This is a genomic window from Flavobacterium sangjuense (assembly GCF_004797125.1).
GTDB classification, from domain to species: domain Bacteria; phylum Bacteroidota; class Bacteroidia; order Flavobacteriales; family Flavobacteriaceae; genus Flavobacterium; species Flavobacterium sangjuense.
On sequence record NZ_CP038810.1, the window covers coordinates 1614802 to 1672472 of the forward strand.

Here is a 57671-nt window from a genome sequence, read left to right on the forward strand (position 1 = left end):
AATCATACACACGAAACTACGATGGATTTGACTTTGGCAAAAACCATTGAAGGTTTTTCAAGCTATTGCAAACAAATAAACCCCGATTTGATTGTCATTCACGGCGATAGAGTTGAAACGTTAGCAGGTGCCATTGTAGGTTCGCTTAACAACATTTTAGTTGCCCACATCGAAGGTGGTGAATTGTCAGGAACGGTTGATGAACTGATTCGCCATAGCGTGACCAAATTGAGCCATATTCATTTTGTTTCCAATGATGAGGCCGCAAAGCGATTACTGCAAATGGGAGAAATAAAATCTTCTATTTTTACTGTAGGCTCTCCCGATATTGATATTATGTTTTCAGACAATTTGCCAACTCTTGAAAGTGTTAAGGAATATTATCAGATTGATTTCGACCAATACGCTATCGTTATGTTTCATCCGGTTACAACCGAAACTAAACAGATGAAGCAATATGCCGAAGATTTTGTTGAAAGTTTATTGGCCGTAAATGAAAATTTTGTGGTCATTTATCCTAATAACGATTTGGGAAGTAAATATATCATTGAAGCTTATCAAAAATTAAAAGGCAATCCTAATTTTAGAATATTTCCATCACTTCGATTTGAGTATTTTTTGGTTTTACTAAAAAAGGCAAAATTCATTATAGGCAACAGCAGTGCTGGAATTAGAGAAGCTCCTTATTATGGCATTCCCATTATTAATATTGGAACGCGTCAACAAAACAGAAGCTTAAATGCCGATATTATAAATGTTGACTATCAGAAACAAAATATTCTAGATGCGTTATGTTCTATTTCAGAGCATAAGCAAAGTCAGACTGACAATGATTTCGGAAAAGGAAATAGTGCCGAATTGTTCTTAAATTCTTTATTGTCAACCAAAATATGGGAAATAAGTCATCAAAAGCAGTTTAAAAACATCAATTTTTAAAGAATGCAGAAGCTGTTTCAATTGTATAGATTAGATTTTTTCAATGGAATTTTGGTTTTAAAATATCTTTTGAAAAGGATATTGCATTTCAAAACTTCCGAAAAAGAAAAGCAAATCAACGAATACTATTTTCATCTCATCACTTTTAACGGTTTTTTAAAACAGGAAAATGAAAAAGATTTTGTTGCCAATTACCCTGATTTTGGAGCAACGATTAAACTTAGAAAACGACCATCAAGCGACTTAAATGTTTTTGCTCAAATTTATCAATATCAGGAATACAAACCACTTGTTGCCGCTTTTCAGAAGCATTTCCCAACTGATACAATGCTCAACATTATTGATGCCGGAAGTAATATTGGTTTGACATCGGTCTATTTGGCTAAGCATTTTTCAAATTCTAATTTCATTACCATTGAACCTGATAGTTCAAATTTTGACAGTGTTAGTTATAATCTAAAGGCTAACGGAGTTAAAAACAGCATCCAAATAAAAGGCGGACTTTGGAGCAGAAATGCCAACCTGAAATTAGTCAAAGATTTTAGAGATAAAAAAGATTGGTCAATTCGGGTAGAAGAAACTTCTGAAGCTGCTGATTTAAAAGCATTTTCTATAAGTCATTTGATGCAGGAACATAAATTTGAAATGATTGACATACTCAAAATTGACATAGAAGGTTCTGAAAAAGAAGTTTTTACCGGAGCAAAGGCAGATGTTTCTTTTTTAGCCAATACAAAATGCATTGCTATTGAAATTCATGACGAGTTTGATTGCAGGGAAGCTATTTACAGCATTTTAAAGGATTATAATTTTGATTTTTTCGAATCAGGAGAATTGACTATAGGTATTAATAAAAATTTTGCAATTAAATAGCTATTACTTTTTATATTACTCATAAAATCAAGATATTTGAGCGTTCAATTTAAAAATAAGAATGCAAATCAAATATTATTTTTTCAATGCTAACGGTTAGTAACTATCATTATATCAGAGAAAATTTTGGCGCACCTTTCCCAAGTATCTTTGGCGTTACACCGGCTTCTTTTGAAAAGCAGATAGTTTTACTCAAGACTACTGGCAAGTTTATTTCTCCGGACTATCTTACAGACAATCTGGATTTTATTTTAAACTCAGCAGATAATTACATTTTGATAACGTTTGATGATGGTTTGAGAGAACAGTATGAAGTAGCTAAACCCATACTTGACAAGCATAACATCAAAGCATTATATTTTATAAATTCGATAAATCACATTGAAAAAGAAGTTTCATTAGTTCATAAAATTCATTTGGTTCGTTCACAAACAGAACCGAAGATTCTTCTGGAATATATTGAAACAAAATTATCTGATTGCGATGTCAAACTTTCAGAAAATGAAAAACAGAAAGCGGTTTCATATTATATTTATGATGATTTTAATAGTGCTTGTTTAAAGTATTTATTGAATTTTAAATTAACATCAATCCAGTTAAAAAATGTGATTGACAGTTTGTTTTCTGATAAATTTGATTCAGAAAAAATAGGCACTGATTTATATATGAATCACCAACAGTTGCAGGATTTAGCGAATGGGAATATGCTGGGAAGCCATTCACACAGCCATTTTGCATTAGGTTTGTTAAGTCCGAAAGCTATTGAAAATGAAATGTCAAAAACGATACAGTTTTTAAACTCATTTAAAGAGAATGCCAATTTGACCATAAGTTATCCATACGGAACAAAAGAAGCATGTTTGTCACCGGTTCCTCAAACTGCGGCCGCTTTAGGTCACAAAATCGGTTTTACAATGGAAAGAGGAAGCAATGTTTCCGGTGCTGATAAACTTCTTTTAAAGAGATTTGATTGTAATGATTTATTGGGCGGAAAAGATTTTAAAAATTAAATTATGATTACACGAGAGGCAACCATAGAAGATTGGGATAAGTTATTTGTTTTTTTCTCTAAAATTTACAGAGAGAATCATCCATTGCAGAATAAAGATTTTTGGCAATGGCAATACGGGAATAAAGAATTTGGACGTTCCTTTATTTGTCTTAATGATTCAGATACAATTGTAGGACACGTTGGTGCCAACTTTGGAGGTGAAATGGCTTGGATTATAAATGTATATTTAGAAGAAGAATGTAGAGGAAAAGGGATATTAGGAAGATTATATGAATTAGCCAGAAATTATTATCCATTGGCGGCCACAGCAGCAAATCAGGCTGGACTTGGTTTATACAGAAATATGCGCTGGATTAGGTATTATGATTTAGTACGATATGTGAAAATTAATCCAAACATAAGTAATCCAACAACTGAAAGTGTTTGCATTCCAATTGAAGTAGATACAGAAAAACTTATAATCAAAGACTCTCATTATTTCCAGCAACCATCATTGGATGGATTACTGTTAAATTCAGGGTCAAAAGCAGTTTGTAACAAAAGAGTTGGCGGTATAAGAATGGTTGATATTGAAGATTTAACCACATCGGAAAATCAAATCTGGGAATTAGGATATTTATGGATTGATTATATAACATCCTGGAATGACTTAAAAACAATTGAATTAGAAAAAAATAATTGGGTTCTTGATTATAAAAGTGTTGTTCCATGGCGTTTAAATCCTTTACAAAAAGACTATTTTTGCGATATAACTTTTCTTTCAGAGAAGCCTTTAGACAACAATTTTATTGTTCACAGATCGTTTTCAGATCATGGTAGAATTGGAAGTTTGTAATTAAAATCAATGAGCGACAAAAAGATATTTATATTATTACCAGATGGTCTTGGATTGAGAAACTTTGGTTATACTGACTTTTATAAAAAATCAGCCGACAACAATTCTGAGATTATTTTCTGGAACATAACCCAGTTTCCCTTAACTGATTTGGGTTATAAGGAATTAAAAATCAGCAATGCTAAACTTCATCCGCTAACGGATTTTTATAAAAGTGCAAAAGTTCAGGTTGAGTTTAATTTGAATATTAAAAAAACCAAGGATAAAGTATACAATAGATATAGGTTTCCCTTTCGATATAATACGGTTAAATCGGCTGTCAAAAGTGGTTTAATTAATTTCCTAACTCTTACTCATTCAACAAATTGGGGATTAGTAAGAATTAGAAAAAAAATTAATGAAAGTGAAAGAAAAACACTTTATTATCACGAATCTTTAACCACTTTAGAAAGGGAAAAACCTGCGATAGTTTTTTGTACAAATCAAAGGCATATTACAACTGTCGCACCTCTTCTTGCCGCAAAAGATTTGGGAATTCCAACCGCTACATTCATTTTTTCATGGGATAATTTGCCCAAGGCAACTATGGTAGTTGAGACCGATTATTATTTTGTGTGGAGCGATTATATGAAGGATGAATTGCTTTTTTATTATCCTTACATTAAACCGGAACAAGTAATTGTTACCGGAAGTCCGCAGTTTGAAATGCATTTTGACAAAAATAATTTGTTACCCAAAGAAGAATTTTTCAGGCAAAATGGTTTAGATTTATCAAAAAAATATATCTGTTTTTCCGGCAATGATGAAACTTCAAGCCCTGATGATCCGAAGTATTTGATAGATATTGCAGAAGCAGTAAGAAAGTTAAACGCACAAGGAAATAATATTGGGATTATATTCAGAAAGAGTCCAGTTGATTTTTCAGGAAGATTTGATTTTATTTTAGAAAAGTATTCTGAAGAAGTTGTTTTTGTTGACCCACTTTGGAAAGCGATGTCTACAGCATGGAATTCGATTCTGCCAACAATTAAAGATGATGTTTTATTTTCTAACTTAGTCGAATATTCCGAATTGCTTATCACTATTGGTTCTTCAACAGTTTTTGATTTTACAGCACATAATAAACCTACAGCATATTTAAGATATAATCAGCAGGAGCAATTGGATAAGAAATGGGATATTCATAAATGTTATAGTTATGTTCATTTCCGTTCGATGCCTTCACAAGAAGTAGTTTTTTGGATTGATAATCCTGAAGAAATATCGGCAGCTATTTTAAATGCTGTGTCAAATAACAAGAGAAACTTAGACCAGGCTCAAAAATGGTTCGAAAGAATTAATCAGCATCCGCCACAATTAGCCTCTGAAAGAATATGGAATGCGATAAATGAAATTTGTAAAACATAATGCTGAGAGAATATATTTTATCCGATTTTAAACGTTGTGGCATCCAAAAGATATCTTTTGGAGTGTTGTTTTCTACATTTTATATCCAACCAAATCCGGGTTTGAAATTCATGACAATTTTTCGTTTAACCCAGCATTACAGAAGAAAAAACAGAATGTTGTTTTATTTTTTCTTTTTGTGGCTCAGACGATTAAAAGTTAAATATGGATTTGATATTTCGTATCGAACTCAAATAGGAAAAGGATTTTATATCGGTCATTTTGGAAATATTGTCATTCATGGCGATACTGTTATTGGAGAAAACTGTAACATCTCACAAGGAATGACCATTGGTATTAGCAATTACGGAGAAAAAAAGGGAGTTCCAACTATTGGGAATCGTGTTTTTATTGGTCCAAATGCCGGAGTTTTTGGCAATATTACCATTGGCAATAATGTAACGATTGGTGCCAATGCAGTAGTAACCGAAAGTATTGCAGACGGAAAAACTATTTTGACTTCAAAAATGACCGTTTTGGATAAAGATTTATCGCCTTATTATATTCATAACAGCTCCAACTAATATGAAAATTGCTTTTCTAACACCAGAATTTCCACATCCAAAAATGGGTCCGGCTGGCGGAATTGGAACAAGTATTTTGAATCTTTCCAAAGGATTGATTGGGTTAGGGCATGAAGTAAGTGTTTTAGTGTATGGTCAAAAAGAAGACGGCTTTTTTGTAGAAGACGGAATTTCTTTTTACAGCATTAAAAACGTAAAACTAAAAGGATTTTCCAGACTTTTAACTCAAAATAAAATTCAAAAACTAATTAATAAGCTGGTCAAAGAAAGCAAAATTGAAATCCTTGAGGCCGCAGACTGGACAGGAATAACGTCTAATATAAAGCCAAAATGCCCGGTTGTTATCCGTCTGAATGGTTCAGATACTTATTTTTGTCATTTGGATAATCGTCCGGTAAAATTTTGGAACAAATTTCATGAAAAACGTGCGTTGCAAAATGCTAATGGGTTACTTTCCGTTAGTCAATACACGGCAGCTGTAACCAAAGAATTATTTTCATTGGAGCGCGATTTTACGATTATTCCCAACTCCATTGATATTAATAAGTTCTCGGAAAGCGTAGCTAATGTTGAGGAGAATACCATTTTATATTTTGGAACTTTAATTAGAAAAAAGGGACTTTTAGAATTACCATTGATTTTTAACGAAGTGTATAAGCAAAACAATGCCGCCAAATTAATTTTGATTGGCCGTGATTCTTCGGATATTATTTCGGCAAATGTTTCCACTTGGACGATGATGCAATCGTTATTTGATGGAAACGCTTTGAAAAATGTGAATTATATTGGCAGTGTTGCTTATGACAAAATCAGGGAACATATTAGTTCGGCTTCCGTTTGTGTTTTTCCAACCTTTGCCGAAGCATTACCAGTTTCCTGGATAGAAGCCATGGCGCTAAAAAAAGCAATTGTTGCCTCCGATATTGGTTGGGCAACCGAAGTTATAGATGACGGAGTAAATGGTTTTTTAGTGCATCCCAAAAATCATAAAATGTATGCTGATAAAGTTTTAGAATTACTTGAAAATAAGGAGTTAAGAAACCAATTTGGCACAGAAGCCAGAAAGAAAGTGGAACAAAAATTTAGCATTGAAGTAGTTGCCAAACAAAGTTTAGCATTTTATCAGGAAGAATTAAACAAGCATAAATGATAGTACTCAAAGAATATACTACAAAGAAAGGCGAGCAAATCCTTTATAGCGGAAACCCGAATTTTGACAGTTTAGAAGAATTGTCAGAAGGAGTTGGGGATATTTGGCACAGCTCTTTTGAACAAGGATATAAAAATGCTTTCCCTGAATTGGTATATCAAACAGCTACTTTTTTTTGGTTTCTTAAAGACTTTGACAATCTGGATGTTTGTGTTAGTTGGAGAGTGAATCCAAATAATTTTGCCGTACGTAAATCGGTTTGGGAAGCGCTGAAAGGATTTGATGCTGATTATAAAAACAGTCAAATGCAGGCATTGGATTTTGGTTACAATGCGTTGCGGATTAGTGGTGCAATTCCACTTTATGTTAAAGGATTGTTTGAAAGTGATGCGAAAGAAAAAATTACAATTTCTGCCAAAGACCGATATACTTTTTTTATTAAAAACTTCAAAATTGACCATTCGATTTTCATGATTTACCGTGAAGGTTTTTGGAAATTTAAAGAATGGAATGCCTTTTTTTACGCTAGGAAAAATTACAAAAAATCTGGTGCGAAACCTATCCTTACGCCACGTGAACTGAAGCCGATTCAGGGAAGCCCGACAGTGAGTTATATCATTCCGACGATGATGCGGCAGGATTTTACTTTAAACTTATTAGATGATTTGTCTAAACAGAGTTATAAACCCACTCAAGTTGTTATCGTTGACGCAACACCAGTTGACCAAAGAGATGCCAGCTTGTATAATCAGACTAATTATTCATTCGAATTGATTGTAAAATGGCAGGAAACAAAAGGAAGTTGCAGAGCCCGAAATGAGGCCATTGCGTTATGTAATGGCGATTATGTGATTTTTGGTGATGATGATATCAGATTGCCAGCAGATTATGTTCAGAACCACATTAGTTTTTTACAAACCTATGGTGCCGGAGCATGTAACGGACTTGATATTCGGGCTGATCATCAAAAACAAAATCTGGATGATCTGAAGCATAAACTGGATAATTATGGTCACGGAAGATTCTTGTCGGGTGTTGCCCAAATCTATAATAATGCTAATAATTGTGTCAAAAAAGAATATGTTGATGCCTTGGTTGGAAACGATGTAAACTATGATGGTGGCTATGGAGAAGATATCGATTATGGGTTTGATTTATTAAAAGCTGGTGTCATTGTACTTCAAAATCCATATTCCACAAATTTGCATTTGAAACCTCCGGTTGGTGGTTATCGTTTTTGGGGAAATCAGGCAAAAATAACTGGGAAGAAAAGGAAAAAACAACCATGGGAACTTGATACTCCGGTAAAATGGATTCGTCCCGTTCCGAGCCCGACATTGATGTATTATTACTATAAACAATTTGGCAAAGAAACGGTAAACGAATACCGGCATAAATACTTTTTCCTGTTTCTTTTTAAAGGTCCAAAATTGTCAATGCCTTTGCGATTTTTGAAAATGCCATACCGACAATTACAGTTTAACAAATCTATTTTTTATGCCAAGAAGCTTCTGAAACTTGGTAAAAGAACCCAATAATTATGAATTTCACTCTGATAGTTTGCACCTATATGCGTCCTGTTCCTTTGCTGAATCTGTTGAATTCAGTAAAGCAGCAAACATTTTATCCGAATGAAATTCTAATAATCGATGGTTCAACAAACAGTGAAACGGAAGAGGTTTTGGGAAAAAATCATTTTGAAAATTTGAAATATTTCCGAGTTCCGCCAGAGCATAGAGGCTTAACCAAGCAACGTAATTTTGGCGTTTCAAAAGTGGCCAACGATTCAGCAATTATTTGCTTTTTGGATGATGATACGGTTTTGGCACCAAATTATTTTGAAGAAATCATCAAAGTATATACTGTTTTTCCTGATGCACTTGGTGTTGGCGGTTATATAAACAACGAAACAAAATGGGAAAAAGTAGCTGAGGATTATGTTCCAACTATAAAAGAGTTTGCCTATGATGGTTGGAAACAAAATGATGGAAGCCGGTTTGTTTTAAGAAAAAGATTTGGATTAGACAGTGATACAAAGCCTGGATTTTTACCCGAATTCTCTAATGGTAGAAGCATTAGTTTTTTACCACCATCAGCTAAAATATATGAAGTAGAGCAATTAATGGGAGGCGTTTCTTCTTTCAAAAAATCGGTCTTTGATACGTTTGCATTTTCTACTTATTTTGAAGGTTATGGCTTGTATGAAGATGCCGATTTTACGCTTCGACTTTCCAAAACAGGTAAATTATATGTCAATACAAATGCACAACTCGGACATTTTCATGACGAATCAGGAAGACCTAACAAATACCAATATGGTAAAATGGTAGTTAGAAATGGCTGGTATGTTTGGCGCGTTAAATATCCAAATCCTTCTTTGAAAGCCAAATTTAAATGGAATGCCATCGTATTATTGTTGACTTTTATTAGATTTACCAATATATTTACAACAAACAAAAGGCAAGAAGCTTTTACCGAGTCATTAGGAAGAATGGTCGGTTGGTTTAGTTTGTGGTTCGACAAACCAAAGATTAAATCGTAACTAATTTAAGATATGAAATTATCAATAGTATCGCCGGTTTATAAAGCCGAAACGATTATTCCGAGTTTGGTAGAAAGAATTGAAAAATCAATTGCCAAAATAACGGATGATTATGAAATTTTATTAGTTGAAGACTGTGGTCCTGATAATTCGTGGCGCGTTATCGAAAAGATTGCTGCTACTAATTCGAGAGTAAAGGGAATCAAATTAAGCAAAAACTTCGGTCAGCATCCAGCTATCAATGCCGGACTTTCTCTTGCAAAAGGCGATTGGATAGTGGTTATGGATTGTGATTTGCAAGACCAGCCCGAAGAAATCGAAAAGCTTTACAGTAAAGCAATGGAAGGATTTCAAATTGTCCTCGCTAAAAGAAGTAACCGAAAAGATGGTTTTTTAAAAAAGCTTTCGTCTAAATTTTTCTTCAAAGTATATAGTTATTTAACCGATACTAAGTTTGACAACTCCATTGCTAATTTTGGTATTTATGACAAAAAAGTAATAACCGAAGTTTTAGAGATGAATGATTATATAAAATCATTTCCTTTGTTTGTCAATTGGGTTGGTTTTAACTCGGCAACCGTCGAGGTAGAACACGCCGAAAGAGCTTCCGGGAAATCTTCCTATAGTTATTCAAAATTATTAAGTCTTGCTTTTAATACCATTATTTCCTTTTCCAATAAGCCTTTAAAATTATTTGTGAAGTTTGGTATGGCCATGTCATTAATTTCTTTTTTGGTTGGGATAGTGACTATTTTCAGATATTTTTCAGGTGAAATTAGTGTTTTAGGGTATAGTTCGCTGATGGTTTCTATATGGTTTTTATCAGGTGTTATTATAACAATTATTGGTATAGTAGGCATTTATATTGGTAAAATATTTGACCAAACCAAGGGAAGAAAACCATTTGTAATTCAAAAAACGGTTAACTATGAAGTATAATAATATTGATGCGGATGAAATAGTCATAGGCAAAAATACCATCATCGAACCTTCGGCTAAAATTAGAGGCGTTAGCGGTAAAGCAAAAAAAATAGTAATTGGAGACAACTGTTATATAGGCGAAAATGTTCAGATAATCTGTGATGACTTTGCTTTAGGCGACTATTCCAAAATACAACACAATACCAATGTTCACGGCTACTTACCTTGTCATATTGGACATAATGCCTGGATAGGACAATTTACCATAATTGATTCTATTGGAGGAACCACCATTGGAAACAATTGCGGAATTGGAGCACATTCCCAAATTTGGAGCCACATTAAGTATGGAGACACACTCGAAGGTTGTCGTTTTTTAACAGAAAAACCAATGATAATTGGAAACGATGTTTGGTTCGTCGGGCATTGTATAGTGTCGCCAATAGTTGCCGAAGATAAATCAATGGCGATGGTTGGTTCGGTAATTACAAAAAACATGAGTTTTAACGAAATTTATGCCGGTTCTCCAGCCAAATCAATATCAGATAAAATTGGTTTTCAGTTTGAAACGGTTAGCATTGAAGACAAACTTGCTAAAATGAAATTGTATCTCAACGAATGGGATAGTTCCTGTCAAAAAATTAAGTTGGTTACAGACAATTCCGAAATTGATTTCTCTGATTCCGGACGTACTTATTTTAACGTAGCAGACAGAACCTATACCAAAACCGGGAGCAATGAAGAAGTTAGTTTTATGAAGTTTTTACTTCCGGCAAAGGCTAAATTTGTACCGATTAGTAATCAATAAGGCGATTTTATTCAACGAATACTATCTAAGAGCGTAAAAAAAAGTTGATAGTATTGAAATAGAATAAATATTAGAAGTAAATTATTGAAATGAAAATAAAACAACTTTTTTTTTTAAACGGATTAAATGAACTAAGAGCGATTGCCGCTCTTTTGGTTGTTTTGCATCATATTGAACTGAATAATACTATAAATTCATTTCACAGTAATTTTAGCTTTAGTAATTATTTTATAGGCAATATTGGCCAAAATGGCGTTTTCTTATTTTTTGTTTTAAGCGGATTTTTGATAAGCTATTTGTTGTTATTAGAAAAAGAAAAAAATCAGACAATCCAATTGAAAAAATTCTTTTTAAGGAGAATTTACAGAATATGGCCGTTGTATTATTTTGTTTTTGCAATAGCTGTAATTTTGATTCCATTATTAGCTACCAATTTTGATATTTTTAAAGAAGACCCCTTGTCTTATAATCAAATAATTGACACCCATAATTACGGAATTAAAGGCATATTGTTTTATTTGTTTTTTATGCCAAATGTTGCTTTATGGTCGGGATATTTAATGGTTGGTTGTTCTCAGGCTTGGTCTGTTGGTGTAGAAGAACAATTTTATCTAATCTGGCCATTACTAATTTTATTTCTCAATAGAAAAATAATAATACGGGTTTTCCTTTTGTTGTTTTTTGTTTTTCCAATAGCGATTTTCTTGGCTAAAAATGGTTTTATTCCTTACCCATTTTCGGTTATTATGGTATCAATTCCATTTCATTTTATGGCCATCGGTTCTATCGGAGGTTATTTTTTCTTTTACAAAAAGGAACTTGTTGAACGATATACAAAATCAAAATTCCTATACGCTTTAATAGTAATGCTGATTTTACTTTTTGTTTCCGTGCCGGTTTTCAGAATTGAAGTTCAGGAAATAGTGGTTAGCCTTCTTTTTTTGGCTTTGATTTTATGCAGTATAAACGATAAAAATCCAATCGTTTTCAGAAATAAGCAGTTCGCATTCCTGGGGAAGATATCCTATGGGATTTATATGTACCACACTTTTGTGATGTTTCTGGTGTTTCCTTTTATCAATAAATTTTATACCTACAATCAAAATGGTTTTATTTATAACCTTTTAATTTATCCATTAATTTTTATTATTACAATATTAATTAGTTATTTGTCCTATAAATACTTTGAATCCAAATTCATAGAAATTAAAGATTCAAAATATAAAACAGTTTAAAATGATTCCCTTCAACAAACCTTATCTCACTGGTAAAGAAATAGTCTACATTGAAGATGCTGTAAAAAAAGGCAAGATTTCGGGTAATGGTTATTATACCCAACGTTGTCATGATTTTTTTGAAAAGAAGTATGGCTTTAATAAGTGTTTGTTGACGACTTCGTGTACGGATGCACTTGAAATGGCCGCCATTTTGATTAATATTAAAGAAGGAGATGAGGTAATCATGCCTTCTTTTACGTTTGTTTCTACAGCTAATGCTTTTGTATTGCGTGGAGCCAAAATTGTTTTTGCTGACAGCAGATCGGATCATCCGGGAATGGATGAAGAAAAACTGGAAGCACTTATTACAGCAAAGACAAAAGCCATAGTGCCGGTTCATTATGCCGGAGTAGCTTGTGATATGGATAAAATCATGAGTCTGGCTCATCAATACAATTTGTTTGTCATTGAAGATGCAGCTCAAGCCATTGACAGCTTTTATACCGGTAAAGACGGAATTAGGAAACCACTGGGTTCTATAGGTCATTTGGCTGCATTCTCATTTCATGAAACTAAAAATATAATTTCAGGAGAAGGCGGAATGTTAGTCATTAACGATAAAAGCTTTGCTCAAAGAGCCGAAATAATTTGGGAAAAGGGGACTAATCGGTCTGCTTTTTTCAGAGGCGAAGTAGATAAATACAGCTGGGTTGATATTGGATCCAGCTTTTTACCATCCGAAATAGTAGCTGCTTTTCTTTGGGCACAATTGGAGAACATTGAAGATATCCAAAAAGTGAGAATTTCACATTGGGAAAAATATTATAATGAACTTCAAGATTGGGCTTTAAAAAATGAGATAACACTTCCTGTAGTTCCATCCTATGCCACCAATAATGGACATATGTTTTATCTGGTTTGTAAGTCGATAGAACAAAGACAGGCAATTATTGATAAATTGAAAAGCAAAGATATACTGGCTGTTTTTCACTATATCAGTTTGCACAGTAGCGTTTTTAATAAAACTAATAATATAATTCCCGAATTAAACCAAAGCGATAAGTACTCTGATTGCTTATTGAGATTGCCATTTTTTTATGAATTAAATATTCGGGAAATAATCGAAGCCTTATGAATAAATTACATTTGAAATACACCAATACTTTTGAACTTTTGTTTAAAATAGGAGCTTTGTCCTATTTAGCCGTATCCTTTTTTTATTTTTTCTTCATTGCCGGAGCAGGTGGAGGAGATGAAAGTTTATTTATTAGTGACTTAGTTTTTATAAAAACAAATGGTTGGATTGCAGCAATAGAGAAAAGTATTTGTATTCCTTATATGCTTTTGGCCTATCCGTTTTCTTTAATCTTTGAAGAACACATTGCTTTACGGTTTACGAATCTTATTTTACTGCTAGCTTTGGTCGGCTATTTTTTTAAAGTGGTAAAAATCAAGTCGGCTAATTTCTATTATTATTTGGCATTTTATATAGCAACAGTGGCCTTTTTCTTTGTGGGAACTAATGACGAACTCTTTTTTATAGGTGTCCTCATTTTTATGACCGAGGTTTTTTATTTTATTGAGAATAAAAAAATGAATAATGAGATTCTCGCTTTTTCAGGTTTGATAATTTCCTTTTTTACCAGAGAATTATTTTATGTATATCTGCCTGTGATAATCTTTGGCTTTTTCTTTCTGTATAAGAATGGGTTTAACTTTTTTACTAAAAAGATGATTTTACCGTTGCTACTGTTTTGTTTTTTTATTTTGGTCAACATTCCTAGCATAAAAACCAATCATAAATTGTCTTATGATGATAAAAGACCATCAAGTAAAATTGCCACATGGACACAGAGACAGTATTTGGCGCAATTAATGGTGAATAAGGACGAGCTGCCAAATTTTCAGCATCCAAGTTGGGAAGAAACGGAAGCTTATTTGAAAAAAAACGGACCTAATTCTCTGCCTGATGGTATTATAACAGGAATGACTTTCGATTATGCTCTGACAATAACGGAATTTTTCAAAGACTTTTACTATTCTATGTTTTATGGATTTAGGCAATTAGGATTAATTCTATTATTTCCTTTCTTTTTCATTGCAATGAATTTTAAAAAAGAAAAGCTGTTGAGTGCCAAATTTTTTATACCCTACTCACTGATCGCGATGATTTCCATTTTATCATTAATTATAATTTCTTATGTAGAACTCAGATGGTATATTTCAGTTTTTCTGCTTGCCATAGTGTTTTACAATTATCAGCAAACCAAAAACAATATAAACAGTAATTTTATTTTCCTTAATTATTTTGTTTTGGCGTGTTTCTCTCTATATGGTGTTTATGGTCTACTGCATAGGTTTATTGGAGTTATATAAGTTATTGTAAAGAAATCGTATTGATTCAGGACTAATGGTCATATTATATTGGCAGTTATAAGATTTAGCAATATATTTACAACCAGGAAAAGAAGCATTTACCGAATTTAATGGAAGAATAGTTGGTTGGCTTTCATTATTCATTAATAAACCTCTTTAATAAAGATGAAAACTCAGGAAGAAATCATAGAAATCAATAAAAAGCAAAAAGATTTTTATAATTATAAAAGTGATAAAAAAAACTTGCCAACCCGAATTTGGTATTATTTCAGAGAGAAAACACTAAAAAAAATCAGAAAAGATATAGGCATTCTTAGCGAATCCTATGAAATACATAAAACGTGGTTTGGCGATTTGTCCAATAAAAAAGTATTGGATTTAGGTTGTTTTGCCGGCAATCACTGGAGTTTGTATATGGCTGAAAACAGCAAGGAATTTATTGGTCTTGATTTGAGTGATGTTGCCATAGCAAGGCTAGCCGAAAGAATTAAACCATACCCAAACGCTAAAGCTGTTGCTGCTGATTTTCTTTCGGAAACCGATTTCCCGGATAAAGATTTTGACATCATTTATGCTTATGGTGTTTTGCATCATTTTCAAAATCCGGATGTTTTAATAGCCAAACTTGATGAAAAATTAGCACCTGGTGGTGTTGTTATAAGTTATGATCCTTTAGAAACCAGTTTGCCAATCAAAATTATGCGTGTTCTGTATCGCCCGTTTCAATCGGATAAAGATTGGGAATGGCCGTTTACTAAAAAAACGTATTTTAAATTCGCTAAAACTTTTAATATTGTTGAGCGTCACGGACTTTTAGGCCAGGCCAAATGGTATTTTATTATGAATTTTATTCCCTTCTTATCTGAAGAGAAAAAACAAAGCATTGGAAAAAAATGGCATAAAAAAGATTGGGATTTGTCTGCGAAATCAGACAGCCAATTATTTAAATGTATGCATTTGACTATGTTAATGCAAAAAAAATAAATCGCGATGAAGTTTGCCATAATAACTCATGTCATTCATGGTAAAGAATTGGGAAACTATTTTGGTTATGAACCTTATGTTCGCGAAATGAATTTATGGATAAAGAACGTTTCCGAAGTTTTACTGGTTGCGCCTTTACATTCTACTCCCAAAAGTCCTATACAAGAATTTTATCAGCATGAAAAAATAACATTTGTTCCTGTTGCTAATTTTGACATTTCCAGTTTTAAAAACGCTTTACATTCTTTGATGGTAATGCCTTCAATAGTTTGGAAAATGTACAAAACTATGAAAAATGCCGACCATATTCATTTGCGTTGTCCTGGAAACATAGGTTTGTTAGGTTGTTTGGTTCAAATACTTTTTCCGGCCAAACCTAAAACCGCAAAATATGCGGGCAACTGGGATTTAAGTGCAAAGCAGCCATTGAGTTATCGTATTCAAAAATGGATTTTGAGCAATACGTTTTTAACCAAAAACATGCAGGTTTTAGTCTATGGCGAATGGGAGAACAGCACAAAAAATATAAAGCCTTTTTTCACAGCAAGTTATTTTGAAAAAGATAAAATAGAAGTAAAACCCAGAGAATTAAAAGGGAAAATTTCATTTCTTTTTGCGGGAACACTTTCCAATGGTAAACAACCTTTGTATGCCATCAAATTAGTGGAAGAACTTTATAAGAATGGCAATGCTATTCAATTAACACTATATGGTGAAGGAAATGAAAGAGCGATGCTTGAGCATTACATCTCTGAAAATAAATTGGAAAATGTTATTTTTCTTAAAGGCAACCAAAATCAGGAAGTGATTAAAAAGGCTTATTTAGAAAATCATTTTGTAGTTTTACCATCCTTGAGTGAAGGTTGGCCAAAAGTGGTAGCCGAAGGAATGTTTTGGGGTTGCTTGCCCATAGCTTCAAAAGTTTCCTGTGTTCCCAATATGCTTGAAAATGGGAATAGAGGTTTGTTGCTCGATTTGAAATTAAACCAGGATGTTCAAAATATCCAATCAATTCTAAATGATAATAATTTGTATCAGGATAAAGTGAATAAAGCAATTCAATGGTCGAGACAGTATACTATGGATGTTTTTGAAGCCGAAATTAAACTGCTTTTAAAATCATGAGAACAGTTCAAATTATTGACTCATTAGAAATTGGCGGAGCCGAAAAAATGGCAATTAATTATGCTAATGCACTTTCTGTTACCAATGAGTTTTCAGGTTTAGTTGCCACAAGAGCTGAAGGAAAATTGAAAAATCAGTTGAGTGATTCGGTTTCGTATCTTTTCTTAAAGAAAAAGGCAACTATTGATTTTGGTGCTGTTTTTAGATTAAGAAAGTATTGCAAGGAAAACAAAGTCGAATTTCTTCAGCCACATAGCAGCTCTTATTTCACAGCCTTATTGGTTAAATTTGTTTACCCAAAAGTCAAAATAATCTGGCATGACCACAATGGTTTGAGTGAATTTATCAGCTCTGAAAAATCATTTGCGTTAAAGATTGCCTCTTTTTTTTTCAAGGGTATCATTGTGGTAAATTACAAGCTCAAAGCATGGGCAGAAAAAGAGTTGAATTGCCAAAACGTAATTTATTTGCCTAATTTTACCACTATTGATAACGCTGCGAGTACTGAAACTGTTTTAAAAGGAGAATCGGGGAAAAAGATACTCTGTCTCGCCAATTTACGAGATCAAAAGAATCACTTTTTGTTGCTGGAAGTAGCCGAAAAGTTGAAGCAATCGCATCCGGATTGGTCATTTCATTTAGTGGGAAAAGATTTTGAAGATGACTATTCAGCCAATGTCAGAGCAGCAATTGTAAATAAGAATTTAGAAGAAAATGTTTTTATATATGGTTCAAAAAACGATATTAAAAACATTATAAATCAATCAGACATCGCCATTCTGACTTCAAAATCAGAAGGTTTGCCTATAGCTTTAATTGAATATGGGCTTTCGAAAAAGCCAGTGGTTTCAACTAAAGTTGGTGAAATACCATTAATAATCAAAGATGGAATTAATGGGTTTATTGTTGATGTAAATGAGGCAGATTTGTTTTATCAAAAACTAGTGAGGTTTATAGATGAAAATGATTTACGCATTCAAATGGGGAATTCGCTGCATCAAACCATTTTAGAAAATAATTCAGAAGAGGGTGTTATTGCTAAGTACTTAAACTGGGTTTTAAGTTTATAAAATATGAAAGAAAGAAACTATATTTTATTAATTCTTTTACATGCTGCAATTGCGGTTTTAATTTTCCTTGTGCGACCATTCTCGGTTATGTATGCTATCGCTATACCGGCAGTTGGTTTATACTATGTAATAAAAACGCAAAATAGAAATAACGAAGTGTTATATGTATCTGCGTATATCGTTGGGAGCGAAGTACTTTTGAGAATGACAGGAGGTAATTTACTTTATGAATCCTCTAAATATGGTGTGATGGTATTTCTGGCTTTGGGAATGTATTATAGTGGATTTTCTAAAAATGCAGTGCCATATTGGATTTATCTGTTATTGCTATTACCCGGTGTAATTATAGCGACTGAAACACTAAACATGCAAACGGATGTCAGAAAGGCAATAGCGTTCAATATTTCCGGACCGGCTTGTCTTGGTATTGCATCACTATATTGTTACAATCGGAAAATTTTTCTTTCACAGCTTAACGGAATATTATTGGCCTCGGCATTGCCTGTATTTGCAACCACGATTTATTTAATTTTATACACTCCGGATTTAAAAGAAGTCCTGGTAGGAACTGGGTCGAATAATGCAACATCCGGTGGATTTGGACCTAATCAAGTGGCCACTTTAATGGGGCTTGGAATGTTTGTCTTTCTCTCTAGATTACTCTTAGAATCTAAAACAAAATTGTTGTTTTTTATAAATATAATTATACTATTCAACATTACTTACAGAGGTTTAGTTACATTTTCAAGGGGAGGAATGATTACTGGTTTTATAATGATAACAGTATTAATTTTATATTTATTTATAAAATCAAAAAGCCAAGGGAAATATAATATTTATCGATTGTTAATTTTTATGATGGGCGCCTTTTTTGTGACTTGGTTATATACTTCCAATCAAACAGGTGGATTAATTGATAAACGATATGCCAATCAAGATGCAGCAGGAAGAGTGAAGGAAAGTAAATTTTCGGGGAGGGAAGAAATTTGGGATAGTGAAATAGCTGATTTTCTTGATAATCCGGTTTTTGGTATTGGAGTTGCAAAAGCACTGGAAATAAGAGAGGAAAAATCAGGTGGATACATTGTTGCATCTCATAGTGAAATTTCAAGAACACTAGCTGAACACGGAACAATGGGGATAATAGCATTATTAATAGTTTTATTTACGCCGATTTTCTTATTTCTTGATAATCAGCAACATATATACTTGTTTTGCTTCGTTATATTCTGGTTGCTAACAATTAATCATGCTGCAATGCGGTTAGCCGCACCAGCTTTTGTATATTCGCTATCGTTATTAAAAGTATTTATTGGTGAAGAACCTCCTTTACATAGGGAATAAATTATCAGATCATGGATATACTTCTACTTCTATTGAAACATTAGGAATGTTTCTGGAAGCAGAAGGTTTTCATGTTTATTATGCTTCATCCAAAAAAAATAAAGTCTCGCGAATGTTTGAGATGATATTGAAAACATTCAAATATGCCAGAAAAGTTGATTATGTTTTAATTGACACCTATAGTACTAAGAATTTTTGGTATGCTTTTATTATTTCCCAGCTTTGCAGAATTCTAAATTTAAAATACATACCTAAACTTCACGGTGGTAATTTGCCAAGTAGAATTGTGCGAAGTAAATTCTTTTCAAATTTAATTTTTAAAAATGCCTATATAAATATTGCACCATCTTATTACTTATTAGAAGCTTTTAAAAAAAGTGGGTATACGAATTTAAAATATATTCCCAATACCATTGAAATGCAATTGTATCCATCTACAGTTAAAGAATTTAAATCACCAAAAATACTTTGGGTAAGATCATTTGCTAAAATATACAATCCGTTAATGGCGGTTAAAGTTTTTATCAAAATAAAGGCTGCTTTTCCTGAAGCCAAAATTTGTATGGTAGGTCCCAAAAAAGATGATAGTTATTCAAAAACTTTAAAATTTGCCAAAAAAAATAATATCGAAGTCATTTTTACAGGCAAATTGTCAAAAACAGATTGGATTGAATTGTCAAAAGACTACAATGTTTTTATAAATACAACACATTTTGATAATACACCCATTAGTGTTATTGAAGCCATGGCTTTGGGCTTACCGGTTGTGTCAACAAATGTTGGTGGAATTCCTTATTTATTAGAGCATGACGTAAATGCACTTTTGGTAAACGATGACGATGTTGATGGTATGACAGATCAAATTAACCGACTTTTCACAGAACCAAATCTGGCCAATACTTTATCGGAAAAAGGCAAAGAATCGGTTCAAAGCTTTGATTGGGAAATAGTTAAAAAGCAATGGATAGAATTACTCGTTTAAAAGGTTTTTAGTAACTTGCGACTTCAAAATTCTTTTACCCCAAGAAATGAACAAATACAAGGATATACATTTTGAAGTATCGGAAAGAAAAATTCTTTTACGGATTTTTGACGTTATTTCTGTACTTCTTTCTTTGTATTTAGTTGGTATTGTATTCAAATTCAATTATTTCAATATTTCGACCACCAATTTTTATTGGACAATTGTATTAGGGATTTACCTGAATTTTATTGGGTCTGTTTTTGAAATGTATAACCTGCAGGTTGCCAGCAATCAATTTCAGGTTATAAAAAGTATCATCCTTACTTCATCAATAACGGTTTTGATGTATTTATTAACGCCGGTTTATACGCCGCTTCTTCCAACTAACCGTCTTCAAATACTCATTTTTTACCTGGCTATTTTTGTAGCATTATTTATATGGAGAATGATTTATGTGCGTTTTTTTGCGTCCAATAGATTTTCAAAAAAAGTAATTCTGATTTGTGATAAAGAACAACTCAAAGAACTGGTTCATGCGCTCGAAAGTGCTGATCCACATTATCGTGTTTTAGGGTTTGTTAACTCTGATAGTGCCAATACCAAAACAAATGATAAAATAAAAAGCATTGACATTAATAATCTTGAAGCATTTGTCAAGGAAAATTCAATTTCAGAAGTTGTAATTGCCTCCCAAAAAACAGATGGAATAACCGTAAATCTTTATAACCAATTGATACATTTATTAGAAAACGGTTATATAATTAGAGAGTATACACAGGTTTATGAAAATATTACGCAACGAATTCCGGTGCAATATGTTTCCCGGGATTTTTACCGTTATTTCCCATTTAGCAGAAGCAACCAAAATCATTTTTACTTAATTATTGTACGTCTTTTTGAGATTATATTTTCACTAATTGGTTTATTAATAGGTCTAGTGATTTTACCATTAATTTTGATTGGAAACCTTTTTGGAAACAGAGGAAAATTATTTTACACTCAGGAAAGAGTAGGTAAGAATGGTAAAATTTTCAATATTGTCAAGTATAGGACAATGGTTAAGAATGCTGAAGAAGAAGGTGCAGTTTTTGCCACGACAAATGATAGCAGAGTAACACCATTTGGGAAAATAATGCGAAAGTCGCGTATGGACGAAATACCACAGTTTATCAATATTCTTAAAGGTGATATGGCCGTAATTGGACCAAGACCAGAGCGTCCGATTTTCGTAAGCGAAATTGCCGAAGTGATGCCGTTTTATGAAACACGTCACGTTATAAAGCCTGGACTAACAGGCTGGGCACAGGTGAATTATTCTTATGGTGAAACTATTGACGATAGCCTGATTAAACTTCAATACGATTTGTATTATATCAAGCACCGAAGTATTTTTCTGGATGTTAATATCATATTCAAAACCCTGAGCACCGTTTTACTTTATCGGGGACAATAATTTCAAAGGGTTTCTCCCATTCAATTTCAATAAAATATACAGATTGGTTACAATAAATGGCATCATTATCATCAGATGTGGTTTTGTTAGCATCAGTATGCAGTATATCAAAAGCAATATCAACAATGTGGCGTTAAGCTTTTTCAAAAAATTATTCTTCGCAAACGGAATCAAAAGAAACAGCGGATTAAAGAGCAGCGCATTGTAATTCCATAACAATTCCTCATGTTGGGAATATAAACCAATCAGGCATAGAAAAAGCCCCAAAATGCCACAAACAAAAAGATAGCCTTTAAATAAAAAAAGTTTGTTGGTAATTACCAATAACAGAAGCACCACACAAATCAAGTAAATGCTATCGAAAAACGAGAATTGAGGCTGACTAGAAACTCCCTGAACTACAGTTTCCTTTTTTGAAACCAATGGTTTTCCGTCTACTGTAGCTTTATCTAAACTGTTCAGCAATTCTATAGGAAGAAACAACTTCTCTGCATTTTGGTCGGTTTTGGCTCCAAAAACAATATTAATTCCCAATTTATACCAAAAATAATTCTCGAAATAAGGATATAAAACCGTTCGGTAGCTAATCGATTTATCGTCTACTTTCTGAATTTTTTCAGTGCCAAACAAACCGTTTATTTTATTGACAACCATTGAGGTACAGTTTCTGTCAATAAATTTATAGGTATAACTTTTTTCGTCCGAAAGCAACGATTTATTTAGTGCGTCAAATAGTTCCTGTTTTTTTGCTAGCGGTAAGTTTAGCGTCTGTTCAATAACCTGCCTTCTTTCTAATTTGTATTCAAAAACAAAATCATCATATGAAGTTACTTTCATATAATACTGCAAATCGCCTTTTACAAATTTGAAGTAGAAATTTTCAGTCCTGAAATCAAAATAACCATAATTATATACTACATCAAGCGCATTATTTGGGTCAGTGATTCTAAGTGCGGTGTGCCCAAAAGTAGAATACAATTCTTCACCCCTGTCGCAGGTAAAAATACTAACCTGTGCGTCAGCAGAAAGATTTGGTTCCTGCGAAAATGCAATGAAACTATACAAGAGTAAGGAAAAACAAAGAATTTTTTTGAGCATAATTTTTATCTAAAAATACTTAAATCTATTTTCACAGAAAAAATATTGGAATACAAAGCGGCACTTTGGTCACCTAAATCAGTCAAAGCATAATCAACCTGAATGCCTTTGTATTTAAATCCCAAACCAATATTGGGCTGAAAGTTAACTTTAGTGCTTCCGTCAAGTTGCTCTACATTTTGAAAATTTCCAACACCGGCGCGAAGAAAGACCAAATCGGTATAGCCAAACTCCAATCCCAAAGCCGGGTCAATACTAAAGGCACTGTTAGAAATGATGTCGTTGGTTTCGGCAAACTGCATATTCAAATTAACTGCTGCAAGCAAAGTGTACTCCGTATGAAAATCAAATTTTTTGGAAACCCCAAGTTGCGCTTTTGGAAAAGTTATTTCGGTACTTTCAGGCGGTTCCTGATTTTGTCCGGCAACGGCATCTTTTATTTCATTGTATTTATCTTCATCAATTGCCCATATGTTGTAAGTTGTCGTAATATCGCGAAGCATTACACCATAATGCCAATCATTACTTTCATACTGCAATCCGAAATCAAAACCAAAACCCCACGAACTGGCAAAATCGCCAATAACCCTGCGGATGACTTTGGCATTCACTCCATATTGTAAGCCTTCAACCAATGTTGGGCGCCTTGCATACGAAAACGTCAAGCCATAATCGGCGGTTGAAAAAAGGCTGATTCTGTTGTAGTCAATATTTCCTTCGCTGTCAATAAGCTGTGTGGTATTTAAGATGTCATCCACTCCGAAACGTATTAGGGAAATTCCCCAAGCACTTCTGTCATCTATCTTTTTGGCGTAAGCTGCATAATCATATTGGGCAATATTGGCAAAGTAACTCGCATGCATCAGTGCAGCTTCGCTGTCTTCAATTTTTAATAAACCTGCCGGATTCCAATAGCCCGAATTTACATCGCTTGTAAAAGCCGTAACTGCATTAGACATTCCCAAAGCAGCAGCATCAACCCCAATGTTCATGAATTCATTGGAATATTTTCTAACTGATTGTGCATGAGTGATTATGCTAATAAAAAGCAGTAGAATAGCAATTGTTTTTTTCAAGGCAATTTTTCTTTTTACAAATATCAAATAAAAATCTCTAATATAAAACGTAGAAAGCTTTAACTTATTGTATTAGATTTGTATTTCTTTTTTAAAAGCTAATTGAATTCGTATGAAAATTAAAGCACTGATTCCGAACTTATTTACAATGCTTAATCTGTTTTGTGGATGTGTGGCTTTGGTTATGATTTCTAATCTAAACTTTGATTGGGCATTTTTCTTCGTTTGTTTGGGTATTTTCTTTGATTTTTTTGATGGTTTTTTTGCCCGTAAATTTGGAGTAGCCGGACCATTGGGAGTTCAATTGGATTCTTTGGCGGATATGGTAACAAGTGGTGTTGTTCCGGGATATACAATTTATAGGTTTTTAAATGAAATTGATATTGATGAATTTGTAATAAATCATTGTATATATCAATATAAAGGTGCAGACTACATACCCTATTTAGGTTTTGTCATAACTCTTGGAGCATGTTATCGCTTAGCAAAATTCAATATCGATACAAGACAGTCGGATTCATTTATCGGGTTACCAACACCTGCAAATGCTCTGTTTTTTACAAGTTTACCACTTTTGCATATTATCCCAGATAATGTAAATGATGCTGTGAACTTGAATTTTACATTGTTGAAAATAGTATTGGTAGTGTTAGTGTTCTTAAGTGCCTATGTCATGAATGCCGAGATTCCATTGTTTTCACTGAAGATTAAGAACTTTAGTTTTGCCAAATACAAACTGCAGATTTTCTTTTTAGCGCTTTCAATTTTGTTATTGGCTTTCCTTCAAATACTGGCAGTTCCGTTGATAATTATAATCTACGTTTTACTGTCGGTTATCAATAATATAGTCACAAAAAAAGCTTCCGTTTAGGAAGCTTTTTTATTGATTTCGTGTAATCATATAAATCATAAATCCGAAAAGGGAAAAGAAGATCAGCATGTATACATATGCATAGCGATGTGCAAAGTTGAATGTTACTCCATAAGCAGGATTGGGTTTGTCAACTAGAACCCGATCATCTTCCTTACAGTAGTAGAACATACCAAAAACCTTCCAATTTTTAGGGTCTTTGTGTAGTTTTTCCTGCCGTTCTTTCAACGAGCTTTCCATTTATTAAAACGTTAGTTTCTTTTTACGAAGTTCAAAGTTTTGTCCGAGATATACTTTTCTTACCATTTCGTCAGCAGCTAATTCTTCCGGAACTCCGGCTTTCAGAATTCCACCTTCAAACATTAAGTATGTTTTATCCGTAATAGCCAAAGTTTCCTGAACGTTGTGATCGGTAATTAAGATTCCGATGTTTTTATTTTTTAACTGTGCTACAATTCGCTGAATATCTTCAACAGCTACAGGGTCAACGCCTGCGAATGGTTCATCAAGTAGAATAAATTTCGGATCCGTAGCCAAAGCTCTCGCGATTTCGGTTCGTCGCCTTTCACCACCGGAAAGTAAATCGCCACGATTGGTTCTGATATGCTCCAGACTAAACTCGGCAATCAGGCTTTCCATTTTGGCTATTTGCTCTTGTTTGGTGTAATTGGTTAATTGCAAAACACTCAAAATATTATCTTCGATGCTCAACTTTCTGAAAACTGAAGCTTCCTGCGCCAAATAACCAATTCCGTGTTGGGCACGTTTGTACATTGGAAATTCCGTGATATTCATGTCATCCAAATAGATATTACCTGAATTTGGTTTAACCAATCCAACAATCATATAGAACGAAGTTGTTTTTCCGGCGCCATTCGGACCCAAAAGCCCCACGATTTCACCTTGATTTACTTCTACAGAAATGCCTTTTACGACACTTCGGCCTTTATAGGTTTTGACTAAATTTTCGGCTCTTAACTTCATGTTTGAGGTTCTAAGGTTCTAAGTAACTAAGGTACTAAGTTTTATTTAATGCAAATAAACAAAATCCATTTGCTTGATTTATCGTTTTAACTTCAATTTTGGAAACTGATTACTAAATACTGATTACTGACCACTTTCCTCTAACGCTTCCCAAAATTCATAAGCTCTTCTCAGGTGCGGAATTACAATGGTTCCTCCAACTAAAGTAGCAATTCCCATAGCTTCCATCATTTCTTCTTTGGTGATGCCTTCTTTATAACTTGTTTCCAAATGGTATTTGATGCAATCGTCACAACGCAATACTGTAGAAGCCACAAGTCCGAGAAGCTCTTTCGTTTTTACATCCAAAGCGCCTTCAGCATAAGCATTGGTATCCAGATTGAAAATTCGTTTTACAATTTTATTATTGTCTGCCAATAATTTTTCGTTCATTTTTGAACGATAGTCATTAAATTCTTCAACTAGTTTGCTCATCTTTCTTTTTATTTTTTTCTACAATTGCTGAAATCCAGATACAGCCTTCATAAATTATCAACATAGGTACAGCAACGGTAACCTGACTTACAACATCCGGAGGCGTTACAATTGCAGCAATAATCAATATGATTACAATAGCCCATTTTCTGTATTTTCTTAAGAAACTCGGGCCAACTAATCCTAATTTGGTCAGGAAATAAATGATGATTGGCAATTCAAAATACAATCCACTGGCAATGACAGCTGTTTTAACCATGCTAACATAGGAATCTATACTAAATTGATTTTTCACAACGCTGCTTATAGAGAATGTTGCCAGGAAATTTACCGACATTGGAACGATTACAAAATAACCAAAAAGCACACCCAAAAAGAATAGTATCGAAGCTACAAAAATGAAAAGTTTGGCGTTCTTTTTCTCTTTTTCATACAAGGCCGGACTAATAAATTTCCATAATTCCCAGAGGATATAAGGGAAAGCCAAAATAAAACCTGCGGTGATACAAACCCAGACAAAAATATTTACCTGACCTTCCATTTGAGTATTCTGAATAATGAAATTTAGTTCGGTAATACAAATGCTGTCAGCAAAACCAAGGTAATGTGAAGCGTCACAAAAGAAACGATAGGTTATAAAACTTGGGTCGGTTGGACCAAAAATTAAATCACTGAAAATATAATCTGCAAAAAAATAGGAAACAATTGCCATGGTGACAACGGCAGCCGAACTTCTTACCAACAACCATCTTAACTCTTCAAGATGATCCAGGAATGACATTTCATTAAGTGGTTTCTTTGCCATTATACAATGCCTTCTTTTAAAATGTCATGCAAGTGAATTACGCCTTTGTAGTCATCATTATCAACAACCACTAATTGCGTAATTGAAAAATCTTCAAGGATATTCAAGGCATCGCTAACCATATCTGTTGATTTTATGGTTTTCGGTTTTTTGGTCATTATCTCCTGTGCTGTCAATCCTGTAATGTTTTCAGTTTTGTTCAACATTCTTCTGATATCACCATCGGTTATGATTCCAATAACTTTATTATTTTCTACAACAGCAGTAACTCCAAGACGCTTTTCAGATATCTCAATAATTGCATTTTTGATAGTCGAATCCGGTGAAACAAGTGGCCTGTGTGTAGTGTCTAACATATCGCCAACACGTAATAACAGTTTTTTGCCCAATGCACCACCAGGATGGTATTTGGCAAAATCTTCTGCAGTAAAGTTTTTCATTTCCATCAGGCAAACCGCAATCGCATCACCCATTACCAATTGGGCTGTGGTGCTATTGGTCGGAGCCAGATTAATTGGGCAAGCTTCGGTTTCGACATACGTATTCAAAACAAAATCGGCTTCCTTTCCTAAAAAGGAAGTCGTATTTCCGGTAATGGCAATTAGTCTATTTCCGAATCGTTTTAGCAACGGAACCAAAACCTTAATCTCAGGACTGTTGCCACTTTTTGAAATGCAAATCACAACATCGCCAGGTTGCACCATGCCTAAATCGCCGTGAATTGCTTCTGAAGCATGAAGAAAAAGGGAAGGAGTTCCGGTTGAGTTTAAAGTCGCCACAATCTTTTGGGCTATGATAGCACTTTTACCAATTCCGGTTACAACTAAACGACCTTTTGAATTGTAAATGATTTCGACCGCATTTACAAAATTGTCATCTAAAAATTGGGTTAGCTTGGCTATAGATTCACTTTCAGACAAAATTGTCTTTTTAGCAGAAGCAAGAATGTTTTCTTTATTTATCAAAATTGTAACAATATAAAATTTGTATGTATAAAAGAAAGTCTTATCTTTATGTTTGCAAATTTATGTAAAAATACCATTAACAGAGAATGAATTTAAACGAAATTGACATTCACAAAGAATTAAAAAAATATTTTGGTTTCAACCAATTTAAAGGATTACAAGAACAAGTTATAAAAAGTATTATTACTCGAAATAATACTTTTGTTATAATGCCTACAGGTGGCGGAAAGTCATTGTGTTATCAGTTGCCTGCTTTGATTCAGGAAGGAACCGCAATCGTGGTTTCGCCGCTTATTGCTTTAATGAAAAATCAAGTGGATGCGATACGAAGTTTGTCTTCTGAAAATGGTATCGCTCATGTGTTGAATTCGTCTCTTACCAAAACAGAAATTAATCAAGTTAAAAAAGATATTACCTCAGGAGTTACCAAATTATTATACGTAGCCCCGGAATCACTAACCAAAGAAGAGTATGTAGAATTTCTTCAAAATGTAAAAATCTCTTTTGTTGCCATAGACGAAGCACACTGTATTTCAGAATGGGGACATGATTTCAGACCAGAATATCGAAATTTAAAAGCCATTATCAAACTAATTGGAGATGTTCCGGTTATTGGTTTGACCGCAACGGCGACTCCAAAAGTGCAGGAAGACATTCTTAAAAATCTGGATATGTCAGATGCAGTCACTTTTAAGGCATCCTTCAATCGTCCTAATTTATTTTATGAAGTACGTACCAAAACAAAAAATATAGAATCGGATATCATTCGTTTTATAAAACAACATAAAGGAAAATCCGGAATTATATATTGTTTGAGCCGGAAGAAGGTTGAAGAAATTGCAGAAGTATTGCAGGTAAACGGAATTTCTGCTGTACCGTATCACGCAGGTTTGGATGCTAAAACCAGAGCCAAACATCAGGACATGTTTCTTATGGAAGATGTTGATGTGGTCGTAGCCACCATAGCATTCGGAATGGGAATCGATAAACCGGACGTTCGTTTTGTAATCCATCATGATATTCCGAAATCACTGGAAAGTTATTATCAGGAAACGGGTCGAGGCGGAAGAGATGGAGGCGAAGGTCATTGTTTGGCTTACTATTCGTATAAAGATGTCGAAAAATTAGAAAAATTCATGTCGGGTAAACCGGTGGCTGAGCAGGAAATTGGGTTTGCTTTGCTACAGGAAGTTGTCGCTTATGCTGAAACTTCGATGTCCCGTCGTAAATTCTTATTGCATTATTTCGGAGAAGAATTTGACAGCGAAACTGGTGAAGGTGCCGATATGGATGACAATGTCCGCAATCCGAAAACAAAAATCGAAGCACAGGATCAAGTCAAGTTGCTTTTGGAAATTGTTAGAGACACTAAGCATTTGTATAAATCAAAAGAAATATGCTTTACGCTTATCGGAAGAGTGAATGCTATGATTAAGGCGCACAGAACCGATTCGCAAACTTTTTTTGGAAAGGGAAGCAAATTCGAAGAGCGTTATTGGATGGCATTGATTCGACAAGTGCTGGTTGCAGGTCTTTTGACAAAAGATATTGAAACCTATGGTATTTTAAAAGTATCAGAGAAAGGACATGAGTTTATCAAAAATCCAACATCGTTTATGATGTCGGAAGATCATGAATATAATGAAGCAGAAGACGATGCAATAGTAACAGCATCTAAAGCCGGTGGCACTGCAGATGAAGCTTTGATGGCGATGTTGCGTGAGTTGCGTAAAAAAGTAGCTAAGAAATTGGGTGTTCCGCCATTTGTAGTTTTTCAGGATCCATCGTTAGAAGATATGGCCTTGAAATATCCAATTACCATTGACGAGTTGACCAATACACATGGAGTTGGTGAAGGAAAAGCAAAAAAATACGGAAAAGAATTCGTCGATTTGATTGAGCGCTATGTTGAAGATAACGACATCATTCGCCCAGACGATTTAGTGGTAAAATCTACCGGAGCGAATTCGGCTAATAAACTATACATCATCCAAAACATTGACCGAAAACTGTCGCTTGAAGATATAGCCAAAGCCAAAGGATTTACAATGGATAATTTGTTGAAAGAAATGGAGCAAATAGTCTATTCCGGAACCAAATTAAATATCAGTTATTGGGTAAATGAAATCCTTGACGAAGAACAACAGGAAGAAATTCATGACTATTTTATGGAATCAGAATCAGATAAAATAGAAGATGCCTTAAAGGAGTTTGATGGCGATTATGATATCGAAGAATTGCGTCTGATGCGAATAAAATTTATAAGCGAAGTAGCGAATTAAAGAGAGGTGAGAGCTTCTCTTTTTTATTCAGCATAAATTTCTCCACGATGTGGTTTTAAAGTATCTCTAACAGAAATCATATTCTCATCTGTTACGACCATAAAAGCAATGGCATGTAGTTCGTTTTTGATTTCAAAACCGGTAATGTTTATCGGAAATTTTTCAATGGCGATGTATTCTTTTAAATGAATTTCGTGATGTTCTGCAGTTTTGGCTGAGGCTTCTCCACGAAAATCCCAAATTAGTTTTATTTGTCTGGACATCTCGTTAAAATTTTAAAAATCAGTAGTTTAATTCGTAAAAAATAATACTTTTGCTTTCGTCAAACTAAACAAAAAATCATGAAGCAAAAGTACATTCTTTTTATCTTGTTTTCCTTATTTGTTTTTAAAGGAAATGCCCAAAGCAATTACGCTGTAAATTCAATTCCATTTCAACCATATTCAGGAACATTGTCGCCATTAACAACAGCTGATGACATCTATTCACCGGTAATAACTATGCCGTTTAGTTTCGATTTTTACGGAAACAGTTATACTCAGTTTGTCGTTAGTACCAACGGATATGTTGATTTTAGAACATCATTAGCGGGTCAGTACTCACCTTGGAATGTCGTATATACCATTCCAAATGCTGGATTTGGAACCAAAAATTCCATTTTAGGATGCTATGAAGACTTAAATAATAATAGTACTGGCGCTATCGGAACCATAACTAGCGGAGTTTATGGAACAGCACCTTACAGAAAATTTGTAGTTTATTTTAACAATCAACCTCATTTTCAGTGCAATAGTACAGTTGCGTTGAGCTCTTCTCAAATCATTTTGAGTGAAACCACCAATATAATTGATGTGCAGGTAATTAATAGGACACCATGTTTAGCCTGGCAACAAGGTAGAGGTGTGATTGGTTTAGTTAACCTTGATGGAACTCAAGCCATAGCGCCACCGGGAAGAAACACAGGAAACTGGAGTGCAAACCAGGAAGCTTGGCGTTTCTATCGTCCAGGATATTATCCAAGCTATTCTTTTGTGCGTTGTGATGATGATTCAGATTCATTTGTAACGTTTGATTTAACTGTGGCAGCAAATGATTTATCACCTGCTAATCCTTCTGCCATATCTTTTTTCGAGGATAATGCATTGACAATTCCGGTTGCAAATCCAACAGCCTATATAAATACTTCAAATCCAAGAACGGTTTATGCCAGCGGAAATGGAGCGATAAGATCAGTTATTCTAAGTGTTATCGATTGTAGTATTGATGCTGATAGTGACAGCGTACCTTCGGCAACAGAGGATGTAAATAATGACACCAATTTGGCTAATGATGATACTGATTTAGACGGAATTCCAAATTATTTAGACAATGATGACGATGGTGATTTGGTGTTAACCAGCGTAGAATATGTTTTTGCCAGAGTCAATCCGCGTCAGGTAAATGTTATTTTAGATACTGATTTAGACGGAATTCCAAATTATTTGGATAACGATGATGATGGAGATGGTTTGTTAACCTGGAGAGAAGACTACAATCACGATGGAAATCCGGGTAACGATGATACTAACAGCAGTGGTACTGCTGATTATCTTGAATCTTCAGTAGCTTTGGGTGTGACGCCTGTTAGCATAGACAATAACAGTATAAAAGTATTCCCAAATCCGGCAACTAATGTGCTGAATATTCAAAATAATACTGATGATACTAACGCTTCGATAGAAATTTATTCCATCAGTGGAGCCAAAGTAAAATCATTAAAAACAACACAAGCATTGACAACAATCGCTGTTTCGGATTTGCAAAGCGGTGTTTATTTTGTCAAAGTAACAATGAACAACCAAGTGGGTAATTATAAATTCATTAAGAACTAATTTGAACTGCTACTGGCAGTCCTCCTCTTAATATCAAAGGTTTGGCGAAAGCTGAACCTTTTTTATTTGTACTAACTTTCATTTGATTATTTTTGCCAAACAAATCAAACTATGCCACAAGAACTCCAACTTCAAGTTTCACCCGAAATAGCAGCTAACGAAAGTTTGCTCTATGAACACGTGGCGCAATTAGTTCGGGTTTCTACAAAATTGGTTCATAAAGTTGTAATTCTGAAACGTTCTATTGATGCGCGTCAAAAATCTATTAAAGTCAATCTTAAAGTTTCGGTTTATTTAATAGATGAAAAATATACCGAACAAAAAATCGAACTTCCCAATTATGAAAATGTTTCCAATAAACAGGAAGTAATCATTGTTGGTGCTGGTCCGGCCGGACTTTTCGCAGCTTTGCAATTAATAGAATTAGGTTTAAAACCAATAATTATCGAACGCGGAAAAGATGTTCGTGGTCGTCGTCGCGATTTGAAAGCCATCAATGTTGACCATATTGTCAATGAAGATTCAAATTATTGTTTTGGTGAAGGCGGCGCAGGAACCTATTCTGATGGGAAATTATATACGCGTTCCAAAAAACGTGGTGATGTTGACAGAATTCTGCAGTTGTTAGTTGGTTTTGGTGCTACGCCCGATATCTTAGTCGAAGCGCATCCGCATATCGGGACCAATAAATTACCGCAAATCATTCAGGACATTCGGGAGAAAATTATCGAATGTGGCGGAAAAGTGTTGTTTGAAACCAGAGTGACTGATTTCGTTATTAAAAACAATGAAATGCAAGGCGTTGTTACTCAAAATGGCGATACAATTTCGGCCAATAAACTAATTTTAGCAACCGGACATTCGGCTCGTGATATATTTGAATTACTAGATAAGAAAAAGATTTTTATCGAAGCAAAACCTTTTGCATTAGGCGTTCGTGCGGAACATCCTCAGGAATTGATTGATAGAATTCAATACAGTTGCGATTTTCGTGGAGACTATTTACCACCTGCACCATATTCCATTGTGAAGCAGGTTAATGGTCGCGGAATGTATTCGTTTTGTATGTGTCCCGGTGGCGTAATTGCACCTTGTGCTACAAGTCCGGGAGAGGTAGTAACCAATGGTTGGTCACCATCTAAACGAGATCAGGCGACAGCCAATTCGGGTATTGTGGTCGAATTAAAACTAGAAGATTTTAAACCCTTTGCCAAATTCGGAGCTTTAGCAGGAATGGAATTCCAGAAAAGCATCGAACAAAAAGCCTGGCATTTGGCTGGAGAGACACAAAGAGTTCCGGCACAGCGAATGATTGATTTTACCAGAAGTAAAGTGTCGGAATCAATTCCAAAAACATCTTATGTTCCGGGAACAACTTCAGTTGAAATGGGACAGGTTTCCCCTGGCTTTTTAACCCAAATTATGCGGGAAGGCTTTATTGAATTTGGAAAAGCAATTCGTGGTTATATGACTAATGATGCTATTCTTCATGCACCGGAAAGCAGAACTTCCTCACCGGTACGCATTCCGCGTGACAACGAAACTTTGGAACATACACAAATCAAAGGTTTGTATCCTTGTGGAGAAGGTGCCGGATTTGCAGGTGGAATTATTTCTGCCGCTATTGACGGTGAAAAATGTGCCTTGAAAATTGCACAAAGTCTCTCAAAATAAAGTAAATTTCATTTTTGTTTTTTAAAAAGTAGGGTGATGACATTTTGTGTTGTCTAACCTTTAAACACTAAATTATAAATAAGATGAAAAAAATTAAAATTTTACTATTGTTACTTACAGTAACTGTTGCAGGTTTCTATTCTTGTACCGATAATGATCCGGTTGAAAACGAAGTGGTAACTACCAAAAGTATTTCGTTGAGAACCACATTAAACGAAATCAAAAAAGCCAACAATATCAGTGGGAAAAATGGTTTAACTACAGATGACCAATTTTTTTGCTTCGGGTTTGTTTATCCTATTAGCCTTTCATATAATGACGGAACAGTAATTACCGTTTCTTCATATGAGGGATTAATTGAAATTTTAACTAATGAAACCTCTACATTATATATTGAGGGAATCGAATTTCCTTTCCAAGTGCAACAAGAAGGAGCAGTTACTACTATAAATAATGAAGCCGAATTCTTTGCATTGATTGATGACTGTACTTTTTATACTGTGAATGATATCGTCTTTGATTTTACTTGTTATTCCATTGTTTTCCCGATTTCGGTTGTGAATGCAAATGGTCAAACTATAGTGGTAGATGATCAAACGGAATTGGTAAACTTAGCTTCACCAACGCCTACAGGAACATCTTATCAATTGGATATTGTATTTCCAATCTCAGTTGTTCAAAACGATCAGACTATAGTTATTAATAATTTATATGAATTCTTTGATTTGAATAATGATTGTCCAAGCAGCTCATGTGTTTGTCCTGCCGACTATAATCCGGTTTGTGTACAAACTTCTGCTGGTGTGGTTGAATACTCGAATATGTGTCATGCAGAATGTGATGGATTTACTGCTGCCGATTTAGTATCCTGTGATCCTGTGACAACTGTTAATTTCGGAACAGGTTTAGGTTCGTGTTTTAATATGGCTTATCCGGTACAGGTTCAATCTGGTGGTGCTTTGGTAACGGTGAATTCTGATGACAATTTGCGTCAGTATTATTTCCCGGCACTGTCAAGTATTCCAGCCTTTGTTTATCCGGTAACGGTAACATTTAATAGTGCAACAGGTCCGGTAACAGTACTTATAACCAGTAGTGCTCAGTTTGAAACGGCTATCACTAATAATTGTAATTAATTGATTTTAAATAAGAATTGGGAAAAATCAATGTTACGACACAACCTTAGCGATAAGGTTGTGTTTGTAATTTAAGCTATGAAAGAAGAAAACCAAAATGTTAAGCTCTGTTCCGAAGCGGTTTTTCGCTCGGTTTTTGACACTAATTTTAAAGTGTTGCGTAACTTTTTGGTATATAAATTCCGGGGCGATATAGAAAGTGCCGAAGATGTAGCTCAAAATGCTTTTGTTAAACTTTGGGAAAATTGCGGAATAATTCAACCCGAACAAGCCAAAAGCTTTTTATACACTACAGCTATTAGGCTTTCGCTGAATAGAATTAAGCACAATCAGGTAGTGAATAATTATGATTTGCAATTTAGACCCAAATCATCACACAAAGAATCACCGGAATTTTTAATGGAGGAAACCGAATTAAAATCCCTGTTAGAAAAAGCCATAAATGATTTGCCCGAAAAGCAAAGAACCGTATTTTTAATGAACCGTTTTGACAATCAGTCTTATACTGAAATTGCAGCATCATTGGATTTATCGGTAAAAGCGGTGGAAAAACGAATGCACCAAGCATTATTGTCCTTGAGAAAAGTAGTAAAAAACGTTTGAAAAATAATACGATGGAAGAGATGAACGAAACGTATTTATCCGATTGGTTGGCCAATAAAATTACAGACGAACAATTAAAAGAATTGGTTTCGGCAGAAGATTTTGAGGCATTTCAAAAGATAAAAAACACGCTAAGCAATTTTGAATTCAGCAATCCTGATTTGGAACAAAACTTTAGCGCAGTCAAGCAAAAGCTGGCTACTAAAAGTCAAGCTAAAACAAAAGTAATTCCGCTTTGGCGTTATGCTTCGATTGCGGCTTGTTTGCTGGTAATGTTTGGTTTGTATCATTTTTTTATAGCCGAAAATACCATAACAACTGCTTTTGGTCAAACACAAATAATCACCTTGGCCGACCATTCCAAAGTATCTTTAAATGCCAAATCAACACTGGTTTACCGCAACAATTACAGCTACAAACGAGCCTTGTGTCTCGATGGTGAAGCTTTTTTTGAAGTCGAAAAAGGAAGTTCGTTTACTGTAAAAACATCGCTCGGCGATATTCACGTTTTGGGAACCAAATTCAATGTGATAGCATTCAAAGATTTCTTTGAAGTAAAATGTTATGAAGGCAAAGTGGAAGTAACACAAAAAGGAAAATCAATCATTTTAACACACGGAGAAAGCGTTCGCTATTACAATCATACGGTTGAAAATTGGGCAGATGATACAACTGAAAAGCCAACCTGGATTTCGGGAGAAACGTCTTTTAAAAATGTACCGATGCGCTATGTAATTGACCAGTTTAAAAACCAATACAATGTTGAAATCGACTATCCGAAAACCATTGAAAACATAAAATTCACAGGAACTTTTACACATAAAGAATCAACCGTAGCGCTGCAAACCATTTGTTTGCCGTTGCATTTAAAATTTGGCAAAGACCAAACCGGAAAAATTATCATTTCTAAATGAAGAAACTAATGTTGTTAGCCTTCTTTTTGTGCTGGTTACAATTTTCCTGGTCACAAAAAAAGAAGTCGTTTTTTTATGCTGATGCAAAACTCACCAAAGTGCTTTCTGATGTCGAGGAAGCATTTGATGTTAAATATTCCTATGTCGATTCTTTGGTAATTCCACAGCGATTTTCATTGCCAAAAAAGTTATATGACTTAGATGAAATTAATAATGAAATTGAAAAGCAATCGACTTTAAAAATCATCAGGATTAACCAGCGTTTTTATTCTCTTAATAAAACGGAAGCCAAAGGAACGGAATCAAACATAACACTGCTCAAAGAAGTTATAGTCGAAGAGTTTTTGGCAAAAGGAATTCAAAAAACCAATCAACATTATAGCATCTTTCCACAAAAAGTGCAAACGCTTCCGGGAATAACGGATGCCGATATTTTGCAATCACTACAACAGTTACCTGGAGTTAAAAGTCCGAATGAAACGGCAACAGGCTTATATATTCGCGGCGGCACTTCTGACCAGAATTTAATCCTGATGGATGGCATTCGGTTGTATCATCCCGGGCATTTATTTGGCATGATTTCTAGTATTAATCCTAATGTGGAGCAAACCGTGGATTATTACAATAAGGCTGTGAATCCAAGGTTTGGTGAAAGAGTTTCGGGAATTATCGATATCAAATCCACAGACAAAATCTCAGATAAGTTAAAAATTAATGCGGGAATCAACGCTCTGAATGCCGATATTTATCTGAAAGCATCATTGATTAAAGATAAATTAGGCTTGCAATTTTCTGCCCGAAAATCGTATACCGAATGGCTGCAATCGCCTACGTTTAATCAATTGGAACGCAAGGTTTTTCAGAATACCGACTTCAAAGAATTTGATAATGACAACCAATTTCAGTTTTATGATTATTCAGCAAAATTGAATTTCAAACCCAATCCAAAAACTGAAATTTCACTCTCGGCTTTGGTTATTAAAAATGATTTAGATTATAAAAGTGTTATCAAGACCGACAGTATCAGTAACCAAAGAATGAAAGTAGAAAATTATGGATTCAGTCTGAATTGGACACAAAAATATACTCCGAAATTCAAGCAGCAAACTTTGGTTTACTACTCGCTTTACAGTTTTGATTACCTCAAGAAACAGGATTATGATAGCAATAAATTTGAAGCGTTCAAGAAATTAAATAGAGTAGTAGATTCGGGCGCTGAGTTGCGTTTTGGTTATCAAATGAATGAACAATCTAATTTAGATTTTGGTTATCAGGTTTTCGGAAATGATATTTCACATTTGTTCAATAGTTACAATCAGGATGTTGGAATTGATTTAGGTTTGCGACATCTTTACAATGTTACTCATGCCGGATATGTTCATTACCAAAGTGATTTTGGCAGTTGGAATATCCAGCCCGGCTTGCGTTATAACTTTTATAGCCAAATAAAAGCCTCGAGTTTCGAACCGCGTTTGATGCTTCAAAAGAAACTAACTGAATCGTTAATCTGGCAAGTTTCTTATGAACGAAGAAGCCAGATTTTGAGTCAGGTTCGCGAAAATGCGGCTAACGATTTGAGTCTGGAAAACTATGTTTGGGTATTGTCTGATAATGGTGAATATCCAATTCAGAAAGCAAATCAGTTTGCTTCCGGAATCATTTTCAAAAAGAATAACTGGCTTTTAGATGTTGATACTTATTACAAAAATATCACTGGAATCACTTCGTATACTTTGGGTTTTTTGGGACAGAATGACAATGACATTCATCACGGAAAAGGATTTACCAAAGGAGTAGATGTTTTGCTTCAAAAAAGCCATAATTCATGGCGTGCTTGGATGACATACACTTATCAGGATTCACAGAATAAGTTTGAGAGTTTAAATGACGGGAATTATTTCAGCTCCAATGCCGATATCAAGCACAATTTTACGATTGCGTTCAATAAAAAATGGAAGAACTTTTTGTTTACAACAGGATGGTTTTGGCACAGCGGAAAACCATTTAGCACGGTTAATGATTCGGGAGAAATCACAGCTTACAATTCCGAAAGATTACCTGATTATCATCGTTTAGATTTTTCTGCCAGTTATCAGTTTCAAAACCAAAAAGGAACTATTTTTAAAGTTGGCGTATCGGTTTACAATCTTTACAACCACAGCGATCTTATCAGTAAAGAATTCGAGCGAAAGTATGCAAGTCTTCAGGATTTCATCACGCCGCGTTATGAGATGCAGAATTATTACACTTTGGGCATCATGCCAAATGTTTTTTTTAGAGTGAATTTTTAAAAGTTATTAGTTACAACGTTTTAGTTAATTTCTTTCCGCTAAACGATGTTGATGGTCTTAACCAAAATAGTAATTTTATAAAAAATCATTTTTATGAATACTATTCCAACCGAATTTCAAATTACCAAATTATTACACCAAGATACTTATTTAGTTGACGGTCAGCTAAAAAAATGGACTGGCGAAACCTCAGAAGTTTATTCTACTATTTCCTCAACCGAAAATTATGCGCCAACATTATTAGGTTCCATTCCAACGATGGGAGAAGCTGCTGCTGCTGAAGTAGTAGAATCGGCTGTTGCTGCTTATAACAACGGACAAGGATTGTGGCCAACGATGAAAGTCATTGACCGTATCAGATGCATGGAGAATTTTGTTACGCAAATGAAAGCTGCCCGTAGCGAAGTAGTCAAATATTTGATGTGGGAAATCGGAAAATCATTACCTGATTCAGAGAAGGAATTTGACAGAACGGTTGAATACATTTATGACACAATTGAGGATTACAAAGAATTAGACAGAAACAATGCGCGATTCACCAAAAGCCAAGGCGTGAATGCCATGGTTCGACGTGGGCCATTGGGAGTTGTGCTGTGTCTTGGACCTTATAATTATCCTTTGAACGAAACTTTTTCATTGCTAATTCCCGCCATCATCATGGGAAATACGGTGATTTTTAAACCCGCAAAACACGGCGTTTTATTGATTTCGCCATTGCTTGAAGCGTTTAAAAGCAGTTTTCCAAAAGGCGTTATCAATATCGTTTACGGCAGAGGAAGAGAAGTGGCTTCACCTATTATGAAATCGGGGAAAGTAGATATTCTTGCTTTGATTGGAAATAGCAAATCGGCAATTGCTTTGCAGGATTTGCATCCAAATAAAAACCGTTTGCGTTTGATTTTGGGATTGGAAGCTAAAAATCCCGCGATTATTTTGCCAGATGCGGATTTGGATTTGGCAATTCAGGAATGCATTATGGGAACGTTGTCTTTCAATGGGCAACGTTGTACAGCCTTGAAAATTCTTTACGTACACGAATCAATTGCGGCGGAATTCAACAGAAGATTTACGGATAAAGTTGATGCACTTCCTTTTGGAAATCCATGGGAGAAAGGCGTTTCATTGACACCATTACCCGAAAAAGACAAACCCGATTATATTCAGGAATTAATTGATGATGCTATAACTAAAGGTGCTAAAGTCATTAATGCAAAAGGTGGAGAACGTTCGGATAATTATATTTTTCCAGCTGTTTTATTTCCGATAAACAAAGAAATGCGTGTGTATCACGAAGAGCAATTTGGGCCTGTGATTCCAATTATAACTTTCAAAGACATTCAGGAACCGTTGAATGATATGGCAGAATCAAACTATGGACAACAAGTGAGTTTGTTTGGGAAAGACATTAAAACCATTGCGCCGCTTATTGACACTTTGGTGAATTTGGTTTGCCGTGTGAATTTAAACAGTTCCTGTCAACGTGGTCCGGATGTGTATCCGTTTACGGGAAGAAAAGATTCGGCTGTGGGAACCTTGAGTATTCATGATGCCTTGCGTTCGTTTTCTATTCGAACGTTTGTAGCTTCCAAAGACAATGCGTATAACAATGCGATTTTACAGGAATTGCTCAATAGTAAGGAATCGAATTTTATAAATACTGATTATATTTTATAACAAAAAAGCCCCGAGCAATCGGGACTTTTTTATAAAATTTATTTCTTCGCTGTCGCTTCTTCATAGCGTTCGGAAACTTTTTTCCAATTGATTATTTTGAAGAAGTTGTCAATGTATCTTTTTCGTTTGTATTGATAATCTAAATAATAAGCATGCTCCCAAACATCGAGATTTAAAATTGGTGTGCCCGAAACGATTTGCTTTGGCATCAAAGGATTATCCTGATTTGGTGTACTGGTTACCTGTAATTTTCCTGTTTTATCAACAACCAGCCAAGCCCAACCTGAACCGAATTGTTTGTCGGCTGCATCAGTAAATTGTGTTTTAAACACATCAAATGAGCCAAAATCCCGGGTAATAAGTGTTGCTAACGTATCTTTAGGTTGTCCGCCTGATTTAGGTGCCATGCCTTCCCAAAACAAACTGTGATTGTAATAGCCACCGGCATTATTTTTTAAATCGGCATTGCTGCCATCACATTTTTTTAAGATGTCTTCAATGCTTAAATCGATTAATGTTGGATCTTCAACTACTAATTTATTTAGGTTGTTGGTATAGGTCAAATAATGTTTGGAATAATGCACTTCCATTGTTAGTATATCAATGCTTGGTTCAAGTTCATTGTATTGATAAGGTAATTTGGTAAGAGAAAATTGTCCCTCAATGGCGCTTACGTCATCAGGTTGCCCAATAGTGATTTTTTCTTCGGCTGATGGCAACGGCACTTCAACAACTTCGGTAAGTTTTTTTCTTTTGCAGGATGGTAGCAATAGTATAAAAGAAAAGCATAAAACAATTGAAAAAATCTTCTTCATAAATCTACTTTTTACTATTTGCAATTTCGTGTATTGCTTCTGTGTATAATTCTTTTGCTTCGTCAATGGATAGATGGCTAATTTGCATCCATGCATTAGTTTTAAAGGCATTTCGCAAGTCAAAATCAGCAGAGTTATTATAGTTAATAGTGCCAAAAGTTGCCTGCTTATAATAGGCATACAATCGCAATTGCACATCTTGCGGAAGCTCAGATTGTGACATTTTTGAAGCAATTTCTACTGCTTCCTGAAATCGAATTTCTAATTCTTTTTCGTCCATTTCAGCTTATTCTTTTATTGCAATAACTGTTTGGTTTCCAACAGCATTTTGCTGAAGTTTCACTTCTACTTTTGTTCCTAGTGGAAAATAGATATCGACTCTTGAGCCAAATTTAATAAATCCGGCATCGTCTCCTTGACGAACCTGCATTCCTTCTTCGGCATAATTTACAATTCTGCGAGCCAAAGCACCGGCAATCTGACGATAAAGAATTTCGCCAAATACTCGGCTTTCAATAACAACAGTGGTTCTTTCGTTTTCGGTACTTGCTTTTGGATGCCAGGCAACCAAATATTTTCCAGGATGGTATTTGCTGTATTTTATCTTTCCGCTAACACAATAGCGCGTCACGTGTACGTTTATTGGCGACATAAAAATGGAAACCTGTAACCGTTTGTCTTTGAAATATTCTTCTTCAAATACTTCTTCAATAACGACTACCTTTCCATCAACCGGAGCAAGAACAACTTTATCGTTTGCTTCTATTTTTCTATTCGGGTTTCTGAAAAATTGTAAAATTAGTAATAGAAATACCAAAGCCGCAATTTGGATGGTTTTTTCCAACCAGATTATTGAAGTCAACTTTGGTGCAAACAGCGTAATGATTACGGTTAACGTAGTTGCTATTAAAATAATTTTTCCGCCTTCTTTATGAAACATAATATAAGATTTGATAAAACAAATAAACAAATGGTGCTACAAATATAATACTATCTAGGCGATCTAGAATACCACCATGGCCAGGCATTATATTTCCGCTGTCTTTTACACCAGCGATTCTTTTAAATTTTGATTCGATTAAATCACCTAAAGTGCTGAATATACTGATGATTACAGCACTTATTGTCCAAATAATTATTGAAGTATAAAGGTAATTTGGTTTGGGTTGAAAATAAAATTTCGAAATTAAAATTCCTGCAATTACCGAAAATACAATTCCACCGATAAATCCTTCTACGGTTTTTTTAGGTGATATTCTTTCGATAAGCTTGTGTTTCCCAATTGATTTTCCAACGATATACGCAAAAGTATCATTTGTCCAAATCAGGATAAAAATACTGATAATTATTTTGGGTCTGAAGCTATTATAGGAAAACGGAATTTTTGTAATGATAATGAATGGAAGAATAACGTAACCAATGGTGTAAACGTATTTCGAAAGCGTGTCGAAAGTTTCTTTTTTTGAATTGAAAAGCAGCAATAAACATTTTATCGAAACGAATAGCGTTGCGATTAAAAGCAAAACATCATTTGTCTGATTTGTTCTAAATTGGGTCGCTAAACAATAGGCTGAAGTGCCTAAAAGAATCGGTGCTATTTTGTTTAAATGAACTAACTGGCAAAATTCATAAACAGCAATTATCATAAATATTCCGAATAGCAGATAAAAACTATTCACAGAATAGGAAGTGGCGATTATAAGCAGCGCAACATAAACTACACCAGATAATAATCTCTTTAGCGATTCGTTCATCTTATAAATCTTCTAGAAGCAGCAAATACAAGTTTTTCGCTGTGCTTCCATATTGAAGAAAGTCTTCGTCTTTTGCTTTCTCAAAATATTTTATAGTGGTAATATTTGTTGGATAGTCTTTTTCGTATTTCTTTTTAATCACACGAAGGCCATCACTTTTTGCCTCTAAAATTTGACTGGTTGTAGCTAAAATTATGATGTTGTTTGGCAAATCATTTGGCTTGTTTTGCTTAATTTGATTGGATGAAAAAAGCACTGAACCTTCATCAGCAATCAGGTTTTCGCAACTGGCAAATAAAAATTTCGGATTTACAGGTTTATCGTAGTGAAGTTTATTCTCGTCCAACATACTATAAAGCTTTGGCTCATAGCATAAGGCTTCGCATTCAAACCAATCATTTTCTTCTAAAATATTCAGAAATTGGTCTTTTACCTCGTTTAAGTTTTCACAATATAAAAACTTTCCGCCATTTTTTTTGAAGTTATATGTGAACTTTTCATCTACCGGAAGTAATGAAAAGCTGGAAGGAGCATTGTTGAATTCGCTTTGACTTTCTTCGTCAGAGGCATCATTACCGGTGCCAAAAATTTTTCTGAAAAGACTCATGCTTGTTTTGGTATAATCTAGGTTTAAAATTGAAATCCTTCAAAGATAAAAAAATCTTAATTCAAAAGTAAGTTTTGAATTAAGATTTTAAAAAAATGTTAAAAAACATTAGTTATACTAATTCCGTTTCTTCAGGCGGAAGGTTAAAAGGCCTTGCTCCAAAAATAGCTTCCAAATCATCTTTAAAAATAACTTCTTTTTCAATCAGGATAGCAGCAAGTTGTTCCAATTTTTCTTTGTTATCTTCCAGGATTTTTATAGCTCTTTGATATTCATTTTCAATTAGTTTTGAAATTTCTTTATCAATTACTAAGGCTGTTTCTTCTGAATAAGGTTTTGAGAAACTGTATTCACTTTGTCCCGTTGAATCGTAATAGGTTATATTTCCCAATTCATCATTCAATCCGTAGATGGTAACCATCGCTCTTGCTTGTCGGGTTACTTTTTCCAAATCGCTCAAAGCACCGGTTGAAATTTTACCAAAGACAACTTTTTCTGCTGCTCTTCCTCCCATAGTGGCGCACATTTCATCTAGCATTTGCTCCGTACGAACAATTAATCTTTCTTCAGGTAAATACCAGGCAGCACCTAAGCTTTGTCCTCTTGGAACAATCGTAACTTTTATCAATGGCGCAGCATGTTCCAGCATCCAGCTTACGGTAGCATGACCGGCTTCGTGAACAGCAATCGCGTGTTTCTCTTCGGTGGTTACGATTTTATTTTTCTTTTCTAATCCACCAACAATTCGGTCAACGGCATCTAAAAAGTCTTGTTTGTCAACCGCAGTTTTATTATTTCTGGCCGCAATTAAAGCTGCTTCGTTACAAACGTTTGCAATATCAGCACCCGAGAATCCCGGAGTTTGTTTGGCTAAAAATTCAGTATCTAAATTTTCTACTTTTTTAAGCGGAGCCAGATGCACTTCAAAGATTTCTTTTCTTTCTCTAATGTCCGGTAAGTCAACATAAATCTGTCTGTCAAAGCGACCTGCACGCATCAAGGCTTTGTCTAATACATCAGCTCTGTTGGTTGCCGCGATTACGATTACATGTGTATTGGTACCAAAACCGTCCATTTCGGTTAGTAATTGGTTCAAAGTATTTTCGCGTTCGTCATTACCGCCCGACATATTGTTTTTTCCTCTGGCTCTACCAACGGCATCAATTTCATCAATAAAGATTATAGATGGCGCTTTGTCTTTGGCTTGTTTGAATAAATCTCTAACACGGGAAGCACCAACACCAACAAACATTTCAACAAAATCGGAACCCGATAATGAGAAGAAAGGAACTTTAGCTTCACCGGCAACGGCTTTCGCTAATAATGTTTTTCCGGTTCCCGGAGGACCAACTAAAAGTGCGCCTTTTGGAATTTTTCCACCTAAAATGGTATACTTTTCAGGAGTCTTAAGAAATTCTACAATTTCCTGTATTTCTTCTTTAGCACCTTCTAAACCGGCAACGTCTTTAAAAGTGGTTTTAACTTCTGTTTTTTCGTCAAAAAGTTTGGCTCTCGATTTTCCAATATTGAAGATTTGACCTCCGCCACCGCCAGCTCCGCCAGACATTCTGCGCATAATCAATATCCAAAGACCAATGATGATTACAAAAGGTAAGATGCCCATTAAAAGTTCACCCCAATTGCTTTTGGCTTTGAAATCGTAATCTTTTATTTTACCTTCCTGAGCCGCTTTTTCAATTTTATTTTGGAAACTTTCGTCATTTCCTATATCGAAAGAGTAGTGTGGGCCTTTATTTACACCGCCCATCATGTCTTTTGCTACTTTGGCATTTGCCTTATCTTTCAGAGCTTCTTTTGTCAGGTAGGCTTCACCTTCTGTTTTGTTGTAGATGATTACTTTTTCAATTTGCCCTTTGTTTAGATACTCATTGAATTTTGCAGAGGATATTTTGGTAGTGTCCTGAAAACCGGAACCTCCGAAGTAGTTAAGTGCAATGAATCCGATGATTACTACAACGTATATTAACCACGGACTTATCTTGAAATTATTAGGTTTTTTTTCGTTAGCCATTTTATTCTATGAACTATTTTTTAATATTTATTTTGGATGGTAGTTATTTTGGCATCTCCCCAAAGTCCTTCTATGTTATAGAATTCGCGAATTTGTTTTTGGAAAACATGCACCACAATGTTTACATAATCCATTAAAACCCATTCGGCATTATCCGTTCCTTCAACGTGCCAAGGTTTATCTTTCAATTCTTTAGAAACTAATTTTTGGATGGAGTTAACAATCGCGTTAACTTGTGTATTCGAACTACCATTACAGATTATAAAGTAATCACAAACTGCTGTATCAATGGCTCTCAAATCGAGGATGTCAATATCATTTCCTTTTACTTCTTCTATGCCTTTTATGATGTTCGCCAAAAGAACATCTGAGTTAACCGTTTTCTTCGTCATTTATATTTATGTATGTTTTGCAAATGTATTACTTTTTGTCTTTATTTTTGCTTAACAAAAGTTTAAAATTCATTAATATTTACCATTGTAACATGCCTTTAATCAAACTCGATGCCATAGATTCGACGAATGACTTTCTAAAGCAATTGTTTAAAGATTCTGTGGTCGAAGATTATACGATTGTCATGGCTAATGAACAAACCAAAGGCAAAGGGCAAATGGGTGCCAAATGGATTTCTGAACCTGGTAAAAACCTTACTATGAGTGTTTTGGTTAAGGATGTCCATCTCAAAAATCAAAACATTTATGATTTTAATATTGCGGTTGCACTATCGGTATCGGATACTTTAAAAAAAATGGGGTTGCCTAACATTTCAATAAAATGGCCCAACGACATTATGTCAGATTCGAAGAAAGTGTCAGGGATTTTAATAGAAAATATCTTTAAGCATGACGGTAATTTTAATTCTGTCATCGGAATCGGATTGAATGTAAACCAAACTGATTTTAAAGATTTGCCTCAGGCAACTTCACTAAAATGCATCACTGGGAAAGATTACGACTTGGAAGAAATCGCGTTACTTTTGTCTGATTCTTTGCGGGGATTTATACAGGTATTAGCAAAACACCGTGAAATACTTTGGGATTTTTACCATCAAAATCTGTATAAATTAAATTATCCGTCGCCTTTTGAAGATAAAAATGGGAATCGTTTTATGGGCATCATCAAAAAAGTTACCCGCGATGGAAAACTTGAGGTTCTACTAGATGATGATAACGTAACTCATTACGATGTTAAAGAGATAAAAATGTTGTTTTAGTGTTTTAGAGTTATAGCAAATCCGTCGGCTATAGATTGATCAATAACAAGGCTGTCATTTGCTATCGAATAACATCCGTATTCAGCACCGTTGATATAGATACTTTCGGAGCAAGGCATTCCCGGGTTATTGGCGAAGTGATAATTATAAACCCCAGTCTCTAAAACATCCCACAAATTTGAATCAGTGTTATTATTGGTCACCGTTACAGTTTGTGTTATCGGATTAAAATCCCAAGTAATCATTCCTTCGGGGAAATCGTTGTTTATTCCGGCAAATGTTCCGCTTACGTTAACTAATTTCCATTGTCCGGTAACGGTATCATGTGCTGAAGTATTTGAATCTTTGCTACATCCAACCAATAAAAGGGTCATTAAAATTCCTAAAATCGAGAGTTGCTTTTTCATTTTCTTATTGTTTTTTATCGAGATACTTTCGCTTAAAAATGGTTGCGCTGGAGAATTAAAAAAATGTAAATCAAGATAACATTAAATTGAAAATAATTCTTTTTCTTTGGAGCTAAATTAATTACTTTTGTGGCACATTTAGCTGAATCAGTTCAGTATCTCACAATCTAACTCATTATTATGAACATACACGAATATCAAGGTAAAGAAATTTTAGCCAGCTATGGCGTACGAGTTCAACGTGGTATTGTTGCCAACAATCCGGTAGAAGCTGTGGCTGCGGCCAAACAATTAACGGCAGAAACAGGAACCGGTTGGCATGTTATCAAAGCCCAAATTCACGCAGGTGGAAGAGGAAAAGGCGGTGGCGTAAAATTGGCAAAAAACATACAGCAGGTTGAAGAAATATCAGAGCAAATTATTGGGATGATGTTAAAAACACCTCAAACTCCACCAGAAGGAAAACGAGTGCACAAAATTTTGATTGCTGAAGATGTTTATTATCCTGGAGAAAGTGAAACCAAAGAGTTTTACGTGTCTGTTCTTTTAAATAGAGCAAAAGCAAGAAACATGATTATGTATTCTACCGAAGGCGGAATGGATATCGAAGAAGTTGCTGAACACACACCGCATTTAATCTTTACAGAAGAAATTGATCCTTCAGTTGGGTTACAAGGTTTCCAGGCACGTAGAATTGCCTTCAATCTTGGACTTTCAGGAAACGCTTTCAAGGAAATGGTAAAGTTTATAGATTCATTATATAATGCTTATGTAGGTTCCGATGCTTCCATGTTTGAAATAAATCCGGTTTTAAAAACGTCGGATAATAAAATTTTGGCTGTTGATGCCAAAGTAAATATTGATGACAACTCCTTGTATCGTCAGGCAAAATATGCTGACATGCGCGACATTCGTGAAGAAAATCCAATTGAAGTGGAAGCCAAAGAAGTTGGCCTGAACTATGTTGACCTTGACGGAACTGTTGGCTGTATGGTTAACGGTGCCGGATTAGCAATGGCAACAATGGATTTGATTAAATATGCAGGTTTTGAACCGGCAAATTTCCTTGACGTTGGTGGTACTGCAGATGCAAAACGTGTTGAAACTGCGTTTAGAATTATCTTGAAAGATCCAAACGTAAAAGCAATTTTGATTAATATTTTTGGTGGAATTGTTCGTTGCGACAGAGTTGCACAAGGTGTTGTTGATGCTTACAAAAATATGGGTGATGCTATAAAAGTGCCAATCATTGTACGTCTTCAGGGAACTAATGCTGAAATTGCAAAAGAGTTAATTGATAATTCAGGAATGCCAATTTTATCAGCTACACAATTTCAGGAAGCTGCGGACCAGGTTAAAGCTGCTTTGTCATAAAGAAATAAATATATTTAGAAAAAAAATCCTGAGTTAAAGCTCGGGATTTTTTATTATTTTTCGACATTATTTCATCCTATGACACAAATGAGTGCATTTAATTTTTTAACCAAAAGAATAAACATCGGTATCATTTTGATTTCCTCTTTGATGATGTTTGTTGTGCTTAATCTTCCTTTTAAAGCAAAACCTTTTGGAGATGAGACCTTTCATATTGAAGCTAAAAATATGGCTCGTTATATAAAAGGAGATGTTGGTTATGATAAAGTCACGATTACAAAAGCGCCCGGCCCAATTCTTTTTTATACCATACCCTATATTATAGCTTCTTCGAGCGCTACAGACAATCAGCTTTGGGTTTATGCTACTGTGTTTACCTTTCTTATTGTTACCATTAGTTTATTGTTAATTTTTAGGATTGGATCATCTTTTTTTTCAAGGGAAGTTGGTCTTTTAGCCGTATTGCTCTTTTTTGTTTTTCCAATTCATTGTTATTATTCACTTGGAATTTTAGCCGAAGTTCCCGCATTTTTCTCTTTGACTGTAGCTCTTTACGGTTGGTTAATTGCATTTCAGAATCCGAATAAAATAAAAGGCTGGGTTTTACTGATTCTCGGTTTGTGGTTTCTGATTTTGAACCGGCCTAACACTATGCTGATTCTCGGTTTGGGCTTTTTAATTATTGCGTATTCCCTTTTCAGGAGAAAAGAGTTTTTTAAGAGCTATGGAAAAAAATTAGCGTTAACCTTTTGTACTGTTGGATTATTGAGTTTTGGCGTTGTGCAATTGGCAAAAGTCATCACTGGAACAAAGTCAAACGAAAGTCAGGAAGGTTTATTTTATTACGTTGCGCATCAGGGAAGGTTTCAGTTTAGAGAAGAGCCAACCGATTTTAGGTATTGGGAAAGCGATATAAGACCGGATAGTGATGATTATCAAAATTGGGGTAAAAGTGTTCACAAGTTGAATGCAATTGGGATAGAAACCCATCGTTCGCCCACTGAGGTTTATAGAAATTTTTTGATTAATGATGCATTAGAACATCCATTCTGGTTTACGCGACAGTTTTTTATCAAATGCTTTTATGGTCATGTGTATTTTATTAATAGTGTCAAACCCGAGAAATTTCATCTCGGTCCAATCCACGGAACAATCGGGTATTGGTTTGTTATTTTACTTATCAATTGCATTAACATAGCGCTCATTTTTGGTGCTTTACTGTTTTTATTTAAAGAAAAAAATCTCATAAACTATTGGCCATTTTGGGGAGTAATTCTAGCATTGTTAATTTTTCACGGATTGACTTATATGGAACCAAGATATATGTTTCCGTCAAGAGTAGCTTTATACCTTATGAGTGCTGCTGGTTTATATCGAATAAAATGGTTTCAAAATAAAGTTAACTTTATTGCTAAATTTGTCTTTCCAAATAAAATACCAACCAGCTAATGGAAACCAACCAAAAACCAATAATCGGAATTGTCTCTCCTTGTTATAACGAAGAGTTAGTATTGAATGAAACCTCGGCGCAATTAAACGAAATCATAAAGGATTTGGTTGCCCGAAATAGTATTTCAGAAAAGAGCTTTGTGGTTTTTATTGACGATGGAAGCAAGGACAAAACGTGGCATATTATAGAAGAAAAAGCATCGCAATTAACGCATGTCAAAGGCTTGAAATTAGCCGGAAATGTTGGGCATCAAAAAGCGCTGCTGGCAGGATTGCTGACTTTTAAAGATGAAGCCGATGCACTGATTTCTATCGATGCTGATTTGCAGGATGATGTTCGCGTGATTGAAGAAATGATTTTGAAGTTCAAATCAGGAACCGATGTGGTTTATGGCGTTCGAAAAGAAAGAAAGACAGATACTTTTTTCAAACGAAATACGGCTTTGCTTTTTTATAAGTTGATGAACATGATGAAAGTGAATGTTGTTCACAATCATGCCGATTATAGATTGTGTAGTAACAGAGTTTTGAAAGCGTTGGCCGAATTTGGTGAAGTTAATTTATTTCTTCGTGGAATCATACCAAGCATCGGTTTTAGCAATGATGTTGTTTATTACGACCGATTGGAACGCTTTGCCGGAGAATCTAAATATCCATTCCGAAAAATGGCAGCCTTTGCATGGAATGGCGTAACTTCTTTTAGTAATTACCCTTTGAAACTGGTAACCATAATCGGTTTTGCAATTTTCTTTCTTTGTTTAATAATGACTGGTTACGCTTTGTTTTCGTTGTATAACGGCAATGTTGTTCCCGGTTGGCTTTCAACAGTTTTGCCAATGTATTTTTTAGGCGGTGTGCAATTGTTTTGTTTCGGGATATTGGGCGAATATATTGGAAAAATTTACTCGGAAGTAAAACAAAGACCGCGTTATTTTATTGATAAAAGAGTAGATTAAAAGCGGTTATTTTCCCTTCCGGAATCATCACATTTTGTGTTGACGTAAGAGTTTCTTAGAAAACATTGGTCTTTGATAAAATATTTATCATATAATTAACGAAAACGCTGGCATATTTCTTTTTTATTTCATTTCGAATTCCCTAAATTTGTTAAATTATTAATTTATCAGATTTAATTCCCTAATTTATACCATGTCCAAAACAGCAATATTAGAATTTGATGGCAACAAATATGAGTTTCCGGTAATTGTTGGAAGCGAAAATGAAGCAGCCATTGATATTGAAAAACTACGTGCTTTAACAGGTGCAATAACACTTGATCCGGGTTATAAAAACTCAGGTTCTTGTCAAAGTGAAATCACTTTCCTTGATGGTGAAGAAGGAATTCTTCGTTACCGCGGTTATGCCATCGAAGATTTAGCCGAAAAAGCAGATTTTCTTGAGGTTTCCTATTTAGTGATTTTCGGAGAATTACCAACAAAAAGTCAGTTAGCTCAATTTGAAACTGACATCAGAAAATATACTTTGGTAAACGAAGAAATGAAAAACATCATCGATGGTTTTCCAAAAACTGCCCATCCAATGGGTGTGTTGTCTTCGCTTACAAGTGCACTAACAGCTTTTAACCCAAAAGTGGTTAATGTTGAAAACGAAAAAGAAATGTATGAGGCTATCTGCAAAACCATGGGTAAATTTCTGGTGATTGCAACCTGGACATACAGAAAAATGATGGGTTATCCTTTAAATTACTATGATAACACCATTGGTTATGTTGATAATTTCATGCAGTTGATGTTTAAATTGCCAACCGGACCTTATTCTTCAAATCCTGTCGTAGTTGATGCTTTAGATAAATTATTCATCCTTCATGCCGACCACGAGCAAAACTGTTCTACGTCTACTGTGAGAATTGTTGGTTCGTCACACGCCGGATTATTTGCATCCATTTCTGCCGGAGTTTCGGCACTTTGGGGACCGTTACATGGTGGCGCTAATCAAGCTGTGTTAGAGATGTTGGAAGCTATTCAAAGAGATGGTGGCGATGCAGCCAAATATATGGCGAAAGCCAAAGATAAAGATGATCCGTTCCGTTTGATGGGATTCGGGCACAGAGTTTATAAAAACTTTGACCCAAGAGCAAAAATTATCAAAAAGGCGGCCGATGAGGTTTTGAAAAATCTTGGTGTTGATGATCCGGTTTTAATTATTGCAAAACAATTGGAAGAAGCAGCATTAGTAGATGACTACTTCGTATCAAGAAAATTATATCCAAATGTTGATTTCTATTCAGGTATTATTTACCGTGCGTTAGGAATTCCAACCGATATGTTTACCGTTATGTTTGCCATCGGAAGATTGCCGGGTTGGATTGCGCAATGGAAAGAAATGCGTATCAACAAAGAGCCAATCGGAAGACCAAGACAAGTATATACAGGTCATCCTTTAAGAGATTTTACTCCAATGGATAAAAGATAACTTATCCTTTTAAAATAAAAAAACTCCTTGTTTACGCAAGGAGTTTTTTATTGCTATTTCTTTTTCAATCTATCTTTAAAGACTTTTTCAAATTTCTCAATTTTGGGTTGAATCACCATTTGACAATAGGGTTGGTCTTTGTTATTTTCATAATAATTCTGATGATAATCTTTTGCTTTGTAAAAAGTTTTAAACGGTTCTAAAGTGGTGACTATTTTGCTGCCATACACTTTAGCATTATTCAACTCGGCAATAATACTTTCAGCCGCTTTCTTTTGTTCTTCAGTTGCATAAAAAATCACGGAACGATATTGTGTTCCAACATCACCGCCTTGACGGTTCAAAGTTGTCGGGTCATGAACTGTAAAAAAGACGTGAAAGATTTCATCCAAATTGGTTTTGGTTTTATCATACGTAATTTGAACTACTTCAGCAGCACCCGTTCTTCCGGTGCAAACTTCTTCATAACTCGGATTGGCAACAGTTCCACCGGCAAAACCGGAAACTACTTTTTCAACACCTTCTAAGTTTTCATAAACGGCTTCAACACACCAATAACAGCCACCACCAAGAACAATCGTCTCTAAATTTCCTTTGGTTTCAGTTGCATCCGGAACAAAATCTAATGAAATAGCATTCATGCAATAACGCTTTCCTGTTGGCTCCGGGCCATCATCAAATAAATGTCCCAAATGACTGTTACATCTCCCGCAGAGCGCTTCTATTCTTCGCATCCCATAGGAATTATCATCTTTGAAAGTGATGCTGCTTTTGTTTTCCTGTTCAAAAAAACTTGGCCAGCCACAACTGCTGGTGAACTTTTGGTCTGATCTGAAAAGCTTTAATCCGCAGGCCGCACAATAATAAGTTCCTTTGGTTTCCGAATTCCACATCGTTCCGGTGAAAGCTCTTTCGGTATCCGCCTGACGGGCAACCGCATATAAATCTGGAGATAATACTTTCTTCCATTCGGCATCAGATACATCCAGTTTTTTGGTGTCAATGTTTGAGTAATACGGATTTTCAGGTTTTGAAATTACGTTTTCCATAGCAATGGGTTTTGAAGTTGTGTTTTCTTTATTGTTTGTTTGCCCACAAGCATTTAACATGAATAATGGTAACAAAAGTAAAAAGTTAAAAATTGATTTTTGCATTGTGTTTATTTTTAATAATCTACCACAAATTTACTACACAAGATACGAAGAGAATTGTCGTGTAGTTTACAAAAAGTTGTGTTTTAAGGAAAGTTTAACGGTTGTTGAAAATGTATAATTATGAAGGCTGATTTTTTTTCGTATTTTTGTCCTTCGACTGCGCTCAGGATGACAAAATATTGCACCTTATGATTGAAGAACAAGTAATCTTGGTTAACGAACAAGATGAACCTATCGGTTTAATGAACAAACTCGAAGCGCATGAAAAGGCAATTTTGCATCGTGCTTTTTCGGTTTTTGTGTTGAATAAAAACAACGAAATCATGTTGCAGCAACGTGCGCATCATAAATATCATTCACCTTTATTATGGACAAATACCTGTTGCAGTCATCAGCGAAATGGTGAAACCAATATCCAGGCCGGAACCCGCAGATTGTTTGAAGAAATGGGTTTCAAAACCGAACTCAAAGAACTATTTCATTTTATTTATAAAGCACCATTTGATAACGGTTTGACCGAGCATGAATTAGATCACGTCATGATTGGTTATTATAATGAAGGACCAAAAATAAATGAAGACGAAGTTGAAAGCTGGAAGTGGATGAAAATTGAAGACGTGAAAACCGATATGCTTCAAAACCCGAATATATACACGGTTTGGTTCAAAATTATCTTTGACGAATTTTATCATTACCTGGAAGACCATAAACTCTAATTATGAAAGTTACAGTATCAAGAAAAGCCCACTTCAATGCCGCACATCGATTGTACCGAAAAGATTGGTCGATGGAGAAAAACGATGCGTTTTTTGGTAAGTGCAATAATCCAAACTTTCACGGTCATAATTATGAATTAACCGTTTCGGTTACTGGCCAGATTGATCAGGAAACGGGTTATGTTATCGATACCAAAATCTTAGCCGATTTAATCAAAGAGCATATTGAAAATGCTTTCGACCATAAAAATCTAAACCTTGATTTACCCGAGTTTACCGACTTAAATCCAACTGCTGAAAATGTCGCGGTTGTCATTTGGCAAAAACTTAGAAAGCACATTGATGCTACTAAAGATTTGGAAGTCGTTCTTTATGAAACACCAAGAAATTTTGTAACCTACAACGGTAATTAATGGGATTAAAAGTAGGAGACAAAATTCCAAATTTCGCAGCCATTGATACCAATGGTGATTTGTTTGATAGCAATGAAGTTATAGGCAAAAAACCAGTGGTTATTTACTTTTATCCAAAAGATGATACTCGTGTTTGTACCGAGCAAGCCTGTTCTTTCCGTGATCAATACGAAGATTTTAAAAGCTTGGATGCTGAAGTTATAGGCATCAGTAGCGACAGTTTGAAATCGCATGTTGCGTTTGCCAATAAACATAAGCTTCCGTTTATTTTGCTTTCCGATTTTGATAAAAAAATCAGAAAAGCATTTGGCGTTCCCAATGATTATCTCGGTTTAATTCCGGGCAGAGCAACCTATGTTGCCGATAAAAACGGTATTGTTCAATTAATTTTTGACAGTACTTCAGGTAAAATTCATATCGAAAAAGCACTCGAAATTCTCAAAACTATGTAAGTTTGCTCAAAATGGCATCGATGAAATTATATCCGTTACAATTTGAACCTATTTTGAAAGAGAGAATCTGGGGCGGAACCAAGTTAAAAACCTATCTCAACAAACCCATAACTTCTGATATTACCGGTGAAAGTTGGGAAATATCTACTGTTGAAAATGATGTCAGTATTGTAGCTAATGGAATTTTCAAAGGAAAATCACTCAACGAATTGATAAACGAATTCCCCGAAGCTGTTTTAGGAACTAAAGTGTATGCTCAATTTGGAAAGCAATTTCCTTTACTTTTTAAATATTTAGATGCCCGTGAAGATTTATCGATTCAGTTACATCCCAATGATGAATTGGCAAAAAAGCGTCACAATTCTTTTGGTAAAACCGAAATGTGGTATGTGATGCAGGCCGATACTGACGCAAGATTGATTGTTGGGTTCAAAGAAAAATCATCTCCGGAAGAGTATATTCAAAATCTCAATAACAAAACCTTACTCAGCATTCTCGATACTAAAAAAGTAAATCCGGGTGATGTTTTTATGTTGAATACCGGAACTATTCACGCGCTTGGTGCCGGAATTGTGATAGCCGAAATCCAGCAAACATCAGATATTACGTATCGTGTTTATGATTTCGATAGAGTAGATGCAAATGGAAATAAACGCGAATTGCACATCGATTTGGCTCTGGAAGCTTTGAATTACGAAAAAATTGAAGCACAACGATTGTATTCTAAAAATCAAAACACTTCCAACGAAGTTATTAATTGCAAGTACTTTACAACGAATTTTATTCCGCTTGACGGGAATACAAAAATCCACAAAAATAAAAAATCATTTACGGTTTATATGTGTGTCGATGGTGACTTTCAGCTGACTGGCGATGGTGAAAGCTATGCTTATAAAAAAGGAGATACGGTTTTAATTCCGGCTGCTTTGACTGATTTTCAGCTTTCTGGGAAGGCGTCAATCTTAGAAATTTATATTTCGTAGTTTGTTTTCTAAAGATTTAGTGTAATTTTGCACCGAATTTTAAAAATAAAGAAAATGCCAAGTGTTAGAAATTTAAAGAAAGATATTAACTTCGTATTAGGTGATATTATTGAAGCGGTTTACATTTATGAAATGACAACTACCGGAAAACCATCTGATAAAACAAACGCTATCATTGATGAAGCTATCACGTCTTTTGACGGTTTGATTGAAAAAGTTAATGCTAAGAATGTAGAAAACAAAAAAGCGCATTTCAAGCAAATTAATGCAGATTTAGAACAAACTGCAAATCAATTGGTTGAAAAAATCAACGCACTTTAATAGAAAAAAGTTCAAAAATATTTTGGTGAATTAATTTTCACTTCTATATTTGCAGAACTAATACGCCGCCAGCGTAGCTCAGTTGGCTAGAGCAGCTGATTTGTAATCAGCAGGTCGTGGGTTCGAGTCCCTCCGCCGGCTCCAAAAAAGGAAAACGAAAGTTTTCCTTTTTTTTATGGAATTAAATGAGCATTTCACAAATCCTATTTGAAAAAACTTTTTGTAAACCATTTCAATTCGTATCTTTATTGGCTTCAAAATTTTGAAAGCACTTCAATTATTAAAATATTATTATCATAACAATATGTGTTCTACAACAAAACAAAGTGAATTTATGCAGGAAGCGATTCAGCTTTCTATCGAAAATGTAAAATCGGGTAAAGGCGGACCGTTTGGTGCTGTGATTGTGAAAGACGGAAAAATTATTGCTCGTGGTGCTAATGGCGTAACTTCTACGAATGATCCAACGGCTCATGCTGAAGTTGTAGCGATTAGAAATGCCTGCAAAGCCTTAGGGAGTTTCCAATTAGACGGTTGCGAAATCTACACGAGTTGCGAACCTTGTCCAATGTGTCTGGGAGCAATCTATTGGGCAAGACCAGACCGAATGTATTTTGCCAACACCAAAAAAGATGCTGCTGATATTAACTTCGATGACCAATTCATTTACGAGGAATTAGAATTGCCATACCAAAACCGAAAATTAGAAACGATTCAAATGATGAATGAAGAAGCTTTGGAAGCTTTTAAACTTTGGTCAGAAAACATCAATAAAATAGAATACTAGATTTCTAAATCAGCATGATTCAATTTATATTAAACAACCAACTCATCAAAACTGACAAACCAGCAAGTACCACTTTGCTGGATTTTGTTCGTTATGATGAAAACTTACGCGGTACAAAAATCGGTTGTCGCGAAGGCGATTGCGGTGCCTGTACTGTTTTGATAGGCTCTATGAAAGAAGGAAAACTCGAATACATGAGTGCCACTTCCTGCTTAACGCCATTGCCAAACGTTCACGGAAAACATGTCGTTACAGTCGAAGGTTTAAACTTACCGGATAAATTAAACCAAGCGCAACAAGCCATGGTTGATTGTTCCGGAACGCAATGCGGATTTTGTACACCAGGCTTTGTAAACTCGATGTGTGGCTACGCTTTGACTTGTGCCGAACCAACATTAGAAAGCGCCATTAGTGCCATCGATGGTAATATTTGTCGCTGCACGGGTTATAAAACAATCGAAAG

Annotated in this window: 57 protein-coding genes and 1 tRNA gene (2 of these 58 only partly in view); 42 read left to right on the plus strand and 16 right to left on the minus strand. The window is 34.9% G+C overall.

Annotated features, from left to right (window positions below):
* The 20 genes from neuC to GS03_RS07055 form a co-directional block, all read left to right on the plus strand.
* Nucleotides 1-936, plus strand: partial view of a UDP-N-acetylglucosamine 2-epimerase gene (neuC, locus tag GS03_RS06955; RefSeq protein ID WP_136151828.1) — the 3' portion only. Its footprint begins 204 nt before the window's first position; only the last 936 of its 1140 coding nucleotides appear in the window; its start codon lies beyond the left edge, outside the window; its stop codon occupies nucleotides 934-936.
* A 3-nt stretch (nucleotides 937-939) separates the two neighbouring features.
* Complete coding sequence (locus GS03_RS06960) at nucleotides 940-1809, plus strand: FkbM family methyltransferase (protein WP_136151829.1); 870 nt, start codon at nucleotides 940-942, stop codon at nucleotides 1807-1809.
* 86 nt (nucleotides 1810-1895) lie between these two features.
* A complete protein-coding gene (locus GS03_RS06965) occupies nucleotides 1896-2819 on the plus strand; it encodes a polysaccharide deacetylase family protein (RefSeq protein WP_136151830.1) in 924 nt (307 codons plus the stop codon).
* Nucleotides 2820-2822: 3 nt separating this feature from the next.
* Nucleotides 2823-3656, plus strand: coding sequence for a GNAT family N-acetyltransferase (locus GS03_RS06970; RefSeq protein ID WP_136151831.1), 834 nt, complete (start codon nucleotides 2823-2825; stop codon nucleotides 3654-3656).
* A 9-nt stretch (nucleotides 3657-3665) separates the two neighbouring features.
* Nucleotides 3666-5063, plus strand: coding sequence for a CDP-glycerol glycerophosphotransferase family protein (locus GS03_RS06975; RefSeq protein WP_136151832.1), 1398 nt, complete (start codon nucleotides 3666-3668; stop codon nucleotides 5061-5063).
* Complete coding sequence (locus GS03_RS06980; protein ID WP_136151833.1) at nucleotides 5063-5626, plus strand: serine O-acetyltransferase; 564 nt, start codon at nucleotides 5063-5065, stop codon at nucleotides 5624-5626. Before GS03_RS06975 ends, GS03_RS06980 begins: the two co-directional genes overlap by 1 nt.
* A gap of 1 nt (nucleotide 5627) precedes the next feature.
* Nucleotides 5628-6776: a glycosyltransferase family 4 protein gene (locus GS03_RS06985; protein WP_136151834.1), complete on the plus strand. Its 1149-nt coding sequence runs from the start codon at nucleotides 5628-5630 to the stop codon at nucleotides 6774-6776.
* Nucleotides 6773-8314, plus strand: a complete 1542-nt coding sequence (locus GS03_RS06990; protein ID WP_246034018.1) for a glycosyltransferase family 2 protein — start codon at nucleotides 6773-6775, stop codon at nucleotides 8312-8314. The genes GS03_RS06985 and GS03_RS06990 overlap by 4 nt, the downstream gene beginning before the upstream one ends.
* A gap of 2 nt (nucleotides 8315-8316) precedes the next feature.
* Nucleotides 8317-9318 (plus strand): glycosyltransferase family 2 protein, encoded by a 1002-nt coding sequence (locus GS03_RS06995; protein WP_136151835.1) that lies wholly within the window; start codon nucleotides 8317-8319, stop codon nucleotides 9316-9318.
* A 12-nt stretch (nucleotides 9319-9330) separates the two neighbouring features.
* A complete protein-coding gene (locus GS03_RS07000; RefSeq protein ID WP_136151836.1) occupies nucleotides 9331-10257 on the plus strand; it encodes a glycosyltransferase family 2 protein in 927 nt (308 codons plus the stop codon).
* A complete protein-coding gene (locus GS03_RS07005) occupies nucleotides 10247-11047 on the plus strand; it encodes an LbetaH domain-containing protein (RefSeq protein WP_136151837.1) in 801 nt (266 codons plus the stop codon). The genes GS03_RS07000 and GS03_RS07005 overlap by 11 nt, the downstream gene beginning before the upstream one ends.
* 89 nt (nucleotides 11048-11136) lie before the next feature.
* Nucleotides 11137-12282 (plus strand): acyltransferase family protein, encoded by a 1146-nt coding sequence (locus GS03_RS07010; RefSeq protein WP_136151838.1) that lies wholly within the window; start codon nucleotides 11137-11139, stop codon nucleotides 12280-12282.
* Between the two features lies 1 nt (nucleotide 12283).
* Complete coding sequence (rffA, locus tag GS03_RS07015; protein ID WP_136151839.1) at nucleotides 12284-13399, plus strand: dTDP-4-amino-4,6-dideoxygalactose transaminase; 1116 nt, start codon at nucleotides 12284-12286, stop codon at nucleotides 13397-13399.
* Nucleotides 13396-14640: a hypothetical protein gene (locus GS03_RS07020; RefSeq protein WP_136151840.1), complete on the plus strand. Its 1245-nt coding sequence runs from the start codon at nucleotides 13396-13398 to the stop codon at nucleotides 14638-14640. The genes rffA and GS03_RS07020 overlap by 4 nt, the downstream gene beginning before the upstream one ends.
* 165 nt (nucleotides 14641-14805) lie before the next feature.
* Complete coding sequence (locus GS03_RS07030) at nucleotides 14806-15624, plus strand: class I SAM-dependent methyltransferase (RefSeq protein WP_136151841.1); 819 nt, start codon at nucleotides 14806-14808, stop codon at nucleotides 15622-15624.
* Nucleotides 15625-15630: 6 nt separating this feature from the next.
* Nucleotides 15631-16749 (plus strand): glycosyltransferase family 4 protein, encoded by a 1119-nt coding sequence (locus GS03_RS07035; RefSeq protein ID WP_136151842.1) that lies wholly within the window; start codon nucleotides 15631-15633, stop codon nucleotides 16747-16749.
* Nucleotides 16746-17819 carry a glycosyltransferase gene (locus GS03_RS07040; protein WP_136151843.1) on the plus strand — a complete coding sequence of 358 codons (1074 nt, stop codon included), beginning with the start codon at nucleotides 16746-16748 and terminating at the stop codon, nucleotides 17817-17819. Before GS03_RS07035 ends, GS03_RS07040 begins: the two co-directional genes overlap by 4 nt.
* A 3-nt stretch (nucleotides 17820-17822) precedes the next feature.
* Nucleotides 17823-19163 (plus strand): O-antigen ligase family protein, encoded by a 1341-nt coding sequence (locus GS03_RS07045; RefSeq protein ID WP_136151844.1) that lies wholly within the window; start codon nucleotides 17823-17825, stop codon nucleotides 19161-19163.
* Entirely contained in the window at nucleotides 19135-20145 is a 1011-nt protein-coding gene (locus GS03_RS07050; protein WP_246034020.1) for a glycosyltransferase family 4 protein, read from the plus strand. The genes GS03_RS07045 and GS03_RS07050 overlap by 29 nt, the downstream gene beginning before the upstream one ends.
* A 46-nt stretch (nucleotides 20146-20191) precedes the next feature.
* On the plus strand, nucleotides 20192-21580 hold the full coding sequence (locus GS03_RS07055; protein ID WP_136151845.1) for a sugar transferase: 1389 nt from the start codon (nucleotides 20192-20194) through the stop codon (nucleotides 21578-21580).
* Here the strand turns inward: GS03_RS07055 and GS03_RS07060 are convergent.
* Nucleotides 21560-22678: a lipoprotein N-acyltransferase Lnb domain-containing protein gene (locus GS03_RS07060; protein ID WP_136151846.1), complete on the minus strand. Its 1119-nt coding sequence runs from the start codon at nucleotides 22676-22678 to the stop codon at nucleotides 21560-21562. The genes GS03_RS07055 and GS03_RS07060 overlap by 21 nt on opposite strands.
* 5 nt (nucleotides 22679-22683) lie before the next feature.
* A complete protein-coding gene (locus tag GS03_RS07065) occupies nucleotides 22684-23754 on the minus strand; it encodes a PorV/PorQ family protein (protein WP_449404235.1) in 1071 nt (356 codons plus the stop codon).
* Between the two features lie 112 nt (nucleotides 23755-23866).
* Between GS03_RS07065 and GS03_RS07070 the strand changes: the two genes are divergently transcribed.
* Nucleotides 23867-24625, plus strand: a complete 759-nt coding sequence (locus tag GS03_RS07070) for a CDP-alcohol phosphatidyltransferase family protein (protein WP_136151847.1) — start codon at nucleotides 23867-23869, stop codon at nucleotides 24623-24625.
* A 243-nt stretch (nucleotides 24626-24868) separates the two neighbouring features.
* On the opposite strand, the gene lptB is transcribed toward GS03_RS07070, so the two are convergent.
* The 4 genes from lptB to GS03_RS07090 all read right to left on the minus strand — a co-directional run bounded on the left by lptB (nucleotide 24869) and on the right by GS03_RS07090 (nucleotide 27853).
* Complete coding sequence (lptB, locus tag GS03_RS07075) at nucleotides 24869-25609, minus strand: LPS export ABC transporter ATP-binding protein (protein WP_136151848.1); 741 nt, start codon at nucleotides 25607-25609, stop codon at nucleotides 24869-24871.
* Nucleotides 25610-25732: 123 nt separating this feature from the next.
* Nucleotides 25733-26083: a carboxymuconolactone decarboxylase family protein gene (locus GS03_RS07080; protein WP_136151849.1), complete on the minus strand. Its 351-nt coding sequence runs from the start codon at nucleotides 26081-26083 to the stop codon at nucleotides 25733-25735.
* Entirely contained in the window at nucleotides 26067-26888 is an 822-nt protein-coding gene (gene tatC / locus GS03_RS07085; protein WP_136151850.1) for a twin-arginine translocase subunit TatC, read from the minus strand. Before tatC ends, GS03_RS07080 begins: the two co-directional genes overlap by 17 nt.
* Complete coding sequence (locus GS03_RS07090) at nucleotides 26888-27853, minus strand: KpsF/GutQ family sugar-phosphate isomerase (protein WP_168710281.1); 966 nt, start codon at nucleotides 27851-27853, stop codon at nucleotides 26888-26890. The genes tatC and GS03_RS07090 overlap by 1 nt, the downstream gene beginning before the upstream one ends.
* Before the next feature lie 86 nt (nucleotides 27854-27939).
* On the opposite strand from GS03_RS07090, the gene recQ reads away from it, so the two are divergent.
* Nucleotides 27940-30135, plus strand: a complete 2196-nt coding sequence (gene recQ, locus GS03_RS07095) for a DNA helicase RecQ (protein WP_136151851.1) — start codon at nucleotides 27940-27942, stop codon at nucleotides 30133-30135.
* Nucleotides 30136-30158: 23 nt separating this feature from the next.
* Here recQ and GS03_RS07100 read toward each other — a convergent pair whose 3' ends face one another.
* A complete protein-coding gene (locus tag GS03_RS07100) occupies nucleotides 30159-30398 on the minus strand; it encodes a hypothetical protein (protein ID WP_136151852.1) in 240 nt (79 codons plus the stop codon).
* 78 nt (nucleotides 30399-30476) lie between these two features.
* On the opposite strand from GS03_RS07100, the gene GS03_RS07105 reads away from it, so the two are divergent.
* The 7 genes from GS03_RS07105 to GS03_RS07135 all read left to right on the plus strand — a co-directional run bounded on the left by GS03_RS07105 (nucleotide 30477) and on the right by GS03_RS07135 (nucleotide 40298).
* Nucleotides 30477-32006, plus strand: coding sequence for a T9SS type A sorting domain-containing protein (locus GS03_RS07105; RefSeq protein ID WP_136151853.1), 1530 nt, complete (start codon nucleotides 30477-30479; stop codon nucleotides 32004-32006).
* A gap of 111 nt (nucleotides 32007-32117) precedes the next feature.
* Nucleotides 32118-33680 (plus strand): NAD(P)/FAD-dependent oxidoreductase, encoded by a 1563-nt coding sequence (locus tag GS03_RS07110; RefSeq protein WP_136151854.1) that lies wholly within the window; start codon nucleotides 32118-32120, stop codon nucleotides 33678-33680.
* Between the two features lie 83 nt (nucleotides 33681-33763).
* Nucleotides 33764-34816, plus strand: coding sequence for a Kazal-type serine protease inhibitor family protein (locus GS03_RS07115; RefSeq protein ID WP_136151855.1), 1053 nt, complete (start codon nucleotides 33764-33766; stop codon nucleotides 34814-34816).
* A 78-nt stretch (nucleotides 34817-34894) separates the two neighbouring features.
* Complete coding sequence (locus tag GS03_RS07120; RefSeq protein ID WP_136151856.1) at nucleotides 34895-35419, plus strand: sigma-70 family RNA polymerase sigma factor; 525 nt, start codon at nucleotides 34895-34897, stop codon at nucleotides 35417-35419.
* Nucleotides 35420-35430: 11 nt separating this feature from the next.
* Nucleotides 35431-36333: a FecR family protein gene (locus GS03_RS07125; RefSeq protein ID WP_168710282.1), complete on the plus strand. Its 903-nt coding sequence runs from the start codon at nucleotides 35431-35433 to the stop codon at nucleotides 36331-36333.
* Entirely contained in the window at nucleotides 36330-38624 is a 2295-nt protein-coding gene (locus tag GS03_RS07130; protein ID WP_136151858.1) for a TonB-dependent receptor plug domain-containing protein, read from the plus strand. The genes GS03_RS07125 and GS03_RS07130 overlap by 4 nt, the downstream gene beginning before the upstream one ends.
* Nucleotides 38625-38717: 93 nt before the next feature.
* Nucleotides 38718-40298 (plus strand): NADP-dependent glyceraldehyde-3-phosphate dehydrogenase, encoded by a 1581-nt coding sequence (locus tag GS03_RS07135; protein WP_136151859.1) that lies wholly within the window; start codon nucleotides 38718-38720, stop codon nucleotides 40296-40298.
* Nucleotides 40299-40336: 38 nt separating this feature from the next.
* Here the strand turns inward: GS03_RS07135 and GS03_RS07140 are convergent, their stop codons facing one another.
* The 7 genes from GS03_RS07140 to rsfS form a co-directional block, all read right to left on the minus strand.
* The gene (locus GS03_RS07140) at nucleotides 40337-41113 is read right to left on the minus strand and encodes a superoxide dismutase (RefSeq protein ID WP_136151860.1); all 777 of its coding nucleotides are present in this window, start codon (nucleotides 41111-41113) and stop codon (nucleotides 40337-40339) included.
* A gap of 4 nt (nucleotides 41114-41117) precedes the next feature.
* Entirely contained in the window at nucleotides 41118-41393 is a 276-nt protein-coding gene (locus tag GS03_RS07145) for an acyl-CoA-binding protein (protein ID WP_136151861.1), read from the minus strand.
* Between the two features lie 6 nt (nucleotides 41394-41399).
* Complete coding sequence (locus GS03_RS07150; RefSeq protein WP_136151862.1) at nucleotides 41400-42053, minus strand: phosphatidylserine decarboxylase family protein; 654 nt, start codon at nucleotides 42051-42053, stop codon at nucleotides 41400-41402.
* Nucleotides 42043-42867 (minus strand): phosphatidate cytidylyltransferase, encoded by an 825-nt coding sequence (locus tag GS03_RS07155; protein WP_136151863.1) that lies wholly within the window; start codon nucleotides 42865-42867, stop codon nucleotides 42043-42045. The genes GS03_RS07150 and GS03_RS07155 overlap by 11 nt, the downstream gene beginning before the upstream one ends.
* 1 nt (nucleotide 42868) lies before the next feature.
* Nucleotides 42869-43474: a lactate utilization protein B/C gene (locus GS03_RS07160; RefSeq protein ID WP_136151864.1), complete on the minus strand. Its 606-nt coding sequence runs from the start codon at nucleotides 43472-43474 to the stop codon at nucleotides 42869-42871.
* A gap of 112 nt (nucleotides 43475-43586) precedes the next feature.
* Nucleotides 43587-45506 carry an ATP-dependent zinc metalloprotease FtsH gene (gene ftsH / locus GS03_RS07165; RefSeq protein WP_136151865.1) on the minus strand — a complete coding sequence of 640 codons (1920 nt, stop codon included), beginning with the start codon at nucleotides 45504-45506 and terminating at the stop codon, nucleotides 43587-43589.
* A 20-nt stretch (nucleotides 45507-45526) separates the two neighbouring features.
* Complete coding sequence (gene rsfS / locus GS03_RS07170; RefSeq protein ID WP_136151866.1) at nucleotides 45527-45898, minus strand: ribosome silencing factor; 372 nt, start codon at nucleotides 45896-45898, stop codon at nucleotides 45527-45529.
* A 92-nt stretch (nucleotides 45899-45990) separates the two neighbouring features.
* On the opposite strand from rsfS, the gene GS03_RS07175 reads away from it, so the two are divergent.
* Nucleotides 45991-46719 (plus strand): biotin--[acetyl-CoA-carboxylase] ligase, encoded by a 729-nt coding sequence (locus tag GS03_RS07175; RefSeq protein ID WP_136151867.1) that lies wholly within the window; start codon nucleotides 45991-45993, stop codon nucleotides 46717-46719.
* On the opposite strand, the gene GS03_RS07180 is transcribed toward GS03_RS07175, so the two are convergent.
* Complete coding sequence (locus tag GS03_RS07180; protein ID WP_136151868.1) at nucleotides 46716-47126, minus strand: hypothetical protein; 411 nt, start codon at nucleotides 47124-47126, stop codon at nucleotides 46716-46718. The genes GS03_RS07175 and GS03_RS07180 overlap by 4 nt on opposite strands.
* A gap of 180 nt (nucleotides 47127-47306) precedes the next feature.
* On the opposite strand from GS03_RS07180, the gene sucC reads away from it, so the two are divergent.
* From sucC to GS03_RS07200, 4 genes are all read left to right on the plus strand, one after another.
* Complete coding sequence (sucC, locus tag GS03_RS07185; protein WP_136151869.1) at nucleotides 47307-48500, plus strand: ADP-forming succinate--CoA ligase subunit beta; 1194 nt, start codon at nucleotides 47307-47309, stop codon at nucleotides 48498-48500.
* An 87-nt stretch (nucleotides 48501-48587) separates the two neighbouring features.
* Nucleotides 48588-49949, plus strand: a complete 1362-nt coding sequence (locus tag GS03_RS07190) for an ArnT family glycosyltransferase (RefSeq protein ID WP_168710283.1) — start codon at nucleotides 48588-48590, stop codon at nucleotides 49947-49949.
* Complete coding sequence (locus GS03_RS07195; RefSeq protein ID WP_136151871.1) at nucleotides 49949-50905, plus strand: glycosyltransferase family 2 protein; 957 nt, start codon at nucleotides 49949-49951, stop codon at nucleotides 50903-50905. The genes GS03_RS07190 and GS03_RS07195 overlap by 1 nt, the downstream gene beginning before the upstream one ends.
* Nucleotides 50906-51098: 193 nt before the next feature.
* Nucleotides 51099-52382 carry a citrate synthase gene (locus GS03_RS07200; RefSeq protein WP_136151872.1) on the plus strand — a complete coding sequence of 428 codons (1284 nt, stop codon included), beginning with the start codon at nucleotides 51099-51101 and terminating at the stop codon, nucleotides 52380-52382.
* Nucleotides 52383-52435: 53 nt separating this feature from the next.
* Here the strand turns inward: GS03_RS07200 and GS03_RS07205 are convergent, their stop codons facing one another.
* Complete coding sequence (locus tag GS03_RS07205) at nucleotides 52436-53491, minus strand: bifunctional methionine sulfoxide reductase B/A protein (protein WP_394346374.1); 1056 nt, start codon at nucleotides 53489-53491, stop codon at nucleotides 52436-52438.
* A gap of 233 nt (nucleotides 53492-53724) precedes the next feature.
* On the opposite strand from GS03_RS07205, the gene idi reads away from it, so the two are divergent.
* The 8 genes from idi to GS03_RS07245 form a co-directional block, all read left to right on the plus strand.
* Complete coding sequence (gene idi / locus GS03_RS07210; RefSeq protein WP_136151874.1) at nucleotides 53725-54252, plus strand: isopentenyl-diphosphate Delta-isomerase; 528 nt, start codon at nucleotides 53725-53727, stop codon at nucleotides 54250-54252.
* Between the two features lie 2 nt (nucleotides 54253-54254).
* A complete protein-coding gene (locus tag GS03_RS07215; RefSeq protein WP_136151875.1) occupies nucleotides 54255-54665 on the plus strand; it encodes a 6-pyruvoyl trahydropterin synthase family protein in 411 nt (136 codons plus the stop codon).
* Nucleotides 54665-55117 (plus strand): peroxiredoxin, encoded by a 453-nt coding sequence (locus GS03_RS07220; RefSeq protein WP_136151876.1) that lies wholly within the window; start codon nucleotides 54665-54667, stop codon nucleotides 55115-55117. The genes GS03_RS07215 and GS03_RS07220 overlap by 1 nt, the downstream gene beginning before the upstream one ends.
* Nucleotides 55118-55137: 20 nt before the next feature.
* Entirely contained in the window at nucleotides 55138-56100 is a 963-nt protein-coding gene (locus tag GS03_RS07225) for a type I phosphomannose isomerase catalytic subunit (protein ID WP_136153085.1), read from the plus strand.
* A gap of 54 nt (nucleotides 56101-56154) precedes the next feature.
* Complete coding sequence (locus tag GS03_RS07230) at nucleotides 56155-56421, plus strand: hypothetical protein (protein WP_136151877.1); 267 nt, start codon at nucleotides 56155-56157, stop codon at nucleotides 56419-56421.
* Between the two features lie 67 nt (nucleotides 56422-56488).
* Nucleotides 56489-56565, plus strand: a tRNA-Thr gene (locus tag GS03_RS07235).
* A gap of 118 nt (nucleotides 56566-56683) precedes the next feature.
* Nucleotides 56684-57208 carry a nucleoside deaminase gene (locus tag GS03_RS07240; protein ID WP_317128556.1) on the plus strand — a complete coding sequence of 175 codons (525 nt, stop codon included), beginning with the start codon at nucleotides 56684-56686 and terminating at the stop codon, nucleotides 57206-57208.
* Nucleotides 57209-57222: 14 nt separating this feature from the next.
* Nucleotides 57223-57671: the 5' portion of an FAD binding domain-containing protein gene (locus GS03_RS07245; RefSeq protein WP_136151878.1), read on the plus strand. It continues 958 nt past the right edge of the window; only the first 449 of its 1407 coding nucleotides appear in the window; its start codon is at nucleotides 57223-57225; its stop codon lies beyond the right edge, outside the window.

Excerpts from the sequence above, each read along its gene's own strand:
- GS03_RS06960 (WP_136151829.1), top strand. The coding sequence starts at position 940 with ATGCAGAAGCTGTTTCAATTGTATAGATTAGATTTTTTCAATGGAATT.
- GS03_RS06965 (WP_136151830.1), top strand. The coding sequence starts at position 1,896 with ATGCTAACGGTTAGTAACTATCATTATATCAGAGAAAATTTTGGCGCA.
- GS03_RS06970 (WP_136151831.1), top strand. The coding sequence starts at position 2,823 with ATGATTACACGAGAGGCAACCATAGAAGATTGGGATAAGTTATTTGTT.
- GS03_RS06975 (WP_136151832.1), top strand. The coding sequence starts at position 3,666 with ATGAGCGACAAAAAGATATTTATATTATTACCAGATGGTCTTGGATTG.
- GS03_RS06980 (WP_136151833.1), top strand. The coding sequence starts at position 5,063 with ATGCTGAGAGAATATATTTTATCCGATTTTAAACGTTGTGGCATCCAA.
- GS03_RS06985 (WP_136151834.1), top strand. The coding sequence starts at position 5,628 with ATGAAAATTGCTTTTCTAACACCAGAATTTCCACATCCAAAAATGGGT.
- GS03_RS06990 (WP_246034018.1), top strand. The coding sequence starts at position 6,773 with ATGATAGTACTCAAAGAATATACTACAAAGAAAGGCGAGCAAATCCTT.
- GS03_RS06995 (WP_136151835.1), top strand. The coding sequence starts at position 8,317 with ATGAATTTCACTCTGATAGTTTGCACCTATATGCGTCCTGTTCCTTTG.
- GS03_RS07000 (WP_136151836.1), top strand. The coding sequence starts at position 9,331 with ATGAAATTATCAATAGTATCGCCGGTTTATAAAGCCGAAACGATTATT.
- GS03_RS07005 (WP_136151837.1), top strand. The coding sequence starts at position 10,247 with ATGAAGTATAATAATATTGATGCGGATGAAATAGTCATAGGCAAAAAT.
- GS03_RS07010 (WP_136151838.1), top strand. The coding sequence starts at position 11,137 with ATGAAAATAAAACAACTTTTTTTTTTAAACGGATTAAATGAACTAAGA.
- rffA (WP_136151839.1), top strand. The coding sequence starts at position 12,284 with ATGATTCCCTTCAACAAACCTTATCTCACTGGTAAAGAAATAGTCTAC.
- GS03_RS07020 (WP_136151840.1), top strand. The coding sequence starts at position 13,396 with ATGAATAAATTACATTTGAAATACACCAATACTTTTGAACTTTTGTTT.
- GS03_RS07030 (WP_136151841.1), top strand. The coding sequence starts at position 14,806 with ATGAAAACTCAGGAAGAAATCATAGAAATCAATAAAAAGCAAAAAGAT.
- GS03_RS07035 (WP_136151842.1), top strand. The coding sequence starts at position 15,631 with ATGAAGTTTGCCATAATAACTCATGTCATTCATGGTAAAGAATTGGGA.
- GS03_RS07040 (WP_136151843.1), top strand. The coding sequence starts at position 16,746 with ATGAGAACAGTTCAAATTATTGACTCATTAGAAATTGGCGGAGCCGAA.
- GS03_RS07045 (WP_136151844.1), top strand. The coding sequence starts at position 17,823 with ATGAAAGAAAGAAACTATATTTTATTAATTCTTTTACATGCTGCAATT.
- GS03_RS07055 (WP_136151845.1), top strand. The coding sequence starts at position 20,192 with ATGAACAAATACAAGGATATACATTTTGAAGTATCGGAAAGAAAAATT.
- GS03_RS07060 (WP_136151846.1), bottom strand. The coding sequence starts at position 22,678 with ATGCTCAAAAAAATTCTTTGTTTTTCCTTACTCTTGTATAGTTTCATT.
- GS03_RS07070 (WP_136151847.1), top strand. The coding sequence starts at position 23,867 with ATGAAAATTAAAGCACTGATTCCGAACTTATTTACAATGCTTAATCTG.
- lptB (WP_136151848.1), bottom strand. The coding sequence starts at position 25,609 with ATGAAGTTAAGAGCCGAAAATTTAGTCAAAACCTATAAAGGCCGAAGT.
- GS03_RS07080 (WP_136151849.1), bottom strand. The coding sequence starts at position 26,083 with ATGAGCAAACTAGTTGAAGAATTTAATGACTATCGTTCAAAAATGAAC.
- tatC (WP_136151850.1), bottom strand. The coding sequence starts at position 26,888 with ATGGCAAAGAAACCACTTAATGAAATGTCATTCCTGGATCATCTTGAA.
- recQ (WP_136151851.1), top strand. The coding sequence starts at position 27,940 with ATGAATTTAAACGAAATTGACATTCACAAAGAATTAAAAAAATATTTT.
- GS03_RS07100 (WP_136151852.1), bottom strand. The coding sequence starts at position 30,398 with ATGTCCAGACAAATAAAACTAATTTGGGATTTTCGTGGAGAAGCCTCA.
- GS03_RS07105 (WP_136151853.1), top strand. The coding sequence starts at position 30,477 with ATGAAGCAAAAGTACATTCTTTTTATCTTGTTTTCCTTATTTGTTTTT.
- GS03_RS07110 (WP_136151854.1), top strand. The coding sequence starts at position 32,118 with ATGCCACAAGAACTCCAACTTCAAGTTTCACCCGAAATAGCAGCTAAC.
- GS03_RS07115 (WP_136151855.1), top strand. The coding sequence starts at position 33,764 with ATGAAAAAAATTAAAATTTTACTATTGTTACTTACAGTAACTGTTGCA.
- GS03_RS07120 (WP_136151856.1), top strand. The coding sequence starts at position 34,895 with ATGAAAGAAGAAAACCAAAATGTTAAGCTCTGTTCCGAAGCGGTTTTT.
- GS03_RS07125 (WP_168710282.1), top strand. The coding sequence starts at position 35,431 with ATGGAAGAGATGAACGAAACGTATTTATCCGATTGGTTGGCCAATAAA.
- GS03_RS07130 (WP_136151858.1), top strand. The coding sequence starts at position 36,330 with ATGAAGAAACTAATGTTGTTAGCCTTCTTTTTGTGCTGGTTACAATTT.
- GS03_RS07135 (WP_136151859.1), top strand. The coding sequence starts at position 38,718 with ATGAATACTATTCCAACCGAATTTCAAATTACCAAATTATTACACCAA.
- GS03_RS07140 (WP_136151860.1), bottom strand. The coding sequence starts at position 41,113 with ATGAAGAAGATTTTTTCAATTGTTTTATGCTTTTCTTTTATACTATTG.
- GS03_RS07145 (WP_136151861.1), bottom strand. The coding sequence starts at position 41,393 with ATGGACGAAAAAGAATTAGAAATTCGATTTCAGGAAGCAGTAGAAATT.
- GS03_RS07150 (WP_136151862.1), bottom strand. The coding sequence starts at position 42,053 with ATGTTTCATAAAGAAGGCGGAAAAATTATTTTAATAGCAACTACGTTA.
- GS03_RS07155 (WP_136151863.1), bottom strand. The coding sequence starts at position 42,867 with ATGAACGAATCGCTAAAGAGATTATTATCTGGTGTAGTTTATGTTGCG.
- GS03_RS07160 (WP_136151864.1), bottom strand. The coding sequence starts at position 43,474 with ATGAGTCTTTTCAGAAAAATTTTTGGCACCGGTAATGATGCCTCTGAC.
- ftsH (WP_136151865.1), bottom strand. The coding sequence starts at position 45,506 with ATGGCTAACGAAAAAAAACCTAATAATTTCAAGATAAGTCCGTGGTTA.
- rsfS (WP_136151866.1), bottom strand. The coding sequence starts at position 45,898 with ATGACGAAGAAAACGGTTAACTCAGATGTTCTTTTGGCGAACATCATA.
- GS03_RS07175 (WP_136151867.1), top strand. The coding sequence starts at position 45,991 with ATGCCTTTAATCAAACTCGATGCCATAGATTCGACGAATGACTTTCTA.
- GS03_RS07180 (WP_136151868.1), bottom strand. The coding sequence starts at position 47,126 with ATGAAAAAGCAACTCTCGATTTTAGGAATTTTAATGACCCTTTTATTG.
- sucC (WP_136151869.1), top strand. The coding sequence starts at position 47,307 with ATGAACATACACGAATATCAAGGTAAAGAAATTTTAGCCAGCTATGGC.
- GS03_RS07190 (WP_168710283.1), top strand. The coding sequence starts at position 48,588 with ATGAGTGCATTTAATTTTTTAACCAAAAGAATAAACATCGGTATCATT.
- GS03_RS07195 (WP_136151871.1), top strand. The coding sequence starts at position 49,949 with ATGGAAACCAACCAAAAACCAATAATCGGAATTGTCTCTCCTTGTTAT.
- GS03_RS07200 (WP_136151872.1), top strand. The coding sequence starts at position 51,099 with ATGTCCAAAACAGCAATATTAGAATTTGATGGCAACAAATATGAGTTT.
- GS03_RS07205 (WP_394346374.1), bottom strand. The coding sequence starts at position 53,491 with ATGTTAAATGCTTGTGGGCAAACAAACAATAAAGAAAACACAACTTCA.
- idi (WP_136151874.1), top strand. The coding sequence starts at position 53,725 with ATGATTGAAGAACAAGTAATCTTGGTTAACGAACAAGATGAACCTATC.
- GS03_RS07215 (WP_136151875.1), top strand. The coding sequence starts at position 54,255 with ATGAAAGTTACAGTATCAAGAAAAGCCCACTTCAATGCCGCACATCGA.
- GS03_RS07220 (WP_136151876.1), top strand. The coding sequence starts at position 54,665 with ATGGGATTAAAAGTAGGAGACAAAATTCCAAATTTCGCAGCCATTGAT.
- GS03_RS07225 (WP_136153085.1), top strand. The coding sequence starts at position 55,138 with ATGAAATTATATCCGTTACAATTTGAACCTATTTTGAAAGAGAGAATC.
- GS03_RS07230 (WP_136151877.1), top strand. The coding sequence starts at position 56,155 with ATGCCAAGTGTTAGAAATTTAAAGAAAGATATTAACTTCGTATTAGGT.